Origin of the sequence: Variovorax atrisoli 110B, assembly GCF_000382045.1 — a bacterium.
GTDB lineage: Bacteria > Pseudomonadota > Gammaproteobacteria > Burkholderiales > Burkholderiaceae_C > Variovorax > Variovorax atrisoli.
The window spans coordinates 1521148-1576841 of the sequence record NZ_KB907450.1; the positions used below are offsets into that span (position 1 = coordinate 1521148).

Below are 55694 nucleotides of genomic sequence, written 5' to 3' on the forward strand. Positions count from 1 at the left end.
CCGGCGTCCGTTCAGCCATGGGTGGCCCGCCGGAGGTATCGATTGGCCCCGCTCCGCAAGCCCGAAGGAGCGGTGCTGCCTAGCATCGAAACCCTCTCAACTCCAACCAAGGAACAGTCTCCATGAAAGCCCAGGACGTACTCCCCGACGGCGAAGACTTCACCACCATCAACGGCCGCGCACTGCGCAAGGGATCGGTCGCCGCCTTCCTTGCCAACGCGCGCATCCTCGAAGACGCCGGCACGTCCCCGCCCGACAGGCAGGCCGCAGAGGACGACTTCGCCTCGCTGATCCCCACCCTCGACGCGCTCGGCCTGTTCGACGTGTTCGAGCTGCGCTCGCCGTTCCTGCGCGCGGAGGTGGCCCGCCATCGCGCCGCGCTCAGCCCTTCGCCTGTTTCGCCGAGCGCGTGATCGACGACAGCGTGCCGCGCGTGGTGATGACCTCGGGGTCGAGCGGAATCTCGATCAGCGTGCCGGTGTCGGCCTCCAGCGCGCGCAGCAGCGCCGCCTCGAACTGCGCCGTCTCCGTCACCCGCTCGGCCGCGTACCCATAGGCGCGCGCGAGACCGCAGAAGTCGGGGTTGCGCAGCGCCGTGCCGCTGGTGCGCTCGGGATACTCACGCTCCTGGTGCATGCGGATCGTGCCGAACATGCCGTTGTTGAGCAGCACGATGATGCTCTTGCCGCCGTGCTGCGAAGCCGTCGCCAGCTCTTGCCCGGTCATCAGGAAATCGCCATCCCCCGCGATGGTGAAGGCCACGCGCCCCGTCGCCAGGTTGGCCGCGATGCCAGCCGGCACGCCGTAGCCCATCGCCCCGCTGGTCGGCGCCAGCTGCGTCTTCGCGCCCTTGGCCAGGCCGTGGTAGCGGAAGTAGCGGTGCACCCAGCTCGCGAAGTTGCCCGCGCCGTTGGTGATTGCCGCGTCCGCGGGCAGATGCTTCTGCAGCAGCGCGACCACTTGCGCCATGTCGACCGAACCCCGCGGCGTCTCGGCGGGCATGCCCGTCAAAGCCTGGGGCACGAGGTTGGCTTCGTAGTCGGCATGGGCCTGAAGCGTCCATTCTTCCCACGGCAGCGTCGGCGGTGCGCTCAGCACCTCCAGGCTGCGCGCAGCGGCGCTCATGCCGGCGTTGATCGCCAGGTCGGCCTGGTAGACGCGGTTGAGCTCCTCGGCACTCGCGTGGATGTGCACCAGCGTCTGCTTCGCCTTGGGTGCCTCGAGCAGCGTGTAGCCGCTGGTGGTCATCTCGCCAAGGCGCGGGCCGATGGCCAGGATCAGGTCGGCGTCCTTCACGCGCTGGGCGAGCTTCGGGTTGATGGCGATGCCGACATCTCCCGCGTACTGCGGATGGTGATTGTCGAAGGTGTCCTGGAAGCGGAACGCATTCGCCACCGGCAGGCGCCAGTTCTCGGCGAAGCGCTGCAGCGCCTGCGCGGCCTGCGCCGTCCAGCCGCCGCCGCCGGCGATCACCAGCGGGCGCTGCGACTTCAGCAGCAGCTCGCGCAGGGTGCGCAGCGCGCCCGGATCGCTCCAGGGCTCCACCGCCTCCACGCGCGCCAGCGGACGCGCGGTGGTCTCGCTGCGCAGCATGTCTTCCGGAAGCACCAGCACCACCGGTCCCGGACGGCCGTTCATCGCGGTGGCGAAGGCACGTGCGATGTACTCGGGAATGCGGTTCGCGTCGTCGATGCGCTCCACGCGCTTGGCGAAGCCCTTGGTGCTCGGGCCGAAGAAGCTGGCGTAGTCGACTTCCTGGAAGGCCTCGCGGTCGCGGAAGTCGCTGCCGACGTCGCCCACGAAAAGCACCATCGGCGTGGAGTCCTGGAAGGCGTTGTGCACGCCGATCGACGCATTGGTCGCGCCCGGCCCGCGGGTGACGAAGCACACGCCCGGCCGCCCGGTGAGCTTGCCGTGCGCCTCGGCCATGAAGGCGGCGCCGCCCTCCTGCCGGTTGACGACGAAGCGCGTGCGGTCGCGGTAGGCGTGGAAGCCGTCGAGCACTGCCAGGAAGCTCTCGCCAGGCACGCCGAATGCGATCTCCATGCCTTGCTCTACGAGGCATTCCACGATCAGGTGGCCTGCGGGTTGTGATGTACTCATGGGAAGTAGGAACCTCAGCTGCAAATGTCTTCGGCAATTATGTGCGCCCGCTTTGGACGCCTTGCGTTAATTCCCCAAATGGTTAAATTCGCGCCATGAAGGCCCCCAAGGACCCCACGCCCGACATCGCGATCGAAGCGATCGAACCACGCTCGCGCGACGCGGACAGGTCGCAGCTGGCCATCCTCGCCTCGGCGCGCGACGAGTTCTCCGCGCGCGGCCTCGCAGGCGCGCGCATGGACAGCATCGCCGAGCGCGCGGGCCTCAACAAGCGCCTCATCTACTACTACTTCGGCAGCAAGGACGACCTGTTCCTTGCCGTGCTGGAGCGCGTCTATGCGGACATCCGCGAAGCGGAACAGCGCCTGCACCTCGAAGAGATCGATCCCGTGGAGGCCATCCGCCAGCTGGTGTCGTTCACCTGGAACTACTATCTCGAGCACCCCGAGTTCATCACGCTGCTCAACAGCGAGAACCTGCACTGCGCGGCCCACCTGAAGCGCTCCGACCGCATCCAGGAGATGAACTCGCCGCTGGTGCAGTTGCTCGACACCGTACTGGAACGCGGCCGGCGCGACGACCTGTTCCGCGCGGGCGTGGACCCGGTGCAGCTCTACATCTCCATCGCCTCGCTCTGCTACTTCTACCTCTCGAACAACCACACGCTATCGGCCATCTTCGGCCGCGACCTGCGTGCGCCCAAGGCGATGGCGCAACGCCTCTCGCACATGACCGACCTGGTCCTTGGCTACGTACTGAAATAGCCCCCAGGCTTCGCGCACTTCGTGCGCTACGCCAACCCCCTCCGGGGGCAACACCAGCGGCCCGGCAAAGCCGGTTCCGCGGTAAGGCTGGGCTCGCCCCCAAGGCTCGCGCACTTCGTGTCGCTTCGCCACCCCCTACCGGGGGCAACACCGGTGGCCCGGCAAAGCCGGTTCCACGGTGTTCCGGACCTTGGCCCGTGCCGGTTCCGACGACCGTGCACTGCGCAGTCGCACCCGAAAACCACTGAACCTGCTCCTGCGGGTATTCACTAGGGAGCGCCCGTTGACGCTGCCGCGCAGCCGTTCCTAAAATCAATAATTCACTCGATGGTGAATTGATCGATTTCAAGAATGCGGCTCGACCGCGCGGAGACATCCATGAAGTTCATTGCCAGCAGTGCGACGCGTACAGCGGCCCTCGCCTTCCTGACCTGCATCGCGGCGCTGCTGCCGGGGCTGGCGGCGGCGCAGAACGGTTATCCGAACAAGCCGATCCGCGTGATCGTGCCGTTCGCGGCGGGCAGCACCACGGACATCATTGCCCGCGCCATCACCGACAAGATGAGCGCCAGCATGGGCCAGACGCTGGTGATCGACAACCGCGGCGGCGCGAGCGGCACCATCGGCCAGCACGCGGTGGCAACGGCCGCGCCGGACGGCTACACGGTGATGATCCATTCGTCGTCGCACACGGTGAGCCCTTCCACCTTCGCCAAGCTGCCGTTCGACACGGTGCACGACTTCGCCGGCATCACGCCGATCTCGTCGCTGCCCAACGCGCTGGTGATCTCGCCGAGCAAGAACATCAAGACGCTGCCGCAGCTGCTGGCCGCCGCGCGCGGCAAGCCGGGCAGCATGAACTTCGCCTCGGCCGGCCAGGGCAGCGCCACGCACCTGAATGCCGAGAAGTTCAAGATGGCCGCGAAGATCGATGCCACCAACATCCCCTTCAAGGGATCGGGCGAGGCCGTGACCGAAGTGCTCTCGGGCCGCGTCGACTACTACTTCTCGCCCATCGCGCCGGTCATCGGGCAGATCAAGGAAGGCCAGCTGCTCGCGCTCGCCGTGGGCTCGCCCAAGCGCGCGGCCGCGCTGCCCGACGTGCCCACCACCAGCGAAGCCGGCGTGCCCGGCTCGGAGTTCAACTTCTGGATCGGGATGATGGCGCCGGCCAAGACGCCGCGCGACATCGTCGAGCGCCTGCACGCCGAGGTGGCGAAGGCGCTGGCCACGCCCGAGGTGAAGGAGCGCTTCGCCAAGCTCGGTGCCGACGCCTGGACGCTCAAGCCCGAGCAGTTCGACGCCTACATCAAGGAAGAGATCGCGAGCAACGCGCAGCTCGTGAAGGCGGCCGGCCTCTCGGTCCAACAGTAAGCCACGCAAGCCATCCCGCACGCTCCTCCCGAAAGCCCCGGCTCCCGCCATGTTCCGCAAGCTCCTGCTCTCCCCGGCCCTGCGCCCCTTCCTCCTGATCCTGTTGCTGCTGGTGCTGTGGGACCTGGCGATCCGCCTGTTCAGGATTCCGGCCTACCTCATTCCCCCGCCGTGGGAGGTCGTGAAGCAGCTCGTCGCCGAATGGCCGCGCCTGCTCGCGGAGAGCTGGAAGACCACGCTCGCAACGCTCGGCGGCTTCGGGCTGACGATCCTCCTCGGCATTCCGATCGCGATGGTCATCGCCTACTCGCGCGTCGTCGAGTCGTACGTGTATCCGCTGCTGGTGTTCTCGCAGAGCATTCCCAAGGTGGCGATCGCGCCGCTGTTCGTGGTGTGGTTCGGCTTCGGCATCTTCCCGAAGGTGATCAGCGCTTTCCTGCTGGGCTTCTTCCCGGTGGTGGTATCCACGGTGATGGGCTTCAAGTCGGTCGAGCCCGACATGCTCGATCTCTCGCGCTCGATGGGCGCGAGCCGGCTGCAGACCTTCTTCAAGATCAGCCTGCCGCAGGCCCTGCCGCAGATCTTCAGCGGGCTGAAGGTGTCTGTCACGCTGGCGGTGGTGGGCGCCGTGGTCGGCGAGTTCGTCGGCTCCAACTCGGGCATCGGCTACGTGCTGCAGGTGGCCAACGGCAACTTCGACCTGCCGCTGATGTTCGCGGCGCTGGTGGTGCTTTCGAGCATCGGCGTGATCCTCTTCGTCGCCGTCGACCTGGTCGAGCGCGTGATGATCCCCTGGCACGCCTCGCAGCGCCACACTCATTGAGATGACCCCCAGTCTTCGCGCACTTCGTGTCGCTTCGCCAACCCCCTTCCAGGGGGCGATACCAGCGGCCCGGCAAAGCCGGTTCCGCGGTATCCCTGGCAAGACATGCCCGCTTCTCGCAGCCGGGGTAGACACGGCGCCGCGAAAGTCCAAGTTCCCTTGCCATACCTGACAACTCCCGGAGACAACACCATGAAGAAACTGCTCCCCACGCTGCTCGCCGCGGCCGCGCTCGCCACCTTCGCCGTCGCACCCGCGCACGCCCAGGGCGACAAGCCCAAGGACAAGGTCACGCTGATGCTCAACTGGTATCTGTACAGCGAGCACGCGCCCTTCTTCCTCGGCAAGGAAAAGGGCTTCTACGCCGAGGAAGGCATCGACCTCGACATCCAGGAAGGCCGCGGCTCCGCCGTCACCGCGCAGGCGGTGGCCGCCAAGTCGGCGACCTTCGGCTACATCGACGTGACCACCATGATCAAGGCCGCCGCCAAGGGTGCGCCGCTGAAGTCGACCGGTGTGCTGTTCCAGGTGAGCCCGATGTCGGTGATGGGCTTCACCGAGAAGAACATCAAGACGCCGAAGGACATCGTCGGCAAGACGGTGGCGGTGACGCCGGGCGACTCGATGTCGCAGATGTGGCCGCTCTTCCTGAAGATGAACGACATCAAGGCCGACCAGATCAAGACCGTCTCGGGCGACGCGCAGACCAAGCTCAATGCCGTGATCAACGGCCAGGCCGACCTGTTGCTGGGCTACGTGATGGACCAGGCCATCAAGCTGCAGGACGCCACGGGCAAGCCGGTGACGCCGATACGCTTCGCCGACTCGGGCGTGAACCAGATCAGCTCCGGGATCATCGCCAACAAGAACCTGCTGACCGAGAACCCCGACCTGGTGAAGCGCTTCATGCGCGCCTCCACCAAGGCCGCCGAAGCCGCCGAGAAGAGCCCCGAGGCCGCGGTCGACGCGATGCTCAAGGCCAACCCCAAGGCCGGCGTGCGCGACACGCTCATCGTGGGCATGAAGCAGAGCGTGGCGCTCTATCACACGAAGGAAACCGCCAACCAGCGCCCCTTCCGCGTGCAGATGAAGAACGTGAACGACTCGCTCGACCTGCTGGTGCAGTACGGCGGCATGGATGCTTCCACGCGCGGCAAGCCCGAGGACTACGTCACTCTCGACTTCCTGCCGTAAACAGACTCGCCCCCAGGCTCCACGCACTTCGTGTCGCTTCTCCCACCCCCTACCGGGTGCAACACCTGCGGCTCGGCAAAGCCGGTTCCGCGGTGTTCCCCGAAAAAACACAAGCGCTGCGTCTCCTCATTCGCCTCGTCCTTTAACTACGCTCCATGTCTCCAGTGAACCTGATCGAAGCGCGCGGCGTCTCGAAGATCTACCCAAGCAAGGACGGCCCCGTCGAGTCGCTCAAGCCGCTCGACTTCGCCATCAAGGAAGGCGAGTTCGTCTCCGTCGTCGGCCCTTCGGGCTGCGGCAAGAGCACGCTGCTCAAGATGGTGGCGGGCCTGCTGCCCATCAGCGGCGGCAGCCTCACGCTGGCAGGCCACCCGATCAAGGGCCCGCAGAAGGACGTGGGCATCGTGTTCCAGAGCGCGGTGCTGCTGCCCTGGCGCAGCGTGGAAGACAACATCCTGCTGCAGGCCGAGATGCGCCACCTTCCGTCGGAGGCATCGCGCGCCCGTGCCCGCGAGCTGATGGAGATGGCGGGCCTGAAGGGCTTCGAGAAGAAGTACCCCTGGCAGCTGTCGGGCGGCATGCAGCAGCGCGCATCGATCTGCCGCGCCCTGCTGCACGACCCGTCGGTGCTGCTGATGGACGAGCCCTTCGGCGCACTCGACGCGATGACGCGCGAGAAGATGAACCTGGAGCTGCAGCGCATCTGGATGACGTCGAAGAAGACGGTGCTGCTCATCACCCACAGCATTCCCGAAGCAATCTTCCTGTCGGACCGGGTGATGGTGATGAGCGAACGCCCCGGCTCCATTGCGGCCGTCTACGACATCGACCTGCCGCGCCCGCGCACGCTGGACGTGATGGCCTCGGCCGAGTTCGGCGCCTACACGAAGCTGGTGCGCGCGCATTTCTACTCGCAGGGCATCCTGGACCACTGAAGAGCAGATGCAGGCCATGGACGCGATCCGCTTTCACGTCGAGGAGATCCGCTTCGCCGAGCGCAACGTGGCGCTGCGGCTGCCGTTCCGCTTCGGCGCCGCCACCGTCACGGCCTGCCCGCAGGTCTACGTGAAGGCGCGCATCCGCTTCGCCGACGGCCGCACGGCCGAGGGCTGCGCTGCGGAGATGATGATTCCGAAGTGGTTCGACAAGAACCCGGCGCTCACCAACGAGCAGAACTTCGAACAGCTGCGCTTCGCCCTGCGCGATGCGCGCGAGGCCTACACCGCCGAGCCCGATGCGCAGACCGCGTGGACGCATTTCGCCTCCAACTACGCAGCGCTGCAGTCGCGCGCCAGGGCCAAGGGGCTGCAGCCGCTGGTGGCCAGCTACGGGCCCGCGCTGATCGACCGCGCCCTGCTCGATGCGCTGTGCCTGCACAGCGGCACGAGCTTCGCGGTGGCGATGAGCGCCAACCTGTGCGGCCTCGACATCGCCGGCAGCGGCCTGGTCGACGACCTCGCGGGCTTCGACATGCCGGCCTTCCTGGCGAAGCAGTCACCGCGAAACAGCATCGCCGCACGCCACACGGTCGGGCTGGCGGACGCCATCGACGAGTACGACGCCTCGCCAGATGCACCCACCGACGGCCTGCCCACGACGCTGCAGGCCGCAGTACGGCGCTACGGCCACACCCACTTCAAGCTCAAGCTGTGCGGCAACACCGCGCAGGACATCGACCGGCTCCAGCGCATCGCCCGCGTGATCGACGGCCAGGCGCAACTGGTCACGCTCGACGGCAACGAGCAGTACGCGGACGCCGACGACTTCGCCACCTTTCTCGACCGCATGCTCTCCACGCCAACGCTGTGGAAGCTCGCGCAGAAGACGGTCTTCGTCGAACAGCCGATCCGGCGCGACGCGGCGCTGCAGCGCGACGTGTCGGCATTGGGCAAGCGCATTCCGCTGCTCATCGACGAATCGGACGCCACGCTCGACGCCTTCGTGCAGGCCCGCGCGCTGGGCTACACCGGCGTGTCGAGCAAGAGCTGCAAGGGCTTCTACAAATCGGTGATCAATGCCGCGCGCTGCGCGCAATGGAACGCTGAGCTGGAGAAGCCGCGCTACTTTCTCTCGGGCGAGGACCTGACCATGCAGGCCGGCATCGGCGTGCAGCAGGACCTGGCGCTCGTCGCCTGGCTCGGCCTCTCGCACGTGGAGCGCAACGGCCACCACTACGTCAACGGTCTCGCGGCGGCGCCCGAGGCCGAACAGCTGGCGCTGCTGCGCGCCCACCCGGGTCTCTACGAAACCAGCGACGGCGCAGTGCGCCTCGCCATCCGCGAAGGGCAGCTCGACCTGTCCTCGCTCAACGCCGAGCCCGGCTTCGCCACCGGCAAGCCAGGCGCCGGCATCTCGTGGGACGCGATGCGTTCCGTCTACTGAAGCGCGCGTCCAGCCCGCACCAATCTCTCGCACCCAAGGAAGAAAACGATGGCCACCCAACGTCTAGGAATCATCATGCACGGCGTCACCGGGCGCATGGGCATGAACCAGCACCTGATCCGCTCGATCTGCGCCATCCGCGCCCAGGGCGGCGTCACGCTGTCGAACGGCGACAAGGTCATGCCCGACCCGATCCTCATCGGCCGCAACGCCGAGAAGATGGAAGCGCTGGCCAAGGCGCACAACATCCCGCGCTGGGGCACCGACCTCGACAAGGCGCTGGAGAACAAGGACGACACCATCTTCTTCGACGCCGGCACCACGCAGATGCGCCCCGCCCTGCTGGCCAAGGCCATCCGCGCCGGCAAGCATGTGTATTGCGAGAAGCCCATCGCCACCAACCTCAACGAGGCCGTCGAGATCGCCCGCCTGGCAGAGGAAGCCACGAAGACCAAGGGCCTGAAGCACGGCGCCGTGCAGGACAAGCTCTTCCTGCCCGGCCTGCGCAAGCTCGACATGCTGCGCCGCGCCGGCTTCTTCGGCCGCATGCTGAGCGTGCGCCTGGAGTTCGGCTACTGGGTGTTCGAGGGCGACCTGCAGCCCATCCAGCGTCCGAGCTGGAACTACCGCAAGGAAGACGGCGGCGGGATGATCCTGGACATGATGTGCCACTGGCGCTACGTGCTGGACAACCTGTTCGGCGAAGTGAAGTCGGTGAGCTGCCTGGGCACCACCCACATCCCCAGGCGCTGGGACGAGGCCGGCAAGCCCTACGAGGCCACCGCCGACGACGCGGCGTATGCCACCTGCGAACTCACCGGCCACAACGGCGAGCCGGTCATCGCGCAGATCAACATGAGCTGGGTCACGCGCGTTCGCCGCGACGACCTCGTGACCTTCCACGTCGACGGCACCGATGGCTCGGCGGTGGCAGGCCTGTCGAGCTGCCGCGCCCAGTCGCGCGTGGCCACGCCGCGCCCGGTGTGGAACCCCGACGAGAAGCAGACCATGAACTTCTTCGACCAGTGGCAGGAGATTCCGGACTCGCAGGTCTACGACAACGGCTTCAAGATCCAGTGGGAGCACTTCATCCGCCACGTGGTGGAAGACGCCCCCTACAAGTGGACGCTGCCCGAAGGCGCCAAGGGCGTGCAGCTGGTCGAGGCCGCGCTCGAGTCGTGGAAAGACCGCCGCTGGGTCGACGTGCCCGCGCTGAAGGTCTGACGAGGTTCGCGGCATGGCTCTCTCGCTGAACCTTCCTACCGCGGGCGGCACGCTCGCGCCCTACGCGCTGCGCGGCACTGCACCGGTGAAGCCCGATGCGGGCGTCAATTTCAACCGCATCGCCTACTCGGCCGCCCACGTGGTGGCCGATCCGATGGCGGCCGTCGACCCATGGCTGCAGTGCGCAGTGGACTGGGAAACCACCATTGCCTACCGCCGCCACCTGTTCTCGCTCGGCCTGGGCGTGGCCGAGGCCATGGACACCGCGCAGCGCGGCATGGGCCTGGACTGGCCGACCTCGCTGGAGCTGATCCGCCGCTCGCTCGATGCCGCGAAGGACGTGCCCGGCGCGCTGGTCGCCTCGGGCTGCGGCACCGACCACCTGGACATCGACAGCGTGAAGAGCGTCGACGACGTTATCCGCGGCTACGAGGAACAGATGGCCGCCATCGAGGCGCTGGGCGGCAAGCTGATCGTGATGGCCAGCCGCGCGCTGGCCCGCGTGGCGAAGAGCCCCGCCGACTACGAGCGCGTGTACGACCGCATCCTGAGCCAGGCGAAGCAGCCGGTGGTGCTGCACTGGCTGGGCGACATGTTCGACCCGGCGCTCGCAGGCTACTGGGGCACGAAGGACGTCGATGCCGCGATGGACACGGCGCTGGGCATCATCGCCGCGCATCCCGACAAGGTGGACGGCATCAAGATCTCCCTGCTCGACAAGGACAAGGAGATCGCGATGCGCCGCCGCCTTCCGCCGGGCGTGCGCATGTACACGGGCGACGACTTCAACTACGCCGAGCTGATCGCGGGCGACGGCGTCGGCAGCGAACCCACGCACGGCAAGAGCGACGCGCTGCTGGGCATCTTCGACGCGATCGCGCCGGCGGCCAGCGCAGCCCTGGGTGCACTGGCGCAAGGCAACGAAAAGAAGTTCCACGACATCCTCGGCCCCACGGTGCCGCTGTCGCGCCACATCTTTGCCGCGCCCACGCGTTTCTACAAGACCGGCGTGGTGTTCATGGCCTGGCTCAACGGCCACCAGAAGCACTTCACGATGGTCGGAGGCCAGCAGAGCACGCGCTCGCTGCAGCACTTTGCCGAACTGTTCAGGCTGGCCGATGCGGCCAACCTGCTGGAGCAGCCCGAGCTGGCGGTGCGGCGCATGAAGACCCTGCTGGCCCTGCACGGCGTGGAAGGCTGAAGACGAGCATGCGCGATTTCTCGCAGAACCACGACTGGCTCTCGATCAACACCGCCACGGTGCGCAAGCAGTCGGGCGCCGAGGTGCCGCTGGACCGCATCATCGACCAGTGCGCCGAACGCGGCATCCGCGCGATCAGCCCCTGGCGCGACCAGATGGCGGCTGTCGGCCTCGACAAGATTGCGAAGCAGCTGAAGGCGCACGGCATCGGTCTCTCTGGCTACTGCCGCGGCGGCTTCTTCCCCGCGCCCGACGCGGCCGGCCTGAAGGCCGCGCTCGACGACAACCGCCGCGCCATCGACGAGGCCAAGACGCTCGACGCCCCCTGCCTCGTGCTGGTCGTCGGCGCCCTGCCCGGCGCGCTCGACGGCAAGGCCGCCTACAAGGACATCGGCCGCGCGCGCAGCGAAGTGCGCGACGGCATCGCCGCATCGCTCGAATACGCCCGCGAGGTCGGCATGCCGCTCGCCATCGAGCCCCTGCACCCGATGCAGGCGGCCGACCGTGCCTGCATCAACACGCTCGAACACGCGCTCGACCTGTGCGACGAGCTCGATGCGGGCAGGAGCGGCATGCTCGGCGTGGCTCTCGACATCTACCACGTGTGGTGGGACCCGAAACTGCAGCAGCAGATCGCCCGCGCCGGCCGCGAGCGCCTGCTGGCGTATCACGTCTGCGACTGGCTCACGCCTACGCGCGATCTGCTGAGTGACCGCGGGATGATGGGAGATGGCGTGGTCGAGCTGAAGAAGATACGCGGGTGGGTCGAGGATGCAGGCTTCGCTGGTTTCAGCGAAGTGGAGATTTTTTCGAACCTCGACTGGTGGCAGCGGCCTGGCGCGGAGACGCTGGACGTCTGCATCGAGCGGCACAAGCAGGCTGTCTAAAACTGCTCTGTGCTCGCGTTGTTCGGGGCGAGTGCACAGGCCACGGGGTACTCGCCTCTGCGAATGTCCCCCGGGCTTCGCGCTCGTCCTTTACTTCGCCGCGGGTATCGCTGCGCGACGTTTCGATCTCGCGCGCGTCAACTACCAATGCGACTGACCGCTCATGCCCGTGTTTGCTGATACCAGGCTTTGCGCCAGTCGCTGCGAATGGCCGAACTGAGCGACTATGCCCGGCGCATCGTGGCTTCGGCGCATCTTTGACCCTGCCACCAAGTGCAGCAGTTGCAGCAGTTGCAGCAGTTGCAGCAGTTGCAGCAGTTGCAGCAGTTGCAGCAGTTTTCTTGCTGCACCAGGGCTACTGCTTCACTCATGTTCTGGCAGATGGCACCTTCGATAGCTCAGCAATCCAGCGGATCGAGCGGATCGAGCCGTTAGTCGCACCGTATTCAGGCCATCGACCGAAAACCTCCAATCACCGCATGGTCAGGTCCAGACCGATCCAATTGCAAAACTCAAAGGTGAGGAAGAGCACGAGGAACGCAGAAGCGATGAACGCCGAGCCCACCTTGATGGATGTCAGGACCACTGCAGCTGTCTTTTGATTCTTGTACTTCTGTCCCCGTTCGTAATGCCACTTGACGGCCAAATACATGCCCACGCTGAGCACGAGAACCTTGAAAATAACAAAGGAGATAGGGATTGAATTCATGATTGAAAAGACATCAGGTGACAGACCGAGAAATGCCCGAGTGCGGCGAGCAGCTCAATAGACCGATGAAGAAACGGAAAGATTAATTAATTGGTTGATTAATCAATCCAACGAAACGGTAGCGGTCAGCTGAATGGGCGTCTGCAAGACGCGTCGAAAGGCGGAGCAGTCCGCCTGCACACAGAAGCACTCTCATCGTGCTGTCGAGTGTTCATCTTCCAGGCTGATACGTACAGAACCAGATCGGCTGAAAATCTCCGTATCAGATGCAAGGAGATCGGTAGTCGCGTCGGGTAGGCACACGTCTGATACGACAATCTCGGGAGCGGTCCAGAACGCCCGTATCAGAAAGAGATGCCCATGAACCGCTACGAGAAGCTTGCCGACAACATCGCCCAGCGTATTCGCGCGGGCAGCCTGAAGGCGAACGATCGCCTTCCCTCCGTGCGCGAACTGAAGTCGCAAATGGGCATCAGCGCGTCCACCGTGTTCTCTGCCTACTACCTGCTGGAGGCGCAGGGGCTTGTCGAAGCGCGGCAGCGGTCGGGATACTTCGTTCGAGCGGGGGCGGAAATGCCGACCAGTGAACTCGCCGCCACCGAGCCTGTCCTCCGGTCCATGCCGGTCGACGTCTCGTCGCTTGTCTTTCAGGTCCTTGCGCAGGCTCGCGAGCGCGACATGGTCCCGCTGGGCTCGGCCTTTCCGTCGCCAGAGCTGTTTCCCTTCGAACAACTTGCCGCCGGCCTGACGCGAGCGCTCAAGCGGATGGATCCCTGGCAGACCGTCGAAGATCTGTCACCAGGAAACGCCCAATTACGCCATCAGATCTCCCTGCGTTACGGCAGCGTCGGAATGGATGTTCCTGCGTCCGAACTGGTCATCACCAGCGGGGCGATGGAGGCCCTCAATCTTGCACTCGAATCGGTGACGCAGCCGGGCGACGTCGTGGCGATCGAAACGCCAACCTTCTATGGTGCATTGCAGGCACTGGAGCGGCGCGGCCTTCGCGCGGTCGAGGTCGAGACCCACCCGCGTACAGGCGTAGATCTCAGCTCTCTTGCTCGCGTGATCGACCAGCATCCGGTGAAGGCCTGCTGGTTCATGCCGACCTTCCAGAATCCAATGGGCTGCACCATGAGCGACGCAGCCAAGGAACAACTGGTCAGCATGCTCGCCGCCCGCGCCATACCGCTGATCGAAGACGACGTGTATGGCGAACTCGCGCATGGGGCTCGGAGACCCCCGCCAGCCAAGGCCTGGGACCGGGATGGCTGGGTGCTGCACTGCAGTTCCTTCTCGAAATCCCTGGCACCTGGATATCGCATCGGTTGGGTAGCGGGCGGTCGCTTTGCAGCCACTTTGGGTCGGAACAAGTTGATGAGCTCGCTGGCGACGGCACTCCCCTCGCAACTGGCGTTGCAGGAGTACCTCCAACACAGGAGTTTTGATCGTCACCTGCGCGCCCTGCGGCATTCGCTCAGCCGCCAGCAGGCTGCATGCTTGCGACTCATCGAACGATACTTTCCGGCTGGAACGCGGGTCACGCGCCCCGAGGGTGGCTACTTCCTGTGGCTCGCGCTGCCAGAAGGCGTCGACTCGCTCGCACTGCACCAGGACGCTCTTCAACTCGGCATAGGCGTAGCGCCGGGCCATCTGTTTTCAGCCGACCGCCGATACACCCGGCACCTGCGCATCAACTACGGGCATCTCGGCGACCCGCGCTTGGAAGGGGCTATAAGAAATCTTGGAGAACTCGCCAACGCGCAGTTGAAATCTACAACCGGAAAATCGGGGCCGATCTTCGAGGAACGGTCGTCGAGACCCTAGTTGGCGTCAATGCAGGCCGAGGTGCGCTGCCTTCGACTGACTCTCAACTTCACGCGCGCCGCTTCTGCCCAGTCGTCGGCGCTTCGCCGCAAGATGGCACGAAGGCCTGAAGCGGTAGCCCCGACTTCCTGGCGACATGATCGGGGGCGTCGTGAACGACTGCGGCTTGCACGTTGCCGAGTGGCCGGTCGAGATTCGCGCGCCGCGCAGGAGTGAGGCAGATGACCGTCAGGCACTACCTGCGCGAAGGCCTGCTGTCGCCGCGCACAGGGCCGGCCGGTGGGTCTCGGCCTTGCCTGGAGTTCACCGAATCCGACCTGCGCCTGCTCTCGGCCATTCGGGCGGGCCAGGCTCTGGGCCTCTCACTCCAGGAAGCCTTCACGCAGGCCGCGAAATCCGCGGCCCGCAGACCGACCGCTAACCGCCGGTCTCGGGCGCCGCACGCCGCGCCTTCTCGCTCATCTGAAACAACTCCCCCGCCTTGCGCGCCATCTCGGCCGCAAGCCAAAGCAGATTGTTCAGTTGCCGAGGCCCATCCCCGCTGCACCAGTCGATCTCTTCGCCGTGGCAGACCCACAGGAGGGCTTCGAGCTGAGCGAGGGTGTTTTCAAGAAGATCCGCCGGATCTTGTTGGGCGGTTTCTGCGGAAGCTACCGGCGTGCGAGGCCGGGCTATAGTCTTGGTAGCCATTTTTGTGCGGGTCCTTCCAAGGTGTGTGCACGAACTTGGTTAGACGGCTGGGGTGCTGCGAACACCCTGGCCGTCGCCTTTTGATACCTCGCATCTGCATCAGTGCTTTCGCACCGACGACCTGCCGCGAGGCAAGCAGCCTTCGAAGATCTGGATGACTTGAGCGGGTGACGCCTTTCTGATCCCCTTGGTGGGGTGTCGAGTGACAGGGGCATTCACTCTAGAGAAGAACCCGGCAAAGCAGCCGCTGCTGCAGCACGAAGTCGCACAGACTGCCAACAAATGCAGATTCAGCAATGCGCCGTGCGTGAACCTCTTGAACTCACGCCGCAGCAGCGCTGAACGCTCACGCCGATGGGGTGCCTTGCGCAGCGAAATAAAGGAGGAGGCCGAAGGCCGGGGGACATTCGCGGAGCAAGGTACCCCGTCGGCGTGAGCGCGCCCTGAACGACGAGGAACACACAACCCAGCAGAGCAAAGCGAAAGTCCGCCGCCTGTGCTGCAATCCTCCGATGCCTGCCCCGACCCTCGACGACCTGCGCCGCTACGCAGTGGCGCGCACCCTCTTCAAACCCACGACATTGCCCGCCGCGATCCGCCGGCTCGGCTTCGTGCAGGCCGATCCGATCCGCGCCCCGGCGCGCGCGCAAGACCTGACGCTGCGCCACCGCGTGAAGGACTACCGCGCGGGCGATCTCGAAAGCCGCTACACACGCCTCGCGATCGAGGAAGACTGCCTCGTCAACTACGGCTTCCTGCCGCGAGAGCATCTGGCGCTGATGCATCCGCGCGAGGCCAAGCGCGCATGGGACGCCGACACCCGGCGCAAGGCGGCCGACGTGCTCGCCTACGTGAAGGAGCACGGCCCGGTGCACCCGCGGCAGGTCGAGCAGCACTTCGCGCACGGCCGCGTCAAGAACTACTGGGGCGGCTCCAGCAACGCGACCACGCACCTGCTCGACGGCATGCACTACCGCGGCATGCTGCGCGTGGTGCGGCGCGACAGCGGCACGCGCGTCTACGAGGCGGTGACGCACGTACCCGCGGACGACAGCCCTGCCGGGCGCGCTCGCCGCGCGGCGGCGCTCATCGAACTGGTGGTGCGCAAGTACGCGCCGCTGCCCGCATCGAGCCTCACGTACCTCGTGCGCCTGCTCGGCTACGGCGCGCCGCATCTCTCGGCGCAGACGCAGGCGGCGCTGCGCATCGCGCGCGAGGAACTCGCCAGCTGCAGCATCGAGGGCACCACCTGGTTCTGGCCCGCCGACGAGAACCCGGCCTCGCGCCGCCACGCACCCGACGAGGCGGTGCGCCTGCTCGCGCCCTTCGACCCTGTCGTGTGGGACCGCCGCCGTTTCGAGCTGCTCTGGGGCTGGACCTACAAGTTCGAGGCCTACACGCCAGCGCCGAAGCGCCAGTTCGGCTACTACGCGCTGCCGATGCTGTGGCACGACCGCGTGATCGGCTGGGCCAACCTGAGCGCGCCGGAAGGAAAGCTGCAGCCGGCCTTCGGCTTCGCCGACAGGAAGCCGCGCGATGCGGCCTTCCGCGCGGCGCTCGACGAAGAACTGCAGCGCATGACGCGGTTTCTGGCCGGGCGTTGATGTCTTTCTTCCTATAATCCGGCCGCTCAGCCAGCCGCCCGCAACGGGCGTGCAAGCCGTCTTCGAAGGAACGAAGACCGCAGCCGAAAAAGCTGCCCGCGACGACGCAACAAGAACCCACAAAACCCACCGGCCGCCAGCCCGAAGCGAGCCGCCGGTTTGCGCTCGTCCGAACCGAATGGATCAGAGACGAGAAGCCATGGCGCGCCCGCATCCGGCGCGCGCCGCAGCCACTCCCCCCAAACGCAGGACACAGGAGAAGCTGCACATGACATCGAAGAAGCATCGGCGCCCGGCTTGGCGCCCCAACCCGCAAATTTCACATGCCCGCCGCGCCACGCTCGCGGCGACCGCCATGGCGCTGGGCGCCGCCGTGCCGGCCTACGCCCAGGAAAAGGACGAATCCGCCGAGACCCGCAAGGCCCTGCCCACGATCACCGTGACGGGCGACGCAGTCGAAAGCGCCACCGGCCCGGTGACCGGCTTCGTCGCCAGGCGCGGCGGCACCGCCACCAAGACCGACACGCCGCTGATCGAGACGCCGCAGGCCATCTCGGTGGTCACGCGCGACCAGATGGAGGCGCAGAGCGCGCTCACGCTGCGCGAGACCACCAACTACACGGCCGGCGTGGTGTCGAGCTACTTCGACAGCCGCGTCGACTCCTTCAAGGTGCGCGGCGGCGAGGCCATCCAGTACCTCGACGGGCTGCAGCGAAGCTACGGCACCTACAACACCACGCGCGCCGATCCGTACACGCTGGAGCGGGTCGAGCTGCTGCGCGGGCCCTCTTCCGTGCTCTACGGCCAGGGGGGCATCGGCGGCGTGCTGAACCTGGTGTCGAAGCGCCCGCAGGCCGAGCTGCAGCGCGAAGTGCAGGTGCAGCTGGGCAGCCACAACCGCAAGCAGGTCGCGGCCGATTTCACCGGGCCGCTGGACACCGAGGGCAAGTGGCTCTATCGCCTGGTGGCCGTCAACCGCGACAGCGGCACGCAGGTCGACCACGTGCCCGACGACCGCATCCTGCTCGCGCCCTCGCTCACCTGGCGCCCGAACGCCGACACCTCGCTCACGCTGCAGGCGCTCTACCAGAAGGACAAGAGCGGCTCGCTGATCGGATTCTTCCCGTGGCAGGGCACGCTGCTGCCGTCGCTCTACGGCCAGATTCCCACCTCGACCTTCACCGGCGAGCCGGGCTTCGACCGCTACGACACGCGCAACACCTCGCTGGGCTACCTGTTCAGCCATCGCTTCAACGACACCTGGACCTTCAGGCAGAACCTGCGCTCGACCGAGAGCAAGGTGGTCTACAACACCTCGTACACCAGCTTCACCGCCAACAGGCTCACCGGCCGCCCGGCGCGCCCGGTGTTCAACGCCGACCAGCGCACCATCGAGCGCGACCTGGTGGTGCAGCTCAACGGCGGCAAGATGCTGCTGCTCGACAACCAGGCAGAGGCCCACTTCAAGACCGGCGCAGCCGAGCACACGCTGCTCGTCGGCGCGGACTTCCAGCGCAACGAGACCTCGCAGCTCACGGGCCGCGGCCGCGCCGGCGCGCTCGACGTGTATGCGCCGGTGTACGGCAACTACACGCCGCCCGCATTCCTCACGCGGCAGCCCGCTGTGGTGCAGAAGCAGGCCGGCATCTACGTGCAGGATCAGGTCAAGTACGGCCGCTGGGTCGGCCTGCTGGGCCTGCGCCACGACAAGGCCACCACCGACACCGAAGGCCGCCCCGCCGTGGCGGTCGACGACAAGGCGACCACCAAGCGCGCCGGCCTCGTCTACCTGGCCGACGGCGGCTGGGCTCCGTACCTGAGCTATGCGGAATCGTTCCTGCCGCTGGGCGGCGCGGACGTGAACAACACGCCCTTCAAGCCCCAGCGCGGCAAGCAGTGGGAAGCCGGCGTGAAGTGGGAGCCCGAAGGCCAGCGCACCTCGTTCATGGCGGCGGTGTACGACCTGCGCGACACCAACCGCAAGACCACCGACCCGACCAACCCTCTCAACAGCATCCAGCTCGGCGAGGTGCACGTGAAGGGGCTGGAGCTCGAATACAAGGGCAGCATCGGCCGCGACTGGGACTGGGTCGCCTCCTACGCCTACACCGACGCGCGCGTCTCGCGCAGCAACGGCACCGACCTGGGCAAGCGCATCTCGGGCGTGCCGAAGCACACGGCCTCGGCCTGGCTGATGCGGCGCTTCTCCATCGGCGGCGTGCCCGGCTTCTCGCTGGGCGGCGGCGTGCGCTACATCGGCAAGTCGTGGGATGGCATGGACGCCAACCCGGTGCCCTCGGTCACCCTGCTGGACGCGATGTTCGCCTGGGACAACGGCCCGCTGCGCCTGTCGCTCAACGTGGGCAACCTGACCGACAAGGTGCAGCTGACCACCTGCCTGGCGCGCGGCGACTGTTTCTACGGCCAGCGCCGTACCGTGACTGCGGCGGCCACGTATCGCTTCTGAAGAAAATCCCCGCCTGGGCGAAGGTCTGGCGCGGGGGCGACAGGCTCCCTCCGGGGCCGACACCTAGAATCGGCCCCGCTGTCCGGCTCGCCGGGCGGCAAGCGTTCTCAGGGCGGGGTGAAATTCCCCACCGGCGGTGATGGCGGTGTCTTCCGAAAGGAAAAGCCGCACAAGCCCGCGAGCGCCCGGAGCTTGCAACGAGCTTCGGGGTCAGCAGATTTCGGTGCGATTCCGAAGCCGACGGTCACAGTCCGGATGAAAGAGAGCGCGAAATGCGGGCCTGCCCGTGCGTCCGGCTTCGGCCCGCGCGCGAGCTGCCTTGCGGTTTCGTGCGCCCTGATTCAGGAAACCTGCTTTCTCAGAGGCACACCATGAGTCAGATCAACGACCTTCCCCTTTCCGCCGTCACCGCGTCGGGTTCGCCACGCGGCACGCGCATCGCCTTCGTCGAGGCGCAGTGGCATTCCGACATCGTCCACCAGGCGCGCGACGCCTTCCTCGAGGAGATGGAGCGCCTGGGCGTGGCGCGCGATCTCATCGACATCTTCGACGTGCCGGGCGCCTTCGAGATCCCGCTGCACGCCAAGCGCCTCGCCAACTCCGGCAAGTACGCAGCCATCATCGGCTGCGCGCTGGTGGTCGACGGCGGCATCTACCGCCACGAGTTCGTGGCGAACACGGTGGTCAGCACGCTGATGTCGCTGCAGCTGGAGACCGACGTGCCGATCTTCTCGGCCGTGCTCACGCCGCATCACTTCCACGAACACGTGGAGCACCGCAAGTACTTCCACCGCCACTTCGCGGTCAAGGGCACGGAAGTGGCCGAGGCCTGCGTGAAGACGCTCGAAGGGCTGAAGAAGGTGGACGCGCTCCTGGCCGCCTGACCTACGTGACAAGGCCGGCGGGCCTGCGTAACCTGCGCGGATGAGCAGCCCATCCGCCTCCGCACGCGAAGACCGCTACACCCTCTACGGCGCGCCCGGCTCGGGCGCCACGCCCATCCACGCCGCGCTCACGCTGATTGGCGCGCAGGTCGAGACCATCGACATCGCCCCCTGGGAGGGCGATGCCGAGCGCGAGCGCGTCGCCGGCGTCAACCCGATGCGGCAGGTGCCGGCGCTCGTGCTGCCGTCGGGCGAGGTGATGACCGAGAGCGCGGCCATCCTGATCTGGCTGGGCGACCGCTATCCCGAGGCGCAGCTCTGTCCCGCGCCCGACGACCCGCTGCGTGCGCGCTACCTGCGCTGGATGGTCTACCTGCCGGCCGCCATCTATTCGATGTTCTGGGTGCGCGACGAGCCTTCGCGCCTCGTGCCCGACCCGGCCGCGCAAGCCGCGATGCTCGAACGCACCGCCGAGCGCATCGCGCATTGCTGGCAGCTGATGGATTCGCAGATCGACGAGCCAGCGCCCTACCTGCTGGGCGAGAAGATCAGCATGCTCGACCTGTACGTGACCGTGGTGTCGCGCTGGACGCCGCGCCGCCGGCGCTTCTATCGCGTGGCGCCGCGCATGACGCAGGTGGTGCGCCGCGTGGATGCCGATCCGCGCCTGGCGGAGTTCTGGGCGGCGCGCTTCCCGTTCTCGATGGACGCGCAGGAAAGCTGAGCCCTCGGCCCCCGCCATCGGGTTTCCTATCATCGGCACCATGACCGCACGCACCCCGACCACCGCCTACCCGATGACGATCTACCACAAGCCCAACTGCAGCACGTCGCGCAACGTGCTGTCGTTGATCCGCGAAAGCGGCGTGGAGCCCGAGATCGTTCTCTATCTTGAAACACCGCCCTCGAAGAAGAAGCTGCGCGAGCTCTCGAAGGCCATGGGCATGGGCGCGCGCGATCTGCTGCGCACCAAGGAAGCGCCCTACGAGGAGCTGAACATCGCCGACCCGAAATGGACCGACGACCAGATCTTCGACTTCATCGTGGAGCACCCGATCCTGCTGCAGCGGCCCATCGTGGTGTCGCCTCGCGGCACGCTGATGTGCCGGCCGTGGGAGCGCGTGCGCGAGATCCTGCCGGCCTGAAGCCTCAGTTCGCGGGGTCCTGCGCGAGACCCCAGGCGACGTGCTCGCGCACCAGCTCGCTCGGGTGCTCGGCACGCGTCGCCAGCGCTTGCTTCGCACCGCCCTCGCCCGAACGCACCGCATTGCCCAGCGCCACCGCGATGTTGCGTAGCCAGCGTTCATGGCCGATGCGGCGGATCGGACTGCCTTCGGTGCGGCGAAGGAAGTCCTGCTCGGTCCATGCGAACAGATCGGCCAGGGTGCGGCCGGTGAGTTCCTGGCGCGCGTCGAAGTCGGGCAGCGTGCTCTTCTTCGCGAACTTGTTCCAGGGGCAGATCAGCTGGCAATCGTCGCAGCCGTAGATGCGGTTGGCCATCAGCGGGCGCAGCTCGAGCGGGATGGGCCCGCCATGCTCGATGGTGAGGTACGAGATGCAGCGGCGTGCGTCGAGCCGCTTCGGCGCGATGATGGCCTGCGTCGGGCACACGTCGATGCAGGCGCTGCAGCTGCCGCAGTGCGCGGTGACGGGCTCGCTCGGCGGCAACTCCATGTCGACGTAGATCTCGCCCAGGAAGAACATCGAGCCGGCGTCGCGGTCGAGCACCAGCGTGTGCTTCCCGCGCCAGCCCTGGCCGCTGCGCGAGGCCAGCTCGGCCTCGAGCACGGGGGCCGAGTCGGTGAAGGCGCGGTGCCCGAAGGGGCCGACCTCCTCGGCGATTTGCTCCGCCAGCTTCGCGAGCCGGTTGCGCACCACCTTGTGATAGTCGCGCCCTCGCGCATAGACCGAGACGATGGCCTCGCCGGGACGCTTGAGGCGGTCGAACTCGATGGCCTGCCACTCGGGCTCGGTGCTGCGCGGCAGGTAGTCCATGCGCGCGGTGATCACGCTCACCGTGCCCGGCACCAGCTCGGCCGGACGCGCGCGGCGCGCGCCGTGCGTTGCCATGTATTGCATCTCGCCATGGAACCCATGGGCCAGCCATTGCATCAGACCGGCCTCGGCGCTCGACAGATCGACGCCCGCGATTCCGATTTGGGAGAATCCGAGTTCCCTGGCCAAGGCCTGAATACGAACAACGAGTGGATGGCTGACGATCACTTGCCGATTGTAGAAACGCACAAGAGCACCCGCAGCCTGCGCTGGTGCAGCGAAGCCGACACCGAAGCATTCGCGCAGAAGCTGGCCTCGGCGCCCGCATTGAGCAATGCCTTCATCGAACTGCGTGGCGACCTCGGCGCCGGCAAGACCACTTTCGTACGCCACCTGCTTCGCGCCCTGGGCATCTCCGGACGCATCAAGAGCCCCACCTACGCGGTGGTCGAGCCCCACGAGGCGCCCGACGGGCTGCAGATCTTCCATTTCGACTTCTATCGCTTCGCCGATCCGCGCGAATGGGACGACGCCGGCTTCCGCGACATCTTCGCGGGACCGGGCCTCAAGCTGGCCGAATGGCCGGACAACGCCGCGGGCCGTACGCCAATTGCCGACCTCGCTATTAAAATAGAAGCAATGACTGACGACACACGCAGCGTGACCCTCCTGGCGAACACCGCTCGCGGCAGCGATCTGCTGGCGCGCATCGCCGCATGAAGGCGGCCGGCCTGAAACGGCGCGTGCTGCTGCAAGGCGGCAGCATCGCGCTGATGCTCGGCGTGCACCAGATCGCGCGCGGCGCCACCATCCTCGCCGTGCGCGTGTGGCCCGCCGCCGACTACACGCGCGTGACCATCGAGTCCGACGCACGCCTGAACTCGCAGCAGCTCGTGGTGGGCAGCCCGCCGCGGCTTGCGGTCGACATCGAGGGCATCGACCTCAACCCCGAACTGCGCGAGCTCGTCGGCAAGATCAAGCCCGGCGACCCGTACATCAATGGCCTGCGCGTCGGGCAGAACGCGCCGAAGGTGGTGCGCATCGTGTTCGACCTGAAGCAGGCCGTGGTGCCCCAGGTGTTCTCGCTCGCGCCCGTGGCCGCCTACAAGCACCGGCTGGTGCTCGACCTCTATCCCGAGCAGGCGATCGACCCGATGGAAGCGCTGATCGCCGAGCGCCTGCGCGATGCGCCGCGCAGCTCCGGTGGCGGCTCCGCGGTCGCCGTCGCGCCGCCGGCAACCGCGCCTGCGCCCGCCGCGGATCCACTCGGCGACCTGATGGCGCAGCAGTCGATGCGACCCGGTCCGCAATCGCCGCCGCCCGCATCAACGGCCGGCGGCGACAGGCCCTCGATGCCGCCGCCCCCGCCCGTGGTGGCGGCGGCGCCGCCCGCCAGGCCCCCTATGCCGTCCGCGCCGCCCGTGCCACCCCCGCCACCGGTGGCCGCCACGGCCAATCGCACCGACCGAATCATCATCGTGGCGCTCGACCCCGGCCATGGCGGCGAAGACCCCGGCGCCATCGGCCCCAACGGCACGCGCGAGAAAGACATCGTGCTGCAGGTGGCGCACCGCCTGCGCCAGCGCATCAACGCGAGCAGCGTGAACGGCAGCCCCATGCGCGCCTTCCTCACGCGCGACGCCGACTTCTTCGTGCCGCTGGGCGTGCGCGTGCAGAAGGCGCGGCGCGTGCAGGCCGACCTGTTCGTGAGCATCCACGCCGACGCCTTCACCACCCCCGCTGCGCGCGGCGCCAGCGTGTTCGCGCTGAGCCAGAGCGGTGCCTCCAGCAGCGCTGCGCGCTGGCTCGCCAACAAGGAGAACGACGCCGACCGCGTCGGCGGCGTGAACGTGGGCAACCACGAGGCCCAGGTGCAGCGCGCGCTGCTCGACATGAGCACCACCGCGCAGATCAACGACAGCCTCAAGCTCGGCGGCGCGATGCTCGGCGAGATCAAGGGTATCGGCGCGCGGCTGCACAAGGGCCAGGTCGAACAGGCCGGCTTCGCGGTGCTGAAGGCGCCCGACATTCCGAGCGTGCTGGTGGAGACCGCCTTCATCAGCAATCCGGAAGAAGAAGCCAACCTGCGCCGCGTCGACTACCAGGAGAACCTGGCCGATGCGCTGATGCGCGGCATCCAGCGCTACTTCGCGCAGAACCCGCCGCTGGCGCGCAGCCGGCAGCTCTAGCCGCCGGCCGGTTGTAGGGCCAAAGCATGCACTCCTGTCCCACGCGGTTCGCCCCGCGAGTCCGCACAGGCACGTGCGGCAGGTTCCTACACGGTGCCCAAGGGTGTTCTGGACATGATGAACCATCACTCATCGAAAGGTGGAAATCATGAAGACACGTCTCTGGATCGCTGCAGCCGCAGCCACTTCGGTCTTGACGATCGCGGGTTGCGCAAGCGGCCCCAATCAGAACCTCGGGACCGGGGTGGGCGCAGTGGGCGGCGCACTGGTTGGCAATGCCATCGGCGGCAATACCGCGAGCACCGTGGGCGGCGCGGCCATCGGCGGCATCATCGGCAACCAGGTCGGCCGCAACGCCGACGAACGCAACTATTACAACCAGCAACGCTATCCGCGCGGCAGTGGCTACTACCCGGGCAACGGCCCGAACTACTGATACACGGCCTGGGCAGCAGGCCTGAACTGAAAAGCGCGCCCGAGGGCGCGCTTTTTCATGGATGGATGGAAGGGATCGAAGATCAGGCTTGCGAAGCCTGCTGCGCCTCGCGCGCCTTCTCGGCCTTCGAGGCCTTCCACGCGCCATAGATGGCAAGGAGGCCCGGCACGAAGATCAGCGCCCAGATGATCTTGTCCAGATGCTGGCGCACGAACGGCAGGTTGCCGAAGAAGTAGCCGGCGGTGGCGATGCCCAGCACCCAGATCAATGCGCCCACCACGTTGAACATCGTGAACTTCGCGCGGCTCATCTCGGCCACGCCCGCCACGAAGGGCGCGAAGGTGCGGATGAAGGGCATGAAGCGCGCGAGGATGATGGTGATGCCGCCGTAGCGCTCGTAGAACGAATGGGCCTGGTCGAAGGCCTTGCGGTTGAAGAAGCGTGAGTTCTCCCACTGGAACACCTTCGGCCCGAAGTAGCGCCCGATGGAGTAGTTGCACTGGTCGCCCAGGATCGCGGCCGCGATCAAGATCCCGCAGGCCAGCGGATAGTTCATGAGCCCCGCGCCGCACAGCGCGCCTACGATGAAGAGCAGCGAGTCGCCGGGCAGGAACGGCATCACCACCGCGCCGGTTTCCACGAAGACGATGAGGAACAGCAAGGCGTAGACCCAGGGGCCGTAGGCGATGACGAAGGCCTCGAGGTGCTTGTCGACGTGAAGGATGAAGTCGACGAGAAAGCTGATGATTTCCATGGCCGCGGATTATCCTTGCTCGATCCCGACGCCCCCGTGAATCACCCCATGCTGCACATACGCGCCGCCACCGATGTCGACTGGCCCGCCATCTGGTCGGTCCTCGAGCCGACCTTCCGCCGCGGAGATACCTACACCTATCCCCCCGACGTGACCGAAGAGCAGGCACGCGAATCGTGGATGAAAGTGCGCACGGCGACTTTCGTCGCCTGCAACGACGAGGGCGCGGTGCTCGGCACCTACGTCATCCGGCCCAACCAGCCCGGCCAGGGCTCGCACGTAAGCAATTGCGGTTACGTGGTGTCCGATGCGGCGCGCGGCATGGGCGTGGCATCTGCCCTGTGCGAACACTCGCAGCAGGAGGCCCTGCGCATGGGCTTTCGTGCGATGCAGTTCAACTTCGTGGTGTCCACCAACGAAGGCGCGGTGCGGCTGTGGCGCAAGATGGGCTTCGATATCGTCGGCACGCTGCCTGGTGCCTTCAGGCATCCACGGCATGGCTTCGTGGATGCGTACGTGATGTTCAAGCAGCTGCAGCAGCCCTGAGCCGGCGCCCCGATGGCCCCGCTTTTAGAATGACCCGGTGAGCGCCCTCCCCACCTCCATCGCCCCCGCACAACGCCGCCCGATCCGCGAGCTTCCCGACGAGCTGATCAGCCAGATCGCCGCAGGTGAAGTCGTCGAACGTCCGGCTTCGGTGGTGCGCGAGTTGCTGGACAACGCGCTGGACGCGGGTGCCAGCCAGGTCACTGTGCGGCTGGCCTCGGGCGGCGTGCGGCTGATCTCCGTGGAAGACGACGGCCTGGGCATTCCGCGCGAGGAACTCACGGTGGCCCTGCGCCGCCATGCCACCAGCAAGATCGCCAGCCTCGACGACCTGGAGACGGTCGGCACGATGGGCTTTCGCGGCGAGGCGCTGGCGGCCATCAACGCCATTGCCGAGCTCAGCATTCTTTCGCGCTTCGCGGGCTCCGATTCCGCATTCGCGCTCGACGGGCGCACCGGCGAGCTGCGGCCTGTGGCCCGCTCCACCGGCACCACGGTCGAGGTGCGCGAGCTGTTCTTCGCGACCCCCGCGCGCCGCAAGTTCCTGAAAACCGATGCCACCGAGCTGGCCCATTGCATCGAGGCGGTGCGCCGCCACGCGCTGGCGCGGCCCGAGGTGGGCTTCTCGGTCTGGCACGACGGAAAGCTCATCGAGCAGTGGCGCGCCGCCGCCACGCGCGAGCAGCGGCTGGCCGATGCGCTGAGCGACGAGTTCGTGGCGCAGAGCGTGGCGGTCGAGCGCGAGGCCGGTCCGGTGCGCGTGGTCGGCCGAGCCGGCATTCCCGATGCGGCGCGCTCGCGGGGCGACCACCAGTTCTTCTACGTCAACGGGCGCTTCGTGCGCGACAAGGTGCTGTCGCACGCGGTGCGCAGCGCCTATGAGGACGTGCTGCACGGCCAGCGCCAGCCTGTGTATGCGCTGTACCTGGAAATCGATCCGTCGCGGGTCGACGTGAACGTGCACCCCACCAAGATCGAAGTGCGCTTCCGCGACGGGCGCGAGGTGCACCAGGCGGTGCGCCACGCCATCGAGGATGCGCTCGCGGCCCCCCGCGCCGGCGATGCCGTGGCGCCCACGGGCGCGCCGCAGCCCTTCTTCAAGCAGGCGCCGCTGCCGCCGAATGCCGGCTGGGCACAGCCGGCGATGGACTTCGCGCCGCGCGAACAGCGAGGCACCGGCGACTTCGAGGCCATGTGGCCCCAGCGCAGCAGCAACGATCAGGCCCCGCTGCATGCGGCGGAACCCGCCGCCGCGCCTCCCTGGCCCGCAGCGAGCGCGTCCGCTGCGAGTTTCCAGGCGCCGGCCGCGCTGCCCCCTGGCGCGGGCCGCCCCCAGTCCATCGCCAACAACGACGAAGCCTGGCCGCTGGGCCGGGCGCTGGCCCAGCTGCAGGGTGTGTACATCCTGGCCGAGAACAGCCAGGGCCTGGTGATCGTCGACATGCACGCGGCGCACGAGCGCATCGTCTACGAGCGGCTCAAGACGCAGCTCGACGGCGCGGCGATCAGCAGCCAGCCGCTGCTGATCCCGGCCACCTTCGCGGCCACGCCGCAGGAAGTGGCCACGGCCGAGGCCTGCGCCGAGGTGCTGCCGACGCTGGGGCTCGAGATCACGCCCTTCTCGGCACGCACGCTGGCGGTGCGCGCCGTGCCCGGAACGCTGGCCGATGGCGATCCGGTGGAGCTCGCGCGCAGCGTGCTGGCAGAACTGGGCCAGCACGACGCCAGCACCGTGGTGCAGCGCGCCCAGAACGAACTGCTGTCCACCATGGCCTGCCATGGCGCGGTGAGGGCCAACCGCAAGCTCACCATCGACGAAATGAATGCACTGCTGCGCCAGATGGAGGCGACCGAGCGCTCCGACCAGTGCAACCACGGCCGGCCGACCTGGCGCCAGCTTTCGATCCGCGAGCTGGATTCGCTCTTCATGCGTGGCCGATAAGCGGCAAAACGCGGCCGATCTGCGGCTTTCGGACATCTTTAAGCCTTTTTTCTAGGGTTTTCCGCAGTCGGCGAAATCCCAGGCACATCCGTTGCATGTGCTCGGTAAAGTGCCCGCGAGCACTGTTTCAGGGAGTTACCTCGATGCTGTGTCGGCGCATCAAGGTGAAAGCACGTGAACTTTCGAGCCGACTCCGCTGTCCCTCAAACCCATGATGAAACGCTGGACCCTCCTCGCGTCTGTCCTCTCGCTGTGTGCCCTGCTCGCCGCCGGCTGCTCGACGCTCGACGAACAGCAGCGCGAATGGATCTTCCAGCCCAGCGACCGCAGCTGGGGCAACACCGCCGCCATGGCCCAGGGCATGGAGGACGTGTGGATCGACTTCCAGTCCTCCATCACCGGCGAACCCGTCCGCCTGCATGGCCTGTGGCTCGGCGGCGCGCCCGAAACCACCGCCACCCCGGTGCTGCTGTACCTGCACGGCGCCCGTTACAACGTGGCCGGCTCCGCACCGCGCATCCAGCGCATGCATGAACTGGGCTTCTCGGTGCTGGCCATCGATTACCGCGGTTTCGGGAAGAGCTCCAAGGGCCTGCCTTCTGAGGAAACGGCCCGCGAGGACGCCCGCGCCGCCTGGACCTGGCTGGCCGCGCGCCACCCGAAGCAGCACCGTTACATCTTCGGCCATTCGCTCGGCGGCGCCATCGGCATCGACCTGGCCTCGCACGTGAACGACGAGAGCGGCACCATCGTCGAAAGCACGTTCACCTCCATCGCCGACGTGGTCAGCGGCTTCAAGTGGGGCTGGCTGCCCTTCGGCCCCTTCATCACGCAGCGCTTCGAGGCGATCAAGGCGGTCAAGGACATCGGCGCGCCGCTGCTGGTGGTGCACGGCACTGCCGACAGCCTGATCAACCCGACCCTGGGCCGCAAGCTGTACGACGCGGCCACCGTGCCGAAGATGTTCGTGCTGGTCGAGGGCGGTTCCCACCACAACACCAACTCGGTCGGCGAGGCGCAGTACCGGGCGGCGCTGACCCAGCTTTTCCGCATGAAGCCGGAGAACATGGTCGCGAGCAACGCCACCGTCCGGCCGACGCCGCGGCTCGCGCCGCCCACATCTTCCTCCCCGCTCACTCCGCAGGACGTGAGCGGCAAGCTGCAGCCGACGGTGCCTGCCGCGATCTGAGGGCGCTCGCTCAAGCGGCTCGCGCCATTTGGGCCCGGCGGGCTGCCGGGCTCGCGCCATTTGCTACGCTCGGCGCACCATGTCTCCCAGTTCCGTTGCGGCCGCAAAGGCCGCCACCGCGGCCTCGCCCGACGCCGTTCCTCGCTCGAATCCCCCGCGCTACGTCGCACTCGCAGGCCCGACCGCCTCGGGCAAGACAGCCGCCGCCCTGGCGCTCGCGCGCCTGCTGCCGGTGGAGATCGTCTCGGTCGATTCGGCGCTGGTCTATCGCGGCATGGACATCGGCACCGCCAAGCCCACGCCGGCCGAACAGGCCGCCGTACCGCACCACCTGATCGACATCCTCGATCCGCGCGAGAGCTACAGCGCCGCCGCCTTCGTGGCCGATGCGACGCGGCTCATCGACGAGATCCGCTCGCGCGGCGCGCTGCCGCTGCTGGTGGGCGGCACCATGCTGTATTTCAAGGCGCTGTTCGACGGCATCGACGCCATGCCGGCAGCCGATGCCGCCGTGCGCGCGCGCATCGATGCCGACGCGGCGGCGCTGGGCTGGCCCGCCATGCATGCGCGGCTCGCGCAGGTCGATCCGGTCACCGCCGCGCGGCTCGCGCCGCAGGACAGCCAGCGGATCCAGCGCGCGCTCGAGGTGTGGGAGAGCAGCGGCCAGCCGCTGTCGAGCTTCCATGCGAGCGACAACAAGACTGCCGCCCCGGTCGAAGGCGGCATGCTGTTCTCGCTCGAACCCGCCGATCGCGCCTGGCTGCACGGGCGCATTGCCGAGCGCTTCGACGCCATGCTCGCAGCCGGCTTTCTCGACGAAGTGCGCGCCCTGCGCGCGCGCGGCGACCTGTCGACCGACCTGCCTTCGATGCGCTGCGTCGGCTACCGGCAGGCCTGGGAAACGCTCGACGCGGCCGGCAGCGCCGCGCCCGATGCCAAGGCCATGGCCGACCTGCGCGAGCGGGGCATCGCCGCCACGCGCCAGCTCGCCAAGCGGCAGATCACCTGGCTGCGCAGCATGCCGCAGCGCACCGTGATCGCCTGCGACGCCCCCGATGCGGTGCAGACCGCCGTTCAACTCATGGCAAAGGCCGTCGCCCTCCGATGACGCTGCGCATTTCCAACCTCGGCAAGCACTACGGTGATGCGCCTGTCTTCGAGAACGTGACGCTCACCGTCGAGCCCGGCGAGTTCGTCGCCATCGTGGGCGAATCGGGCGTCGGCAAGTCCACGCTGCTCAACTGCATGGCCGGCCTCGACAGTTGGGACCAGGGCACGGTGATGCACGACGGCATCGACATCGGCGCACTCGATGGCGAGGCCTGCGCGCTCTGGCGGCGCCGCCACGTCGGCTTCGTGTTCCAGGCCTTCCACGTGCTTCCGCACCTCGACGTGGCGCAGAACGTGGCGCTGCCGCTGATGCTGCTGGGGCAGCAGAAGGACAGCGAAGGCCGCATCGTACACATGCTCGAGGCAGTGGGCCTGCCCGGCATGGGCACGCGGCTGCCGCAGACGCTCTCGGGCGGGCAGCTGCAGCGCGTGGCCATCGCGCGCGCACTGGTGCACCGCCCCGCCCTGCTGCTGGCCGACGAGCCCACGGGCAACCTCGACCCCACCACCGCCGCGAAGGTGATGGAACTGCTCATCGGCCAGACCCGCGAGCACGGCGCCTCGCTGGTGCTGGTGACGCACTCCGAAAGCGCGGCTGCGCAGGCCGACCGGCTGCTGCACTTGCGAGCCGACGGCATCGCGGCCTGAAATTCATCTCCTGCGGTGGAAAAAGTTGGCAGAAAAGCGGCCCGGCTTCACGTCCCGCGCAAAAGGCACGGCAGGCGCAAATAGGATGCACAACCCATAGCCAGGACACCTGCGAACACACCGATGCCTTGATTCCACAGGGCTGGTGGTCCCGCGTGCTCAGCCAATCGAAAAACGGCTTTGCAATGCAATCAGGGAGGACCATCCAATGTTCGACAGAAGAAATTTCGTTCTGGGCGCCATCGCTTCATCGGCACTGGCAGCCTGCGGCGGGGGCGGCAGCGACAGCGCCGCCAATCCGTGTTCGTCGGCGCCGATCGCCTGCCGCGGCATCGGCGGCAGCAACCTCGGCGCCAGCGTCAACCGCTACCGGCAGACCAATCTGCTGGCCAGCCACTCGCGCTACGGCGCCCACTTCACGGAGCCGGAGTTCGTCAACGGCTGGGGAATCGCCATCCGTCCGGCGGGCGCGGGCGGTCATTTCTGGGTCGCCGGAGGCGGCACGTCCTGGCAGTACCTCGGTGACGTGATGCGCTCGGCCGATCCGGCGTTGCGTACGCTGAAGCAGGACGGCTTGCGCAAGGTGAGCGTGCCCGGCGCCGACGCTTCCACCGGCGATGCGAGCGCGGGCAAGGTCACCGGCGTCGTGTTCAACGGCGCGGCCCTTACCTCGGAGCTGCTGCGGGTGTGGGGCCAGCCCGCCGGCGACCGCATGCTCGACGGCAGCGCACGCTTCGTCTTCGTCACCGACAGCGGCAGCGTGAGCGCCTGGACCGAGCGCGATGCCGAGACCGGCACCATCGTGCGCGTGGACGGCCCGGCCGTCGAAGTCTTCAACGGTGCCGCACAGGGCATGGCGTTCTTCGGCGCGGCCATCCATACCGGCCACTGGGACCGCCTCTGGCTGGCCGACTTCGGCGCCCAGCCGCAGATACGCACGCTCGATGCGCAATGGCAGCTCGTGCCCACGAGGGGCTTCGCCAATCCTTTCGCGAGCGGCCCCGCCGGCACGGCACGGCCCGGCGACCCGGTGCCTTTCAACATCCAGGTGGTGAACGACGGCAGGCAGGACCGGGTCTTCGTGCTCTACGCGATCAGCCAGCCCGATCCGGCCAATGCGGACGCGTTCCTTGCAGGTGAAGAACAAAGCCTGGACGCCGCGGCAGAAGCCGCTTCGGGCAACCGGCCCGCGCGGGGCAGGCTGGCCGAATTCGACCTGGACGGCAGGCTGCTGCGCATCTACGCGGACGATGGGCGGCTCAATGCCCCCTGGGGCGTGGCGATCGCACCGGCCGACTTCGGTGCAATGTCGGGCCGGCTGCTGGTCGGCAATTTCGGCGGCGCGGGCCGCATCTGCGCTTTCGACCTGGACAACGGGCAATACCTGGACGATCTGCGCGACGGCCAAGACCGCCCGTTGGCCATCGCAGGCCTGTGGGGCCTGCAGTTCGGCAACGGAGTGGCCCTGGGCGACAGCAACGCGCTCTACTTCGCGGCCGGCCCCGAGGACGAGACCGAAGGGCTCTTCGGCTCGCTGCGCGCGGCCTGAGCGCAGAGCCGCTTACTGCGGCGCGATCAGCGCCGCGAAGCGCGACAGGTCGACGTTGCCGCCGCTGATCAGCACGCCCACGCGCCGGCCTGCAATGGCCTTGCCTGCAGCGATGGCGCCTGCGAAGGCGAGGCAGCCCGTGGGCTCCACCACCATCTTCATGCGCTCGGCGAAGAAGCGCATCGCTTCGACGAGCTGCTCGTCGGTGACGGTGAAGATGTCGTCCACGTCGCGGCGGATGATGCCGAAGGTGTATTCGCCAAGATGCTGCGTCTGCGCGCCGTCGGCGATGGTCTTCGGGGTTTCGATGTGCACGATCTTCCCGGCGCGGAACGACTGCTGGCCGTCGTTGCCGGCCTCGGGCTCCACGCCGTAGACCTTGCACTGCGGCGACAGCGCGCGCGCCGACAGCGCCGAGCCCGAGAGAAGCCCGCCGCCGCCCAGGCAGACGAACAGGTGGTCGAGCGGGCCGCTCTCCTCGATCAGCTCCTTCACCGCGGTGCCCTGGCCGGTGAGCACGTCGGGGTGGTCGTAGGGCGGGATCATCGTCATGCCGCGCTCCTGCGCGAGCTTCCTGGTCAGCGCCTCGCGGTCTTCGGTGAAGCGGTCGTACATCACGACCTCGGCGCCGTAGCCCTTGGTGGCCGCGACCTTGGCGGCCGGCGCGTCCTTGGGCATGACGATGACGGCGGGCATCTGCAGCAGGCGCGCCGACAGCGCGATGGCCTGCGCGTGGTTGCCCGACGAGAAGGCGATCACGCCGCCCTTGCGCTGCGCGGCATCGAACTTCGACAGCGCGTTGAAGGCGCCCCGGAACTTGAAGGCGCCCATGCGCTGGAAGTTCTCGCACTTGAAGAAGAACTCTGCGCCCCAGCGCTCGTTGGCGGTGGTGGAGCGCAGCACCGGCGTGCGGTGGGCGTGGCCTTCGAGCCGCGCGGCCGCGGCGATGACGTCGTCGTAGGTGGGTAGTTGCATGAGGCCGAGCTTAGCGGCGGCTTCCGGTCTTTTGCAGCCCCGATGGGTAAAAACCCGCTATCTGCGGCAGCTGCGAACTCCGTACTCTGTATACAGAGTTCAAAGAAACCGGCGCAAGGAGACAACCATGCCCGCCCAGCTCGTCAGCATCGAGGTCGCGCCCGATCTCGTGGACCAGGTCTACCGCGCCCTGCTCGGCGCCATCAGCAGCGGCACGCTCGCACCTGGCGAGCGCATCACGCAGGAAGACATCGCGCAGCGCCTCTCCGTGTCGCGCCAGCCGGTGCTGCAGGCGCTGCGGCTTCTGAAGAAAGACGGCTTCGTGCTCGACGCGCCCGGCCGCGGAGTGCTGGTGGCCCCGCTGGAAGCGGAGGGGATGCGCAAGGTCTACCAGGTGCGCGGCGCGCTCGATGCCCTGGCCGCGCGGCTGGCGGCGCGCCAGCGCTTTCGCATCGACCCCAAACTCATCGAGCGCGGGCGGCGTGCCGCGCGCGGGCGCAACGTGGAAGCCATGATCGATGCCGACGTCGCCTTCCACCAGGCCATCTACGAGGCCTCGGGCAATCCGTTGATCGCGCAGAGCGCCGATCCGCATTGGCGCCACCTGCGCCGCGCGATGGGCGCGGTGCTGCAGGCCGAGCCGCAGCGCGAGACGCTGTGGGACGAGCACGAGGCCATTGCCGAAGCCATCGCGGCAGGCAACGCGGACCGTGCCGCGCGCCTGAGCGAGGAACACGTCTCGCGGGCCAGCGAGGCACTGAGCGAGCGGCTGCTGGCACATGCGGCATTCGCCAACACCCCCAAGCAGAAAGGAGACAAGGCATGAAGCTCACCCCCGAGCAGCGCGCGCAGTTCGAGCGCGACGGCTATCTGTTCTTCCCCGGCCACTTCTCGGCCGAAGAAACCAGGGCACTGACCGATGCGGTGCCCGACCTCTACGCGAAGCGCGAGGCCTTCAACGTGCGCGAGAAAGGCTCCGACGCCGTGCGCACGAACTTCGCGGCGCACCTCGTGAGCGAGCCCTTCGCGCGGCTCGCGCGCCATCCGCGCATGGTCGAGCCGGTGGTCGATCTCTTCGGCGAGGAGGTCTACATGCACCAGTTCAAGATCAACGGGAAGATGGCATTCGAAGGCGACGTGTGGCAGTGGCACCAGGACTACGGCACCTGGCTCAACGACGACCTGATGCCCACCGAGCGCGCGATGAACGTGGCGATCTTTCTGGACGACGTGAACGAGCACAATGGTCCGCTGATGTTCATCCCGGGCAGCCACCGCAAGGGCGTGGTCGATGCGAAGCACGACCTCACGACCACCAGCTACCCGCTTTGGACCGTCGACAACGACCTGATCCGCCAGTTGGTGGAGCGCGCCGGCGGCAAGCAGGGCGGCATCGTCTCGCCCAAGGGGCCGGCTGGCTCGATGATCCTGTTCCACAGCTGCCTGGTGCACGCCTCGGGCAGCAACCTCTCGCCCTTCAACCGCGTGGCGGTGTACCTGAGCCTGTGCGCGGTCAGCAACCACATCCGCCGCCACAAGCGCCCCGAGTACATCGCCCACCGCGACTTCACGCCCATCGAGCTGCTGCCCGATGACTGCCTGCTCAAGCCCTACCCTGTGGACGTGCCGTGGAAGAACGGCCTGCCCGAGAGCGCGCTGCGCACCTCGCTCGACGTGCTCGACACGGTGGAGGCCTGAACGACATGAGCCTCCACGCCCGCCTGCAGCAGCGCGCCGCCGAAGGCCGCCCCATCCGCATCGGCCTGATCGGCGCCGGCAAGTTCGGCTCGATGTACCTCGCGCAGATTCCGCGCACGCCCGGCGTTCAACTGGTGGCGATAGCCGACCTGTCGCCGGACGCGGCACGCGTCAACCTCGAGCGCGTGGGCTGGGAGCGCGAACGCGCCACGGCCGCATCGGTGCAGGAGGCGCTGAAGCAGGGCACCACCTGGATCACCGACGACTGGCAGGCCGTGACGCGCGAGCCCTCCATCGACATCGTGGTCGAGTGCACCGGCAACCCCATCGCGGCGGTCGATCACTGCCTCGATGCCTTCGCCCACGGCAAGCACGTGGTGAACGTGACCGTGGAGGCCGACGCCTTCTGCGGCCCGCTGCTCGCGCGCAAGGCCCAGCAGGCCGGCGTGGTCTATTCGCTGGCCTTCGGCGACCAGCCGGCGCTGATCTGCGACCTGGTCGACTGGGCGCGCACCTGCGGCTTTCCGGTGGTGGCGGCCGGGCGCGGCCACAAGTGGCTGCCGCACTTCACCGAATCGACACCCGAGACGGTGTGGGGCAACTACGGCCTCACCCCCGAGCAGGCCAAGCGCGGCGGGCTCAACCCGAAGATGTTCAACAGCTTCCTCGACGGCTCCAAGCCTTCCATCGAAAGCTCGGCGGTCGCCAACGCCACCGGCCTGGCGGTGCCATCGGACGGCCTGCTCTACCCGCCCGCGAGCGTGGAGGACATCCCCTTCGTCACCCGGCCGAAGAGCGAAGGCGGCGTGCTGGAGCGCAAGGGCATGGTCGAGGTGGTGTCTTCGCTGGAAGCCGACGGACGGAAGATCCCGTACGACATCCGCATGGGTGTGTGGGTCACCGTCGAGGCCGAGACCGAGTACATCAAGAACTGCTTCGAGGAGTACAACGCCCACACCGACCCGAGCGGGCGCTACTTCACGCTCTACAAGCGCTGGCACCTCATCGGGCTCGAAGTCGGCATGTCGGTGGCCAGCGTGGCGCTGCGCGGCGAGCCCACCGGCGTGGCGACCTGCTGGAACGCCGACGTGGTCGCCACCGCAAAACGCGACCTGGCTGCCGGCGAGATGCTCGATGGCGAAGGCGGCTACACCGTCTGGGGCAAGCTGCTGCCGGCCGGGCGCTCGCTGCGCCTGGGCGGCCTGCCGCTGGGGCTGGCGCACGGCATCAGGCTGGTGCGACCGGTGAAGAAGGGCCAGAGCCTGAGCTGGGCCGACGTGGCCATCGACACCACCACCGCCGCCTACAGGCTGCGCAACGAGATGGAGGCCCTGTTCGCGCCCGCGGCACGGGCAGAGGCCGCCTGACGGCTGGCCGAGAACTTTCCGCTTCGGTGCAGCCACCGTTGCACCGGGCGGCTTTCACGTAAAAAATGTTCTGCTCGGCACGAAGCCCGTGTCGAAATGCTCGCCGGCTGGCCGTCATTGTGGTGAGCGATCCTGCTCAGCAAGCTTTTCCTTGACGGAGAGACACCATGCAGTACATGTTGATGTTCTACCAGCCCGCGGCCGAATTCGAGCAGCGCGAAGACGCATCCGCGCAGGCCTACCGGGCCAGCTGGGTCGCATATGCCGACGCGGTGCGCCAGTCGGGCATCTCGCTCGGCGGCCACGGCCTCTTCCCGCCCATGACCGGCACCACGCTGCGCGTGCGCGGCGACCGGCGCCAGGTGCAGGACGGCCCCTTCGCCGACACCAAGGAGCAGCTCGGAGGCTACTTCGTGATCGACGTGCCCGACCTCGACGCCGCGCTCGAATGGGCGGCGCGTGCGCCCTGCGCGACCAGCGGCGGGGTGGAGGTGCGGCCCGTCTTCGTAGCCACCGCACTGGCCGCAGCGGCGGCATGAGCGCCGCGCCGGGCCGCCCCAGGCAAGCTCGCACCGCAGTGCGGGGCGCGCAGGTGCTCCCATGAGCGACCCGGCGGTTCACGGGGCCGCCGAGCGGGCGGCGCGCGAGTCGTATGGCCGGCTGCTGGCCATCCTGTCGGCGCGCACCCACGACATCGCCGCATCGGAAGACGCGCTCGCCGACGCCTTCGCCCGAGCGCTCGAGCGCTGGCCCGCGGATGGCGTCCCGGCCGAGCCAGACGCCTGGCTGCTGAGCGTGGCGCGCCACCGCAAGCTCGACGCCTGGCGCCACAGCCGCGTGCAGGACCAGGCCACCCAGACCCTGCTGCTGCTCGCGGGCGAGGTCGACGACGCCGCCGACGGCGCCAGCGCCATCCCCGACGAGCGGCTGCGCCTGCTCTTCGTGTGCGCGCACCCGGCCGTCGATGCCCCTGCCCGCGCGCCGCTCATGCTGCAGACCGTGCTCGGCCTCGACGCCGCACGCATGGCCGGCGCCTTCCTCACCGCGCCCTCCACCCTCGGCCAGCGGCTGGTGCGCGCCAAGGCCCGCATCCGCGCAGCGGGCATTCCCTTCGAATACCCGCAGGCGCGCGACCTGCCGCAGCGGCTGCAGGACGTGCTCGACGGCATCTACGCCGCCTACGGCACCGGCTGGGACGACATCGACGGCGCCGACGCCCTGCCGCGCGGCCTTACGACGGAAGCCATCGACCTCTGCCGCATCCTCTGCGGCCTGATGCCCGCCGAGCCCGAGCCGCTGGGCCTGCTGGCGCTGATGCTCTTCTGCGAGGCCCGCATGCCCGCGCGCCGCAGCGACACCGGCGCCTATGTGCCGCTCGATCAGCAGGACCCGCTGCGCTGGAACCCCGACCTGCTCGCCGAGGCCGAGCTCTGCCTGCGCCGCGCATCCGAAATGAAGTCGCTCGGCGCCTACCAGCTCGAGGCGGCGATCCAGTCGGCCCATTGCGAACGCCGCGTCGGCGCGCCGGTGCCGCCCGAGGCACTGGTGTCGCTGTACGAAGGGCTGCTGGCGCTGCGCACCAGCATCGGCGCGCAGGTCAGCCTCGCTTGCGCGCTCGCAAACGCGCGTGGCCCCGAGATCGGCCTCAGGGCGCTCGAGTCCATTCCTGCGCAGGACGTGGCGAGCTACCAGCCGTACTGGGCGGCGCGCGCCCATCTGCTGGCGGCCGGCGGTGCGCGCTCCGCCGCACGCCAGGCATTCGACAGGGCCATCGGCCTGAGCACGAACTCGGCCGTGCGTGCCTACCTGCACGCGATGTCGGACCGGCTCTGAAACCCGGACTATTTCGTCGCGTTGAAGGTGCGCGGGAACAGCGCGGCCTGCGAGCGGTCGCGCAGCCTGTAGCTCATGGCCGGCCGGCCCAGGCTGCCGGTGACCATGCCGGCCTCCTCCATGAACCCACCGTCGAGCATCCGCTTGCGGAAGGCGCTCTTGTCGACCGCCCGGCCCAGCACGACCTCGTAGGTGTGCTGCAGCGCCGGCAGCGTGAACGGCTCCTCCAGCAGGAAGGCCGGCAGCGAGGTGTATTCGACCTTGCTGCGAAGCCGTGTGACGGCCGCATCGAGCAGTTCGCCATGGTCGAAGGCCAGCCGCTTGCGCGAAGCCGCATCGACCTCGAACCACGCCACCTCGGCCGCATTCGCCCCGCCGCGCAGCTGCATCGCCTGCGCGGGGATCAGCGCATAGAAGCAATGCGTGGCCGACCAGCCCCGCGGATCGCGCTTCGCCCCGCCCCAGCTGCCGAGCTGCTCCAGGTAGGGCGCGGCCACCCCGGTCTTCTCGCGCAGCTTGCGCAGCGCACAGTCGAGCAGCGTGGCGTCCTCGTCGATGTTCACGAAGCCGCCGGGCAAGGCCCATCTGCCCGGAAAGGGCTCGTCCGTATCGGCGGGCCGCTTCACCAGCAGCACCTGAAGGGCGTCGTCGAGCACGGTGAACATGACCACGTCGACGGTGACCAGCGGGCGTGGGAAGGTCAGTGGCGGAAATCCGGAAGATGGGGTGTTCACTTGAGAACTTGACTGCGGGCTTGTTAGTTGTACTATACAACCCTTGATTAGTTGTACAGAGCAACCTTCGTCACATCACAAGAACTACAAGGAAAGACGAACGAAATGAACAACGCTGTCACACCCCTGCCCACTGAACTGCACGAACTGCAGCGCGAGCGCTGGCCCCAAAGCGGCCGGCACATCCTCGCCCACCACGATGCGAACTCGGTCATCGTCTACCAGGCCTACCGCCCCGCCATCGGCGAGTACGCCATCCGCCATGGCCGGCTCGATGGCCCGGACTTCAGCCTTTCGCGGATGAGTTGGATCCAGCCCAACTTCCTCTGGATGATGTATCGCAGCAGCTGGGGTACGAAGGAAGGCCAGGAAGTTGTGCTCGGCCTGCGGCTGCGCCGCTCGTTCTTCGAGCGCGTGGTGCGCGAGGCGGTACCCTCGACCTTCGATGCGAGCTACGCGAGCCGCGAAGCGTGGCAGGAGGCCGTGGGGCGCTCCGAGGTGCGCCTGCAGTGGGACCCGGATCATTCGCCGAAGGGCGGCAAGCTGGAGCGCCGCGCGATCCAGCTCGGCCTGCGTGGCCGCACGCTGGCCGCGCTCGCGCATGAGGAACTGCTGGAGGTCATCGACATGCGGGCCTTCGTGGCCGCGCAGCGCCCGCTGGCCCAGGACGACAGCCCCGAGCTGCAATTGCCGCTGGAGCAAGTGCTCGACATCGACTTCGAAAAGGAGGATTCCAAATGACGACGACAACGAACCCGACCACCGTGATACCCCGCAGCACCCGCGACCTGCCCGCCTACTTCGCGCAGGGCCATCGCCCCGAGTACCTGCTCTTCTGGGGCCATCAGGCGCCGAAGACGGGCGTGAACAAGAGCTGCTTCAGCCAGTGGTTCGAGGTCGCCTTCAAGGTCGACGGCGTCTCCTACCGCACGGCCGAGCATTTCATGATGGCCGGCAAGGCACGCCTGTTCGGCGACGACGAGGTCTGCGAGCGCATCCTCGCGGCACGCACGCCGGCAGAGGCCAAGAAGCTGGGCCGCGAGATCCGCGGCTTCGACGAGGCCGCCTGGGTGGCCGCCCGGCTGGACATCGTGACGCAGGGCAACATCGCCAAGTTCTCGCAGAACGCGGAGCTCGGCGCCTTCCTGCTCGGCACCGGCCACCAGGTGCTGGTGGAGGCCAGCCCGGTCGATCCGATCTGGGGCATCGGGCTTGCCGCCAACGATCCCCTGGCGCAGGACCCGCGCAAATGGAAGGGGCTGAACCTGCTGGGCTTCGCGCTCATGGCCGCGCGCGAGGTGCTGAGGCAGCAGCGGTGAACGCCATCGAGCGCTACCGTGGCTGCCTGCTCGGGCTGGCCTGCGGCGATGCGGTGGGCACCACGGTCGAGTTCCGACCCAGGGGCAGCTTCGCGCCCGTGACCGGCATGCACGGCGGCGGCCCCTTCGGGCTGATCGCGGGCGAGTGGACCGACGACACGTCGATGGCACTGTGCCTGGCAGCAAGCCTGATCCACTGCAAGGGCTTCGACGCGGTCGACCAGATGAACCGCTACTGCAACTGGCGCAACGTGGGCTACATGAGCAGCACGGGCAGCTGCTTCGACATCGGCCTGACGGTGTCGAATGCCCTCACCCGCTACCTGGCCTCGGGCGATCCCTTCGCCGGCGATCCCGATCCACGCACCGCCGGCAACGGCGCGCTGATGCGGCTCGCGCCGGTGCCGATGTTCTACGCGGCGAACGCCGAAGCCACCTGGAAGCAGGCCGGCGAGAGCACACGCACCACCCACGGCGCGCTGGAGGCCATCGAATGCTCGCGGCTCTTCGCATTGCAGCTGCGTTCGGCCCTGCGTGGCGAAGAGAAGGCCGCGATCCTCTCGACCACGCCGCTGGCGCCGCTGAGTGAGAAGGTGGCGGGGCTGGCAAGAAACGACCACGCCTCGAAGACCGCCGGGCAGATCAAGGGATCGGGCTACTGCGTGGAATCGCTCGAGGCGGCGCTCTGGTGCTTCGCGAACACCGGTTCCTTCAAGGAGGCCGTGCTCGCCGCAGCCAACCTGGGCGACGACGCCGACACCACGGCCGCCATCTGCGGCCAGCTCGCAGGCGCCTTCTATGGCGTCGAAGGCATACCGCGGGACTGGCTCGACAAGCTCGTCATGCGCGCGGAAATCGAAGAGATGGCCGGGCAGCTCCTCGCACTGGCGGGCTGACGAGGGTCCGGAAGCTACTCCGGCTGCGCGGCGGCGTCGCTCACCCGGCGCGCGTCGAGCTGGCTGCCGCCCTGCGCGAGCGACACCCCGATCACCGCGTTCGCAGCATCGCGCCTGAACATGACCTGCGCGCCGATGGCGGTCACGGCAAAGCGGTCCGTGCCCGTGGGGGTGAGCGCGTTGTAGCCGCGCCCCGTTTCGCGCACCAGCAGCCTGCCGCCGCGCACGGTGAAGTTCAGCGACTGGGTGCGTGTCACGCGGTACTCGCCCCTGTATTCATCGAGCCGCTTCGCGTCGATGGGCACTTCCGCGGTCGGCACCGGATAGCGGCTCTTGCCGATGGCCAGCATCACCGTCTGGATCGGCGCGCGCGCATTGCTGCTGAGCACGATCAGCGCCTCGCCGGTGTCGGGCGCGAGCAGCCACAGCGTGCGGTAGCCCTGGGTGACGCCTGCGTGGTAGTAGGTGCGACGGCCGCCTTCCGGTCCGCGCACCATCACCGCATAGCCGATCTCGGCGCCCTCGTAGCGCGCCAGCGGCATGAGCATGCGCGCCGCGGCCGGGCCCAGCGGGCCGCTGGCGCCCGCGAGGATGGCGCGGCTGAAGGTCATCATGTCGGCAGCCGTGGAACGCAGTGCACTGGCCGGCGCGTAGGCCTGCATGTCGAACAGCGGCTGGCGGCGGTCGCCTGAGAAGGCCGGGGCCATGCGCGAGGCCTTGTCGCCCAGCCCGATGACGGTGTCGTTCATGCCCAGCGGCTCGGTGATGCGCGCGCGCACCAGTTCGCCCCACGATGTGCCGTAATGCTCGGCGAGCAACTGCCCGAGCAGCGCCATGCCGAAGTTGCTGTATGCGCCCTCGCAGGGCGGCGCCGCGGCCGTGAGCCTGATGCGCGCAAGCGCGGCCCAGAACATGGGCTTGTCGAAGGCATGGAACTGCTCGACGAGCGGCGCGCCGCCGGTCACGCCATCGGCCATCACCGGCATGCAGCCGGTGTGCGTGACGAGCTGGCGCAGCGTGACCGAGGCCACCGCGGGCGAAATGCCGTCGACCTTGCCGGCGAGCAGCCTGCCGACGGTGTCGTCCAGCTTCAGGTCGCCGCGCTGCACAGCCTGCGCGAGCAGCAGGCCGGTGAACACCTTGGTGACGGAGCCGATCTCGAACATCGGCTGCTCCGCGCTGCCCGATGCGATGGCGCGCGGCGCGGTCGCCGGCTCGGGGTTGTAGGCGGCGCCGTAGGCCGCCTGCCCGTTGTGCAGCGTGCCCACCACCAGGGTGCCGCGCTCGGTGCCCAGCGCCGCCCTGGCGAGCACGGCGGGGTCGCTCGCCAGCGTCAGGGGCTGTTGCTGTTGCGCCTGTTGCGGCGGCTGAAGCTGTGCAGCGGCATGGCCGGCCAGCAGGGAGAGGAAAAGCCATGCCGCGAGCCGGGAGCGGTACAGCAAGGCATGAGGCAGGAGCCGCATCGTCGGATTCCTCGGGCGTCGTCGAAAGAGCCGCCATCCTGCCACGCCGGGCGCGCCTCCCGCGCCCCGCGACGACAATGGCCCGATGCGCGCATTGCTCGGCACCTTCTCCTGGCAGGAACTCCGCCACCATCCCTGGCGCAACGCGGCGGCCGTGCTGGCCGTGATGCTCGGCGTTGCGCTGGCCTTCTCGGTACAGCTGATCAACGCCTCGGCGCTCGACGAGTTCTCGAGCGCGGTGCGCTCGGTCAACGGCGAGCCCGACCTCGAGGTGCGCGCCGTGCAGGGCGGCTTCGACGAGGCCGTGTTCGCACGGCTCGCCCGGCATCCGCAGGTGGCGCTGGCGAGTCCGGTGGTCGAGGTGCAGGGCCTGGCACTGGCAGGCGACAGCCAGGTGCCGATCCGCGTGATCGGCATCGACGCGCTGACGCTGCCGACCATCGCACCCGCGCTGATGCCGCAGGCTGCGGCGGGCGCCGACCGCTTCGCGCTCTTCGCCCCCGGCCAGGTGTTCCTCAACCTCGCGGCGCGCGATGCGCTGGGACTGCCCGCGCAGTCGGCACCCGGCGCGGGCAAGGCCGAGACGGTGCAGCTGCGCGGCGGCGACGCCTGGCACAGCCTCGCGGTGGCGGGCCACGTGGCGGCCGGCGGCAAGGCGCTCGCGGTGATGGACATCGCGGCGGCGCAGGAACTCTTCGGCCGCATCGGCCAGCTGAGCCGCATCGACCTGCGGCTCGCACCCGGCACCGACCGGGCGGCCTTCATCGCCTCGCTTCAGAAGTCGCCAGACTGGCCGGCGGGCGTGCAGTTCGCCGAGCCCGGTGACGCGGCGCAGCGCGTGAGCAACCTGTCGCGTGCCTACCGCGTGAACCTGACGGTGCTGGCGCTGGTGGCGCTCTTCACGGGCGCCTTCCTGGTGTTCTCGGTGCTGGCGCTCAGCGTGGCCAAGCGGGCGCAGCAGTTCGCGCTGCTCGGCGTGCTCGGTCTCACGCCGCGCGAGCGGCTGCGGCTGGTGCTGGCCGAATCGCTGGTACTGGGCCTCATCGGCAGCGCGGCCGGCCTCGCGCTGGGCACGGCGCTGGCAGCCTTCGCGCTGCGCGTGCTGGGCGGCGACCTGGGCGGCGGCTACTTCGAGGGCGTGGCGCCCACGCTGCACTGGAGCGCGGGCGCAGCCCTGCTCTACGGCGGTCTCGGCGTGGTGGCCGCGCTGGTCGGGGGCTGGTGGCCTGCTCGCGCGGCGCAGTCGCTGCCGGAGGCACAGACGCTCAAGGGCCTCGGCGCCGCGCCCACGCAGGGCAACGGCCACTGGCTGGCGCTGGGCCTGATCGCGCTGGGCGCGGTGCTGGCGAACCTGCCGGCCATCGGCGGCATTCCGGTGGCGGCTTACCTCTCGGTCGCCTTCCTTCTGGTGGGCGGCATCACCGCCTTGCCCTGGCTGATCGCGCTGCTTTACGACCGCGTGGCGCCGCTGTTCTCGCAGCGCATGCTGCCGATGCTGGCGGTGGAGCGCGCCCGGCGCATGCGCGGCACGGCGGCGGTGGCTGTCAGCGGCGTGGTCGCCAGCCTGAGCCTCGCCGTGGCGCTGACGGTGATGGTCGCGAGCTTCCGCGATTCGGTGACGCAATGGCTCGGCGTGGTGCTGCCCGCCGACCTGTACGTGCGCGCCACCTCGGGCGGCCGCGGCGGCAACAGCGGCGGCGGCAGCAGCACCGACACCGCCACCTTTGCGCCGGCCTTCGTGCAGTCGCTCGCCCAGTTGCCCGGCGTGGCGCGCACCGGCACGCTGCGTACGCAGGCGCTGCAGCTCGATGCGGCACGGCCGGCGGTCGCACTCATCGCGCGCAGCCTCGAAGGCGGGGCGGCGCAATCGCTGCCGCTGGTGGGCAGTGCGCTGACGGTGCCCGAGGGGCAGGTCGGCATCTACGTGAGCGAGCCGATGGTGGAGCTCTACGGCGCGAAGCCGGGCACGGTGTTCGCGCCGCTGTCGGCCGCCATGGGCAAGGCCGGGGCCTCGTTCTTCGTGGCCGGCGTGTGGCGGGACTACGCGCGGCAGTTCGGCGCCATCGCCATGGACGCGCGCGACTTCGAGCGCCTCACCGGCGAACGCAACGTGAGCGACGTGGCGCTGTGGCTCGCGCCGGGCGCATCGGAAGGCGCCGTGCAGGCGGCGGTGCGCGAGCTGGCCGCGCGGCAAGAGGGCCAGGGCGCACAGGGCAAGTCCTCCGAAGGCTCGGTGGAGATCGCCTCCGTGGGGCAGATCCGCGCGACCTCGCTGCGCATCTTCGACCGCAGCTTCGCCGTCACCTACTGGCTACAGGCTGTAGCCATCGCCATCGGCCTGTTCGGCATCGCGGCGAGCTTCAGCGCGCAGGTGCTGGCGCGGCGCAAGGAGTTCGGCCTGCTCGCCCACCTCGGCTTCACCCGCCGGCAGGTGCTGGCGGTGGTCGCCGGCGAAGGCGCGGCGTGGACGGCCATCGGCGCAGTCGCTGGGCTGGGCCTGGGGCTGGCCGTGTCGGTGGTGCTCGTGAAAGTGGTGAACCCGCAGAGCTTCCACTGGAGCATGGACCTGCTGGTGCCGTGGGAGCGCCTGCTGGCGCTGTGCGCTGCGGTGGTGGCGGCAGGCACCGTGACTGCCTGGATGGCGGGTCGCGCCGCCGCCGGCAAGGACGTGGTGCTGGCAGTCAAGGAAGACTGGTAGGCCGACGCCGGTATTCGCACGAGGCCCGACTCCTGGACTGGAACCCATGCAGCAAGCACCCTTCTCCTTTTCCCTTTCGCGCCGAAGCCTGCTGCTCGCCGCGCTCGCGTCGGGCCCGCTGGCCGCGTGGGCGCTGCCCGAGCGCCGCCTGGAGTTCCCGCGCGACTTCGGCAGCCACCCCGACCTGCACACCGAGTGGTGGTACATCACCGGCCATGCGAAGACGTCCGCCGGACGCGAGTTCGGCTATCAAGTCACCTTCTTCCGCTCGCGCGTCGAGGCCACGCAGGGCATGCGCTCGGCCTTCGCAGCGAAGCACCTGGTGTTCGCGCACGCGGCCGTCACCGATCTCGAAGGCCGCACATTGCTGCATGACCAGCGCATCGCGCGCGCGGGCTTCGGCGTGGCGGAGGCCTCGGCGAACGACACCGATGTGCGCATCCGCGACTGGTCGCTCGTACGCGAGAACGGCATCTACGTCGCACGCATTCCGGCGGGCGAGTTCGCGCTCGAGCTGCGCTTCACGCCCACACAGCCGGTTCTGCTGCAAGGCAATGCCGGGCTCTCGCGCAAGGGCCCGGAAGAATCGCAGGCCAGCTACTACTACAGCGAGCCGCAGCTCAAGGCCCGAGGCAGGCTGACGCTCAAGGGCCAGCCCTTCGACGTTGCCGGCACCGCGTGGCTGGACCACGAATGGAGCGAGGCGCTGATGCACCCCGAGGCGGTGGGCTGGGACTGGATCGGCATGAACCTCGACGACGGCAGCGCCCTCACTGCCTTCCACCTGCGGCGCAGCGACGGCAGCGCGCTGTGGGGCGGCGGCTCTTTCCGGCCCCGCGATGGCGCGGCGCGGATCTTCAGGCACGACGAGGTCCGCTTCGAGAGCCTCGGCACATGGGTCAGCCCCCGCACGCAGGCGAAGTACCCGACACGATGGCGCGTACAGACGCCCGCCGGCAGCTTCGAGGTGCGCGCCCTGCTCGACGACCAGGAACTCGACAGCCGCGGCTCCACGGGCGGCGTCTACTGGGAGGGCGTGAGCGACCTGCTCGATGCGCAGGGCCGGCGCGTGGGGCGCGGGTATCTGGAGATGACCGGCTACGCGGCGCCGCTGAGGCTGTAACTGTTGTCGCCATCCGCGGTGGCTGACAACCGAACGCCTCCTACATGCGTTGGGAAAATTTCCCATAAATAATCACCCGACGCAGAGGAGCCCCCATGAAAACCCGAATCGCACTGCTGGCCGCGGCCGGCGCGCTGTCCATCTTCGCGAGCCCCCTGGCCGCCAACGCACAAGTCTCGGTCAACATCAACGTCCCCGGACTGGTGATGACCGCCCCGCCCCCGCCGCGCTACGAGCCGCTGCCCCCGCCGCGTGGCGGCTTCGTCTGGGTGCCGGGCCGCTGGATGTGGGACGGCCGCGCCTACGCATGGCGTCCGGGCGGCTGGCAGCCCGAGCGCGTGGGCTATGTGTATGCCCCCGGCCGCTGGATCGAGGACCGCGGCGGCTGGCGCTGGACCGAAGGCGACTGGCGCCGTCGCGAGGCTTACCGCGAAGCGCGTCGCGAACGCGAGTGGGAAGAAGACCGCCGCCATGACCGCTACGAGCGCGAACACCGGCACGGCCATGATCGCGACCGCGGCGAGTATTTCTGCCCGCCCGGGCAGGCCAAGAAGGGCAACTGCTGAGGCGCCGAATCGCAGCAGTGCCGCAAACGAAAAGGGAGCCGGACAGGCTCCCTTTTTTGTTCGTCGTCCGCTTCTTGCTTCCTACTTCGTCCGCCGCCGGTCGATGAACGCGATGATCTCGCCCATGATCCCCTTGCGGAAGGCCAGCACGCAGATCACGAAGATCAGGCCCGTGACCATCGTCACCGATTCGCCCAGCGTGTTGAACCACTCCACCGAGGTGATGCGCGCGAGGAAGCTGCCGAGTTCGCCGATCTTGTTCTCCAGCAGCACCACCACCGCCGAGCCCACCAGCGGGCCCGAGATCGTGCCGAGGCCGCCCACCAGCGTCATCAGGATGACCTGGCCGGATGCCGTCCAGTGCACGTCCGACAGCGTGGCGAAGCCCAGCACCAGCGTCTTGAGCGAGCCGGCCAGGCCCGACAGCGCCGCCGAGATCACGAAGGCCAGCAGCTTGAAGCGGCTCACGTCATAGCCCAGCGAGAGCGCGCGCGGCTCGTTCTCCTTGATGCCCTTGAGCACCTGCCCGAAGGGCGAATGGATGGTGCGCACGATCAGCAGGAAAGCCGCCACGACGATGACCAGCGCCACGTAGTACATCGTGAGGTCGTTCGACAGGTCGATCACGCCGAAGAGCTTGCCGCGCGGCACGCCCTGCAGGCCGTCCTCGCCGCCGGTGAACTTGGCCTGCAGCGCGACGAAGAACATCATCTGCGCGAGTGCCAGCGTGATCATCGCGAAGTAGATGCCCTGGCGGCGGATGGCCAGCACGCCGAAGATCCAGCCGAGGAAGGCGCCGGTGAGCGTGCCCGCGACCAGGCCCAGTTCGGGCGTGAGGCCCCAGACCTTGATGGCATGGCCCGCCACGTAGGCCGAGCCGCCGAGGAAGGCCGCATGCCCGAAGGACAGCAGCCCGGTGAAGCCCAGCAGCAGGTTGAACGCGGCTGCGAAGAGCGCGAAGCACATCAGCTTCATCACGAACACCGGATAGGCGCCGAAGAACGGGGCCAGCACCAGTGCGAGCAGCAGCAGCGCGTAGACGACGGTGGAGATCTTTTTCGTGTTCATGCCGCTCGCCTTTTCACTTCTCTTTGCCGAACAGGCCGGCGGGGCGGATGAGCAGCACGATGACCATGATCACGAACACAACCGTCGAGGACGCCTCCGGATAGAAAACCTTGGTGAGCCCTTCGATCACGCCGAGCCCCAGGCCCGTGAGGATCGCGCCCATGATCGAGCCCATGCCGCCGATCACGACCACGGCGAACACCACGATGATGAGGTTCTGCCCCATCAGCGGCGACACCTGGATGACCGGTGCGGCCAGCACGCCGGCGAACGCGGCGAGCGCACAGCCGAAGGCGTAGGTCAGCGTGATCATCAGCGGCACGTTGACGCCGAAGGCCTCCACCAGGCGCGGGTTCTCGGTGCCGGCGCGCAGGTAGGCGCCGATGCGCGTCTTCTCGATCACGTACCAGGTGGCGAAGCACACCACCAGCGATGCCACCACCACCCAAGCGCGGTAGTTGGGCAGCACCATGAAGCCGAGGTCGGTGGCGCTCGACAGCGCGTCGGGTGCGTCGTAGGGCAGGCCCGAGACGCCATAGACCGAGCGGAACACGCCCTCGATCAGCAGCGTGAGGCCCAGCGTGAGCAGCAGGCCGTAGAGATGGTCGAGCTTGTAGATCCAGCGCAGCAGCAGCCGCTCGATGAGCACGCCGAAGATGCCGATGACGATGGGCGCCGCGATCAGCATCACCCAGTAGTTGACGCCGAAATACTCCATGGCCATCCACGTCAGGACGGCGCCGAGCATGAACAGCGCGCCGTGCGCGAAGTTGATGACGTTGAGAAGGCCGAAGATCACCGCCAGCCCGAGGCTCAGGATGGCGTAGAAGGAGCCGTTGACCAGCCCGAGGAGGAGCTGGCTCAACAGGGCGGGAAGGGAAATGTTCATAGAAAGTTCAGGACACCACTGACCGTTTCTTCTTTATCGCGGGGGCCGCCGCGCACGGCCGCCCGAAGCGGCCGGTCCGCCCCCCATTGGAAATGGGGGTTGGCGAAGCGACACGCGGTGCGCGCAGCCTGGGGGTTACTTCCACAAGGCGCACTTGCTCTCGGCCTTGGTGGTGAAGACTTCCTCGCCCTTCAGCTTCTGGACCACCTTGTAGTAGTCCCAGGGCTGCTTCGACTCGGCCGGCGACTTCACCTGCACCAGGTACATGTCGTGCACGAAACGGCCGTCCTCTCGCACGAAGCCCTTGGCGTAGAAGTCGTCGATCGGGGTCTTCTTGATCTGCGCCATCACCGTGTCGGCGTCGGTGGTCTTGGCCGCCTGCACCGCCTTCAGGTAGGTCATGGTGGCCGAGTAGTCGGCGGCCTGGATGTCGGTGGGCATGCGCTTGGTCTTCTCGAAGAAGCGCTTGCCGAAGGCGCGCGTCTTGTCGTCGAGGTTCCAGTCCCAGCTGGTGGTGAGCAGCAGGCCCTCGGTGTTCTTCAGGCCCAGGCTGTGCACGTCGGTCACGAACACCAGCAGGCCGACCATCTTCATGCTCTTGGTGATGCCGAACTCGCGCGCCGCCTTGATCGCGTTCTGCGTATCGCCGCCCGCGTTCGCGAGCGCCAGCACCTGCGCCTTGGAGTTCTGCGCCTGCAGCAGGAACGAGGAGAAGTCCGACGTGTTGAGCGGATGCTTCACGCTGCCGAGCACCGTGCCGCCCTTCTCCTTCACGACCTTGGTCGCGTCGGCTTCCAGCGCCTGGCCGAAGGCATAGTCGGCCGTCAGGAAGTACCAGCTCTTGTCGCCGCGCGCGATGACGGCACTGCCCGTGCCCTTGGCCAGCGCCACGGTGTCGTAGGCGTAGTGCACGGTGTAGGGGCTGCACTGCTCGTTGGTGAGCGCCGAACTGCCCGCGCCGTTCACGATGAACACGCGCTTCTTCTCCTGCGCCACCTTGGCCATGGCCAGGCCGGTGCCCGAGCTGGTGCCGCCGAACAGCATCGTCAGGCCCTGAGTGTCGATCCACTCGCGCGCCTTGGAGGCGGCGATGTCGGCCTTGTTCTGGTGGTCGGCCTGCAGCAGCTCGATGGGCATGCCGTTGACCTTGCCGCCGAAGTCGTCGATGGCCATCTGGATCGCCAGCGCGCCGTTCTTGCCCTCCACGTCCGCGTAGAGGCTCGACATGTCGGTGATGAAGCCGATCTTGACCTTGTCCTGGGCCTGTGCGGCGCCTGTAGCCAACGCGATAGCAAGCGAGATGGCCGAGAACACAACTGTCTTTTTCATGATCATCAGACTCCAGTGAGGAAACGGAAAGTCGTGGGGGCCGCCGCGCACGGCCGCCCGAAGCGGCCGGCCCGCCCCCGGCAGGGGGAAGGCGCGAGCGACACGAAGTGCGCGCAGCCTGGGGCGAGCATCACTTCCAGAGTGCGCACTTCGTCTCGGCCTTGGTCGTGAAGACCTGGTCGCCCGGCAGCGTCTTCAGCACCTTCAGGTAGTCCCAGGGCTTCTTCGACTCGGCGGGCGACTTCACCTCGACCAGGTACATGTCGTGGATGAAGCTGCCGTCGGCGCGGATCTGGCCCTTGCCGTAGAAGTCGTCGATCTTCATGCTCTTGAGCTGCGCCATCACCTTGTCGGAGTCGGTGGTCTTGGCGGCGGCCACGGCCTTGAGGTAGGTCATGGTGGCGGAGTAGTCGGCGGCCTGCACGTCGGTGGGCATGCGCTTGGTCTTCTCGAAGAAGCGGTTGGCGAACTTGCGCGACTCCTCGTTCAGGTCCCAGTACCAGCTGGTGGTGTGCAGCAGGCCTTCGGTGTTCTTCAGGCCCAGGCTGTGGATGTCGCTCAGGAAGACCAGCAGGCCCGCAGTCTTCATCGTCTTGTTGATGCCGAACTCCTTGGCGGCCTTGATCGAGTTGATGGTGTCGCCGCCCGCATTGGCCAGGCCGAGGATCTGCGCCTTGGAGTTCTGCGCCTGCAGCAGGAACGAGGAGAAGTCCGAAGCGTTCAGCGGATGGCGCACCGCGCCCACCACCGTGCCGCCCTTCTCCTTCACCACCTTGGTGGTGTCGGCTTCGAGCGCGTGGCCGAAGGCGTAGTCGGCGGTCAGGAAGAACCAGCTCTTGCCGCCGCGGTCGACCACCGCCGCGCCGGTGCCCTTGGCCAGCGCCACGGTGTCGTAGGCGTAGTGCACGGTGTAGGGGCTGCACTGCTCGTTGGTGAGCACCGAGCTGCCCGCGCCGTTGTTGAAGTACACGCGCTTCTTCTCCTCGGCCACCTTCGCGGTGGCCAGCGCCACGCCCGAGTTGGTGCCGCCGAAGACCATGGTCACGCCGGCGGTGTCGATCCATTCACGCGCCTTGGAAGCGGCGATGTCAGCCTTGTTCTGGTGGTCGGCGGTCAGCAGCTCGATGGGCTGGCCCAGCGCCTTGCCGCCGAAGTCATCGATGGCCATCTGGATGGCGGTGGCGCCGCCCTTGCCTTCGAGGTCGGCGTACAGGCTCGACAGGTCGGTGACGAAGCCGATCTTCACTTTTTCCTGCGCCTGCGCGGCGCCCGCGCTCATGGCGAGGATGCCGACGGCGGTTGCGATGAGGCCGAGTTTCTTGATCATGGCGTTTGTCTCCTGGAGGAATCTTTGTGGGACGGAAGAAAGGTCTTGTGGACGGGTTCGGCGGTGTCGTGTTCTGTCTCTCAGACGCCCAGCAGCTCTGTGAGAACGGGCATCTTGGCTTCGAGTTCGGCCGCGCCGAACTTCTCGACGATGCGGCCGTGCTCCATCACGTAGAAGCGGTCGGCCAGCGGCGCTGCGAAGCGGAAGTTCTGCTCCACCATCACGATGGTGTAGCCCTTGGCGCGCAGCGTGGTGATCATGCGGGCCAGCGCCTGCACGATGACCGGTGCGAGGCCTTCTGAAATCTCGTCGAGCAGCAGCAGCCTGGCGCCGGTGCGCAGGATGCGCGCCACCGCCAGCATCTGCTGCTCGCCGCCCGACAGGCGCGTGCCCTGGCTGTGGCGGCGCTCGGCCAGGTTGGGGAACATGGCATAGATCTCTTCGACCGACATGCCCTTGCCCGCGCCCTTCAGCTCGGGCGGCAGCATCAGGTTCTCCTCGCACGAGAGGCTCGCGAAGATGCCGCGCTCCTCCGGGCAGTAGCCCACGCCGAGGTGCGCGATGCGGTGCGTGGGCAGGCCGATGGTCTCGCGGCCGTTGATCTCGATGCTGCCCTTGCGCGCGCCCGTCAGGCCCATGATCGCGCGCAGCGTGGTGGTGCGGCCGGCGCCGTTGCGGCCCAGCAGCGTGACGACCTCGCCCGGCTGCACGACCATGTCGACGCCGTGCAGCACGTGCGATTCGCCGTACCAGGCTTGCAGGCCTTTGATTTCGAGTGCGGCCGTCATGTCAATGAGCCCCTTGCAGCTGGCCTTCGGTGGTGCCCATGTAGGCCTCCATCACCTGCGGGTTCTTCGAGACCACGGCGTACGGCCCCTCGGCAAGCACCGCGCCGCGCTGCAGCACGGTGATGGTGTCGGCGATGGTCGAGACCACGCTCATGTTGTGCTCCACCATGAGGATGGTGCGGCCGGCCGACACGCGCTTGATGAGATCGGCCACGCGGTGCACGTCTTCGTGGCCCATGCCCTGCGTGGGCTCGTCGAGCAGCATCAGCTCGGGCTCCATGGCCAGCGTGGTCGCGATCTCGAGCGCGCGCTTGCGGCCGTAGGGCAGGTTCACCGTCTGTTCGTCGGCGAGCTCCTCGAGGCCGACTTCGGCCAGCAACTCGCGGGCCCTGGCATCCAGCGGCTTGAGCGACTTCTCGCTCTTCCAGAAGTGGTACGAGGTGCCCAGGCGGCGCTGCAGTCCGAGGCGCACGTTCTCCAGCAGCGTGAGGTGCGGGAACACGGCCGATATCTGGAACGAGCGGATGATGCCGCGGCGCGCGATCTGCGCGGGGCGCTCGCGCGTGATGTCCTGGCCGTTGAAGAGGATCGTGCCGGTGGTGGGCTCGAGGAACTTCGTCAGCAGGTTGAAGCAGGTCGTCTTGCCCGCGCCATTCGGGCCGATGAGCGCGTGGATCGAGCCGCGCACCACCGACAGGTCGACCTTGCTGACCGCTGTGAACCCCTTGAATTCCTTGGTGAGCTGGCGTGTTTCGAGAATGACGTCGCTCATCTCGCGAGGTCGCCCGTTTGCGTGGAAAGAATGTGCGTCATGCGGTCCATCTCAATGCGCCACCATCGAGCGCCGACCGATTGTTCGTGGGTGCCTCGGGCTTGGATACTGGGGCAAATGCCTATGCTGCAGTGCACCCATTCCAGAGGGTCGCCAGCCCCTGCTGCACGACTGTCGTCTCGACGACAAAGCCGGCACGCGAGCCGGCGATGACGCTGCGCATCGACCACTCGCGGCACCGACATTGATTGGGCATGATCGCGCCCATGGCACCAACGACATCGCCGCACATGCCCGACTTCCGCTCACCCGACTTCCTGGCCGACCACATCCGGCACACGCTGGCCTTCTACGAGGGCCGCAACATCGACCCCAGCGGCGGCTTCTTCCATTTCTTCAAGGACGACGGCACGGTGTACGACCGCCGCACCCGCCACCTGGTGAGCAGCACGCGCTTCGTGTTCAACCATGCGATGGCGTACCGGCGCTTCGGCAAGCCCGCCGACCTCGCTGCCGCACGGCATGGGCTGGCCTTCATCGAGCGTGCCCACAGGCAGCAGGATGGCGGCTATGCATGGCAGATCGACTGGCATGAACAGCGCGCCACGGTGCAGGACGGCACCAACCGCTGCTATGGCCTGGACTTCGTGCTGCTCGCGCACGCGCATGCGCTCATGGCCGGCATCGAGGAAGCGCACGCCGGGCTGGAGAACGCCTGGCAGTTGATGGAGGCGCATTTCTGGGAACCGCGGCACCAGCTCTATGCCGACGAGGCCACCACGGACTGGCGCGTGGGCAGCTATCGCGGGCAGAACGCCAACATGCACGCCTGCGAGGCGCTGATGGCGGCCTTCGAGGCCACGCAGGAGTCACGCTACATCGAGCGTGCGCTCGCAGTGGCCGAATCGGTGACGGGCCGGCTCGCGTCGCTGGCCGACGGTCTGGTATGGGAGCACTACCGCGAGGACTGGTCGGTCGACTGGGACTACAACCGCGGCAACAAGACCGACATCTTCAAGCCCTGGGGCTTCCAGACCGGCCACCTGACCGAGTGGGCCAAGCTGCTGCTGCAGCTCGACGGCCATCTTGCCACCCAGGACCGCAAGGCCGAATGGGCGCTGCCGCGCGCGCGCCACTTCTTCGACACCGCCATGCAACGCGGCTGGGACGCCGACAACGGCGGGCTGGTCTACGGCTTCGGCCCCGACGGCAAGGTGTGCGACGGCGACAAGTACTTCTGGGTGCAGGCCGAGAGCTTCGCCGCCGCCGCCCTGCTCGCGCTGCGCACCGGCGAGCCCGGCTACTGGGACTGGTACGACAGCATCTGGGCCTACAGCTGGGAGCACTTCGTCGACCACGCGCACGGCGCCTGGTATCGCATCCTCACGCCGACGAACGAAAAGATCAGCGACGAGAAGAGCCCGGCCGGCAAGACCGATTACCACACGATGGGCGCCTGCTACGACGTGCTGCGCGCTCTTGGCGTCTGAAGGGCACCTGCCCTTTTTCGCGGAACACCGCGGAACCGGCTCTGCCGGTCCGCAGGTGTCGCCCCCGGCGAGGGGGTCGGCGAAGCGACACGAAGTGCGCCAAGCCTGGGGGAGACTAGTGCGCGCCCGCAGCGGCGTCGCCGCCGGCTCCGCCCTTCTGCGGCTTTGCCAGCCACACCAGCGGGATCAGCAGCAGGAACAGGACCGCCGACGCATAGAAGATGTCGTTGGTCGCCAGCATGTACGACTGCTGGTCGACGATGCGGTTGATCTGTCCCAGCACCTGGTCGGTGCTGAAGCCGTTGGCGTTGAGCCCGGCCATCGCGCTCGCCGCGGCGTTGTTGCCCTGGTTGACCGTCTCGGCCAACTGGGCGTGGTGCAGCGTCGCGCGGTTGTCCCACAGCGTGGTCGTGATCGAGGTGCCCATGGCGCCTGCGGTGATCCGCAGGAAGTTCGACAGCCCCGATGCCGCCGGGATGCGGTCGGGCGTGAGGCCCGACAGCGTGATCGTCACCAGCGGGATGAAGAAGAACGCCATCGCGATGCCCTGGATGATCGTCGGGATGATGATCGTCACGAAGTCGGCCTGCGTATTGAAGTTCGAGCGCATCCACAACACCAGCGCGAACACCAGGAACGAGAAGGTCGCATAGCGGCGCGGGTCGATCTTGGCCACCGTGAGGCCCACCACCGGCGAGAAGAAGATCGCCAGCAGCCCCACGGGCGCCATGATCATCCCCGCCTGCGTGGCGGTGTAGCCCATCCACTGCTGCAGCCACAGCGGCAGCAGCACCACGTTGCCGAAGAAGAGGCCGTAGGCCACCGCCGTCGCGACCGCGCCCGACCAGAAGTTGCGGCGCTTGAAGAG

At 67.9% G+C, this 55694-nt stretch carries 53 protein-coding genes, 1 pseudogene and 1 riboswitch (2 of these 55 only partly in view); of the genes and pseudogenes, 38 read left to right on the top strand and 16 right to left on the bottom strand.

Annotation, left to right across the window (positions count from 1 at the left end):
- A protein-coding gene (locus G369_RS0107245) for an AraC family transcriptional regulator (protein ID WP_019653320.1) crosses the window boundary here: on the bottom strand, positions 1-19 show its beginning. It extends 761 nt beyond the left edge of the window; the window shows 19 of its 780 coding nt (coding positions 1-19); the start codon lies at positions 17-19; its stop codon lies beyond the left edge, outside the window.
- Positions 20-122: 103 nt separating this feature from the next.
- Here G369_RS0107245 and G369_RS0107250 point away from each other — a divergent pair, with 103 nt between their 5' ends.
- Positions 123-413 (top strand): hypothetical protein, encoded by a 291-nt coding sequence (locus G369_RS0107250; protein WP_019653321.1) that lies wholly within the window; start codon positions 123-125, stop codon positions 411-413.
- On the opposite strand, the gene G369_RS0107255 is transcribed toward G369_RS0107250, so the two are convergent.
- A complete protein-coding gene (locus tag G369_RS0107255; RefSeq protein WP_019653322.1) occupies positions 382-2103 on the bottom strand; it encodes a thiamine pyrophosphate-binding protein in 1722 nt (573 codons plus the stop codon). The genes G369_RS0107250 and G369_RS0107255 overlap by 32 nt on opposite strands.
- Before the next feature lie 95 nt (positions 2104-2198).
- Between G369_RS0107255 and G369_RS0107260 the strand changes: the two genes are divergently transcribed.
- From G369_RS0107260 to G369_RS0107300, 9 genes are all read left to right on the top strand, one after another.
- Positions 2199-2867 carry a TetR/AcrR family transcriptional regulator gene (locus G369_RS0107260; protein ID WP_019653323.1) on the top strand — a complete coding sequence of 223 codons (669 nt, stop codon included), beginning with the start codon at positions 2199-2201 and terminating at the stop codon, positions 2865-2867.
- Positions 2868-3245: 378 nt separating this feature from the next.
- Positions 3246-4241, top strand: a complete 996-nt coding sequence (locus tag G369_RS0107265) for a tripartite tricarboxylate transporter substrate binding protein (protein ID WP_020722979.1) — start codon at positions 3246-3248, stop codon at positions 4239-4241.
- 49 nt (positions 4242-4290) lie between these two features.
- A complete protein-coding gene (locus tag G369_RS0107270; protein WP_019653325.1) occupies positions 4291-5064 on the top strand; it encodes an ABC transporter permease in 774 nt (257 codons plus the stop codon).
- 192 nt (positions 5065-5256) lie between these two features.
- The gene (locus G369_RS0107275; RefSeq protein WP_019653326.1) at positions 5257-6258 is read left to right on the top strand and encodes an ABC transporter substrate-binding protein; all 1002 of its coding nucleotides are present in this window, start codon (positions 5257-5259) and stop codon (positions 6256-6258) included.
- Between the two features lie 155 nt (positions 6259-6413).
- A complete protein-coding gene (locus tag G369_RS0107280) occupies positions 6414-7193 on the top strand; it encodes an ABC transporter ATP-binding protein (protein WP_019653327.1) in 780 nt (259 codons plus the stop codon).
- Between the two features lie 7 nt (positions 7194-7200).
- Positions 7201-8640, top strand: coding sequence for an enolase C-terminal domain-like protein (locus G369_RS0107285; RefSeq protein ID WP_019653328.1), 1440 nt, complete (start codon positions 7201-7203; stop codon positions 8638-8640).
- A gap of 48 nt (positions 8641-8688) precedes the next feature.
- The gene (locus tag G369_RS0107290) at positions 8689-9864 is read left to right on the top strand and encodes a Gfo/Idh/MocA family protein (RefSeq protein WP_019653329.1); all 1176 of its coding nucleotides are present in this window, start codon (positions 8689-8691) and stop codon (positions 9862-9864) included.
- Between the two features lie 13 nt (positions 9865-9877).
- The gene (locus tag G369_RS0107295) at positions 9878-11065 is read left to right on the top strand and encodes a dihydrodipicolinate synthase family protein (protein ID WP_019653330.1); all 1188 of its coding nucleotides are present in this window, start codon (positions 9878-9880) and stop codon (positions 11063-11065) included.
- 8 nt (positions 11066-11073) lie between these two features.
- Positions 11074-11952, top strand: a complete 879-nt coding sequence (locus G369_RS0107300) for a sugar phosphate isomerase/epimerase family protein (protein ID WP_019653331.1) — start codon at positions 11074-11076, stop codon at positions 11950-11952.
- A 472-nt stretch (positions 11953-12424) separates the two neighbouring features.
- On the opposite strand, the gene G369_RS0107310 is transcribed toward G369_RS0107300, so the two are convergent.
- On the bottom strand, positions 12425-12661 hold the full coding sequence (locus G369_RS0107310; protein ID WP_019653333.1) for a hypothetical protein: 237 nt from the start codon (positions 12659-12661) through the stop codon (positions 12425-12427).
- 360 nt (positions 12662-13021) lie between these two features.
- On the opposite strand from G369_RS0107310, the gene G369_RS0107315 reads away from it, so the two are divergent.
- Positions 13022-14488, top strand: coding sequence for an aminotransferase-like domain-containing protein (locus G369_RS0107315; RefSeq protein ID WP_020722981.1), 1467 nt, complete (start codon positions 13022-13024; stop codon positions 14486-14488).
- A gap of 173 nt (positions 14489-14661) precedes the next feature.
- Positions 14662-14853: pseudogene (locus tag G369_RS39820) on the top strand (MerR family transcriptional regulator); the annotation flags it as partial.
- 52 nt (positions 14854-14905) lie between these two features.
- Here G369_RS39820 and G369_RS0107320 read toward each other — a convergent pair.
- Complete coding sequence (locus G369_RS0107320; RefSeq protein ID WP_019653335.1) at positions 14906-15178, bottom strand: hypothetical protein; 273 nt, start codon at positions 15176-15178, stop codon at positions 14906-14908.
- A gap of 512 nt (positions 15179-15690) precedes the next feature.
- Here G369_RS0107320 and G369_RS0107325 point away from each other — a divergent pair.
- From G369_RS0107325 to arsC, 5 genes are all read left to right on the top strand, one after another.
- Positions 15691-16782, top strand: coding sequence for a DNA glycosylase AlkZ-like family protein (locus tag G369_RS0107325; protein WP_019653336.1), 1092 nt, complete (start codon positions 15691-15693; stop codon positions 16780-16782).
- A gap of 268 nt (positions 16783-17050) precedes the next feature.
- Complete coding sequence (locus G369_RS0107330) at positions 17051-19249, top strand: TonB-dependent siderophore receptor (RefSeq protein WP_020722982.1); 2199 nt, start codon at positions 17051-17053, stop codon at positions 19247-19249.
- Positions 19250-19348: 99 nt separating this feature from the next.
- A riboswitch (FMN riboswitch) is annotated at positions 19349-19520 on the top strand.
- Positions 19521-19620: 100 nt separating this feature from the next.
- A complete protein-coding gene (locus G369_RS0107335; protein ID WP_019653338.1) occupies positions 19621-20133 on the top strand; it encodes a 6,7-dimethyl-8-ribityllumazine synthase in 513 nt (170 codons plus the stop codon).
- A 40-nt stretch (positions 20134-20173) separates the two neighbouring features.
- Positions 20174-20857, top strand: a complete 684-nt coding sequence (locus G369_RS0107340; RefSeq protein WP_019653339.1) for a glutathione S-transferase family protein — start codon at positions 20174-20176, stop codon at positions 20855-20857.
- A gap of 40 nt (positions 20858-20897) precedes the next feature.
- On the top strand, positions 20898-21278 hold the full coding sequence (gene arsC, locus G369_RS0107345; protein ID WP_019653340.1) for an arsenate reductase (glutaredoxin): 381 nt from the start codon (positions 20898-20900) through the stop codon (positions 21276-21278).
- Between the two features lie 4 nt (positions 21279-21282).
- On the opposite strand, the gene queG is transcribed toward arsC, so the two are convergent.
- On the bottom strand, positions 21283-22356 hold the full coding sequence (queG, locus tag G369_RS0107350) for a tRNA epoxyqueuosine(34) reductase QueG (protein ID WP_019653341.1): 1074 nt from the start codon (positions 22354-22356) through the stop codon (positions 21283-21285).
- Here queG and tsaE point away from each other — a divergent pair.
- The 3 genes from tsaE to G369_RS0107365 all read left to right on the top strand — a co-directional run bounded on the left by tsaE (position 22342) and on the right by G369_RS0107365 (position 24753).
- Positions 22342-22848 carry a tRNA (adenosine(37)-N6)-threonylcarbamoyltransferase complex ATPase subunit type 1 TsaE gene (gene tsaE / locus G369_RS0107355; protein ID WP_038114167.1) on the top strand — a complete coding sequence of 169 codons (507 nt, stop codon included), beginning with the start codon at positions 22342-22344 and terminating at the stop codon, positions 22846-22848. The genes queG and tsaE overlap by 15 nt on opposite strands.
- Positions 22845-24317, top strand: a complete 1473-nt coding sequence (locus G369_RS0107360; RefSeq protein ID WP_019653343.1) for an N-acetylmuramoyl-L-alanine amidase — start codon at positions 22845-22847, stop codon at positions 24315-24317. The genes tsaE and G369_RS0107360 overlap by 4 nt, the downstream gene beginning before the upstream one ends.
- A gap of 148 nt (positions 24318-24465) precedes the next feature.
- Positions 24466-24753, top strand: coding sequence for a YMGG-like glycine zipper-containing protein (locus tag G369_RS0107365; RefSeq protein WP_020722983.1), 288 nt, complete (start codon positions 24466-24468; stop codon positions 24751-24753).
- An 82-nt stretch (positions 24754-24835) separates the two neighbouring features.
- On the opposite strand, the gene G369_RS0107370 is transcribed toward G369_RS0107365, so the two are convergent.
- Entirely contained in the window at positions 24836-25507 is a 672-nt protein-coding gene (locus tag G369_RS0107370) for a DedA family protein (protein ID WP_019653345.1), read from the bottom strand.
- Positions 25508-25555: 48 nt separating this feature from the next.
- Here G369_RS0107370 and G369_RS0107375 point away from each other — a divergent pair, with 48 nt between their 5' ends.
- The 6 genes from G369_RS0107375 (at position 25556) to G369_RS0107400 (ending at position 32491) form a co-directional block, all read left to right on the top strand.
- The gene (locus G369_RS0107375; RefSeq protein ID WP_019653346.1) at positions 25556-26053 is read left to right on the top strand and encodes a GNAT family N-acetyltransferase; all 498 of its coding nucleotides are present in this window, start codon (positions 25556-25558) and stop codon (positions 26051-26053) included.
- Between the two features lie 37 nt (positions 26054-26090).
- Complete coding sequence (gene mutL, locus G369_RS0107380) at positions 26091-27995, top strand: DNA mismatch repair endonuclease MutL (RefSeq protein ID WP_019653347.1); 1905 nt, start codon at positions 26091-26093, stop codon at positions 27993-27995.
- A gap of 214 nt (positions 27996-28209) precedes the next feature.
- Positions 28210-29184, top strand: a complete 975-nt coding sequence (locus tag G369_RS0107385) for an alpha/beta hydrolase (RefSeq protein WP_026346256.1) — start codon at positions 28210-28212, stop codon at positions 29182-29184.
- 79 nt (positions 29185-29263) lie between these two features.
- Complete coding sequence (miaA, locus tag G369_RS0107390) at positions 29264-30292, top strand: tRNA (adenosine(37)-N6)-dimethylallyltransferase MiaA (protein ID WP_019653349.1); 1029 nt, start codon at positions 29264-29266, stop codon at positions 30290-30292.
- Positions 30289-30942 carry an ABC transporter ATP-binding protein gene (locus tag G369_RS0107395; protein ID WP_019653350.1) on the top strand — a complete coding sequence of 218 codons (654 nt, stop codon included), beginning with the start codon at positions 30289-30291 and terminating at the stop codon, positions 30940-30942. Before miaA ends, G369_RS0107395 begins: the two co-directional genes overlap by 4 nt.
- Positions 30943-31150: 208 nt before the next feature.
- A complete protein-coding gene (locus G369_RS0107400; RefSeq protein ID WP_026346257.1) occupies positions 31151-32491 on the top strand; it encodes a TIGR03118 family protein in 1341 nt (446 codons plus the stop codon).
- 12 nt (positions 32492-32503) lie between these two features.
- Here the strand turns inward: G369_RS0107400 and G369_RS0107405 are convergent, their stop codons facing one another.
- Positions 32504-33466: a threo-3-hydroxy-L-aspartate ammonia-lyase gene (locus tag G369_RS0107405; RefSeq protein WP_019653351.1), complete on the bottom strand. Its 963-nt coding sequence runs from the start codon at positions 33464-33466 to the stop codon at positions 32504-32506.
- Positions 33467-33593: 127 nt separating this feature from the next.
- Between G369_RS0107405 and G369_RS0107410 the strand changes: the two genes are divergently transcribed.
- The 5 genes from G369_RS0107410 to G369_RS0107430 all read left to right on the top strand — a co-directional run bounded on the left by G369_RS0107410 (position 33594) and on the right by G369_RS0107430 (position 38364).
- Positions 33594-34292 carry a GntR family transcriptional regulator gene (locus G369_RS0107410; RefSeq protein WP_019653352.1) on the top strand — a complete coding sequence of 233 codons (699 nt, stop codon included), beginning with the start codon at positions 33594-33596 and terminating at the stop codon, positions 34290-34292.
- Positions 34289-35164: a phytanoyl-CoA dioxygenase family protein gene (locus tag G369_RS0107415; protein ID WP_019653353.1), complete on the top strand. Its 876-nt coding sequence runs from the start codon at positions 34289-34291 to the stop codon at positions 35162-35164. The genes G369_RS0107410 and G369_RS0107415 overlap by 4 nt, the downstream gene beginning before the upstream one ends.
- Positions 35165-35169: 5 nt before the next feature.
- On the top strand, positions 35170-36531 hold the full coding sequence (locus tag G369_RS0107420) for an NAD(P)H-dependent oxidoreductase (RefSeq protein ID WP_019653354.1): 1362 nt from the start codon (positions 35170-35172) through the stop codon (positions 36529-36531).
- Between the two features lie 167 nt (positions 36532-36698).
- Complete coding sequence (locus G369_RS0107425; protein ID WP_019653355.1) at positions 36699-37070, top strand: YciI family protein; 372 nt, start codon at positions 36699-36701, stop codon at positions 37068-37070.
- A gap of 61 nt (positions 37071-37131) precedes the next feature.
- Entirely contained in the window at positions 37132-38364 is a 1233-nt protein-coding gene (locus G369_RS0107430) for an RNA polymerase sigma factor (RefSeq protein ID WP_019653356.1), read from the top strand.
- An 8-nt stretch (positions 38365-38372) separates the two neighbouring features.
- On the opposite strand, the gene G369_RS0107435 is transcribed toward G369_RS0107430, so the two are convergent.
- Positions 38373-39029, bottom strand: a complete 657-nt coding sequence (locus G369_RS0107435; RefSeq protein ID WP_080647806.1) for an NUDIX hydrolase — start codon at positions 39027-39029, stop codon at positions 38373-38375.
- Between the two features lie 174 nt (positions 39030-39203).
- Between G369_RS0107435 and G369_RS0107440 the strand changes: the two genes are divergently transcribed.
- From G369_RS0107440 to G369_RS0107450, 3 genes are read left to right on the top strand one after another with little or no spacing between them, the layout of a single operon-like run.
- Positions 39204-39839 carry a DUF4291 domain-containing protein gene (locus G369_RS0107440; RefSeq protein WP_019653358.1) on the top strand — a complete coding sequence of 212 codons (636 nt, stop codon included), beginning with the start codon at positions 39204-39206 and terminating at the stop codon, positions 39837-39839.
- Positions 39836-40417 (top strand): riboflavin biosynthesis intermediates N-glycosidase, encoded by a 582-nt coding sequence (gene ybiA / locus G369_RS0107445; protein ID WP_019653359.1) that lies wholly within the window; start codon positions 39836-39838, stop codon positions 40415-40417. The genes G369_RS0107440 and ybiA overlap by 4 nt, the downstream gene beginning before the upstream one ends.
- The gene (locus tag G369_RS0107450; protein WP_019653360.1) at positions 40414-41313 is read left to right on the top strand and encodes an ADP-ribosylglycohydrolase family protein; all 900 of its coding nucleotides are present in this window, start codon (positions 40414-40416) and stop codon (positions 41311-41313) included. The genes ybiA and G369_RS0107450 overlap by 4 nt, the downstream gene beginning before the upstream one ends.
- A gap of 14 nt (positions 41314-41327) precedes the next feature.
- On the opposite strand, the gene G369_RS0107455 is transcribed toward G369_RS0107450, so the two are convergent.
- Entirely contained in the window at positions 41328-42776 is a 1449-nt protein-coding gene (locus tag G369_RS0107455) for a serine hydrolase domain-containing protein (RefSeq protein ID WP_019653361.1), read from the bottom strand.
- An 85-nt stretch (positions 42777-42861) separates the two neighbouring features.
- Here G369_RS0107455 and G369_RS0107460 point away from each other — a divergent pair, with 85 nt between their 5' ends.
- The 3 genes from G369_RS0107460 to G369_RS0107470 all read left to right on the top strand — a co-directional run bounded on the left by G369_RS0107460 (position 42862) and on the right by G369_RS0107470 (position 47163).
- Entirely contained in the window at positions 42862-45474 is a 2613-nt protein-coding gene (locus tag G369_RS0107460) for an FtsX-like permease family protein (RefSeq protein WP_019653362.1), read from the top strand.
- A gap of 46 nt (positions 45475-45520) precedes the next feature.
- Positions 45521-46597, top strand: a complete 1077-nt coding sequence (locus G369_RS0107465) for a lipocalin-like domain-containing protein (RefSeq protein ID WP_019653363.1) — start codon at positions 45521-45523, stop codon at positions 46595-46597.
- Between the two features lie 95 nt (positions 46598-46692).
- A complete protein-coding gene (locus tag G369_RS0107470; protein WP_019653364.1) occupies positions 46693-47163 on the top strand; it encodes a YXWGXW repeat-containing protein in 471 nt (156 codons plus the stop codon).
- Positions 47164-47244: 81 nt separating this feature from the next.
- Here G369_RS0107470 and G369_RS0107475 read toward each other — a convergent pair whose 3' ends face one another.
- The 6 genes from G369_RS0107475 to G369_RS0107500 all read right to left on the bottom strand — a co-directional run bounded on the left by G369_RS0107475 (position 47245) and on the right by G369_RS0107500 (position 53336).
- Complete coding sequence (locus tag G369_RS0107475) at positions 47245-48231, bottom strand: branched-chain amino acid ABC transporter permease (RefSeq protein WP_019653365.1); 987 nt, start codon at positions 48229-48231, stop codon at positions 47245-47247.
- 13 nt (positions 48232-48244) lie between these two features.
- Positions 48245-49120, bottom strand: a complete 876-nt coding sequence (locus G369_RS0107480) for a branched-chain amino acid ABC transporter permease (protein ID WP_019653366.1) — start codon at positions 49118-49120, stop codon at positions 48245-48247.
- A 135-nt stretch (positions 49121-49255) separates the two neighbouring features.
- Positions 49256-50449: an ABC transporter substrate-binding protein gene (locus G369_RS0107485; RefSeq protein ID WP_026346258.1), complete on the bottom strand. Its 1194-nt coding sequence runs from the start codon at positions 50447-50449 to the stop codon at positions 49256-49258.
- Positions 50450-50579: 130 nt separating this feature from the next.
- Positions 50580-51776 carry an ABC transporter substrate-binding protein gene (locus G369_RS0107490; protein WP_019653368.1) on the bottom strand — a complete coding sequence of 399 codons (1197 nt, stop codon included), beginning with the start codon at positions 51774-51776 and terminating at the stop codon, positions 50580-50582.
- A gap of 80 nt (positions 51777-51856) precedes the next feature.
- Positions 51857-52564 (bottom strand): ABC transporter ATP-binding protein, encoded by a 708-nt coding sequence (locus G369_RS0107495; RefSeq protein ID WP_019653369.1) that lies wholly within the window; start codon positions 52562-52564, stop codon positions 51857-51859.
- 1 nt (position 52565) lies between these two features.
- Positions 52566-53336 carry an ABC transporter ATP-binding protein gene (locus G369_RS0107500; protein WP_019653370.1) on the bottom strand — a complete coding sequence of 257 codons (771 nt, stop codon included), beginning with the start codon at positions 53334-53336 and terminating at the stop codon, positions 52566-52568.
- Between the two features lie 266 nt (positions 53337-53602).
- On the opposite strand from G369_RS0107500, the gene G369_RS0107505 reads away from it, so the two are divergent.
- Positions 53603-54826: an AGE family epimerase/isomerase gene (locus G369_RS0107505; protein ID WP_026346259.1), complete on the top strand. Its 1224-nt coding sequence runs from the start codon at positions 53603-53605 to the stop codon at positions 54824-54826.
- Positions 54827-54941: 115 nt separating this feature from the next.
- Here G369_RS0107505 and G369_RS0107510 read toward each other — a convergent pair whose 3' ends face one another.
- Positions 54942-55694, bottom strand: partial view of a DHA2 family efflux MFS transporter permease subunit gene (locus G369_RS0107510; protein ID WP_019653372.1) — the 3' end only. Its footprint extends 810 nt past the window's final position; the window shows 753 of its 1563 coding nt (coding positions 811-1563); its start codon lies beyond the right edge, outside the window; the stop codon is at positions 54942-54944.

What these genes read in the sequence shown, in the direction of transcription:
- G369_RS0107485 (WP_026346258.1), bottom strand. Translation starts at nt 50,449, where the DNA reads ATGAAAAAGACAGTTGTGTTCTCGGCCATCTCGCTTGCTATCGCGTTG.
- G369_RS0107295 (WP_019653330.1), top strand. Translation starts at nt 9,878, where the DNA reads ATGGCTCTCTCGCTGAACCTTCCTACCGCGGGCGGCACGCTCGCGCCC.
- G369_RS0107400 (WP_026346257.1), top strand. Translation starts at nt 31,151, where the DNA reads ATGTTCGACAGAAGAAATTTCGTTCTGGGCGCCATCGCTTCATCGGCA.
- G369_RS0107440 (WP_019653358.1), top strand. Translation starts at nt 39,204, where the DNA reads ATGAACAACGCTGTCACACCCCTGCCCACTGAACTGCACGAACTGCAG.
- G369_RS0107415 (WP_019653353.1), top strand. Translation starts at nt 34,289, where the DNA reads ATGAAGCTCACCCCCGAGCAGCGCGCGCAGTTCGAGCGCGACGGCTAT.
- G369_RS0107260 (WP_019653323.1), top strand. Translation starts at nt 2,199, where the DNA reads ATGAAGGCCCCCAAGGACCCCACGCCCGACATCGCGATCGAAGCGATC.
- G369_RS0107430 (WP_019653356.1), top strand. Translation starts at nt 37,132, where the DNA reads ATGAGCGACCCGGCGGTTCACGGGGCCGCCGAGCGGGCGGCGCGCGAG.
- G369_RS0107465 (WP_019653363.1), top strand. Translation starts at nt 45,521, where the DNA reads ATGCAGCAAGCACCCTTCTCCTTTTCCCTTTCGCGCCGAAGCCTGCTG.
- G369_RS0107255 (WP_019653322.1), bottom strand. Translation starts at nt 2,103, where the DNA reads ATGAGTACATCACAACCCGCAGGCCACCTGATCGTGGAATGCCTCGTA.
- G369_RS0107475 (WP_019653365.1), bottom strand. Translation starts at nt 48,231, where the DNA reads ATGAACACGAAAAAGATCTCCACCGTCGTCTACGCGCTGCTGCTGCTC.
- G369_RS0107315 (WP_020722981.1), top strand. Translation starts at nt 13,022, where the DNA reads ATGAACCGCTACGAGAAGCTTGCCGACAACATCGCCCAGCGTATTCGC.
- G369_RS0107410 (WP_019653352.1), top strand. Translation starts at nt 33,594, where the DNA reads ATGCCCGCCCAGCTCGTCAGCATCGAGGTCGCGCCCGATCTCGTGGAC.
- G369_RS0107470 (WP_019653364.1), top strand. Translation starts at nt 46,693, where the DNA reads ATGAAAACCCGAATCGCACTGCTGGCCGCGGCCGGCGCGCTGTCCATC.
- miaA (WP_019653349.1), top strand. Translation starts at nt 29,264, where the DNA reads ATGTCTCCCAGTTCCGTTGCGGCCGCAAAGGCCGCCACCGCGGCCTCG.
- G369_RS0107265 (WP_020722979.1), top strand. Translation starts at nt 3,246, where the DNA reads ATGAAGTTCATTGCCAGCAGTGCGACGCGTACAGCGGCCCTCGCCTTC.
- G369_RS0107330 (WP_020722982.1), top strand. Translation starts at nt 17,051, where the DNA reads ATGACATCGAAGAAGCATCGGCGCCCGGCTTGGCGCCCCAACCCGCAA.
- G369_RS0107495 (WP_019653369.1), bottom strand. Translation starts at nt 52,564, where the DNA reads ATGACGGCCGCACTCGAAATCAAAGGCCTGCAAGCCTGGTACGGCGAA.
- tsaE (WP_038114167.1), top strand. Translation starts at nt 22,342, where the DNA reads ATGGCTGACGATCACTTGCCGATTGTAGAAACGCACAAGAGCACCCGC.
- G369_RS0107280 (WP_019653327.1), top strand. Translation starts at nt 6,414, where the DNA reads ATGTCTCCAGTGAACCTGATCGAAGCGCGCGGCGTCTCGAAGATCTAC.
- G369_RS0107480 (WP_019653366.1), bottom strand. Translation starts at nt 49,120, where the DNA reads ATGAACATTTCCCTTCCCGCCCTGTTGAGCCAGCTCCTCCTCGGGCTG.
- G369_RS0107370 (WP_019653345.1), bottom strand. Translation starts at nt 25,507, where the DNA reads ATGGAAATCATCAGCTTTCTCGTCGACTTCATCCTTCACGTCGACAAG.
- G369_RS0107385 (WP_026346256.1), top strand. Translation starts at nt 28,210, where the DNA reads ATGAAACGCTGGACCCTCCTCGCGTCTGTCCTCTCGCTGTGTGCCCTG.
- G369_RS0107455 (WP_019653361.1), bottom strand. Translation starts at nt 42,776, where the DNA reads ATGCGGCTCCTGCCTCATGCCTTGCTGTACCGCTCCCGGCTCGCGGCA.
- G369_RS0107320 (WP_019653335.1), bottom strand. Translation starts at nt 15,178, where the DNA reads ATGGCTACCAAGACTATAGCCCGGCCTCGCACGCCGGTAGCTTCCGCA.
- G369_RS0107375 (WP_019653346.1), top strand. Translation starts at nt 25,556, where the DNA reads ATGCTGCACATACGCGCCGCCACCGATGTCGACTGGCCCGCCATCTGG.
- arsC (WP_019653340.1), top strand. Translation starts at nt 20,898, where the DNA reads ATGACCGCACGCACCCCGACCACCGCCTACCCGATGACGATCTACCAC.
- G369_RS0107425 (WP_019653355.1), top strand. Translation starts at nt 36,699, where the DNA reads ATGCAGTACATGTTGATGTTCTACCAGCCCGCGGCCGAATTCGAGCAG.
- G369_RS0107325 (WP_019653336.1), top strand. Translation starts at nt 15,691, where the DNA reads ATGCCTGCCCCGACCCTCGACGACCTGCGCCGCTACGCAGTGGCGCGC.
- ybiA (WP_019653359.1), top strand. Translation starts at nt 39,836, where the DNA reads ATGACGACGACAACGAACCCGACCACCGTGATACCCCGCAGCACCCGC.
- G369_RS0107405 (WP_019653351.1), bottom strand. Translation starts at nt 33,466, where the DNA reads ATGCAACTACCCACCTACGACGACGTCATCGCCGCGGCCGCGCGGCTC.
- G369_RS0107365 (WP_020722983.1), top strand. Translation starts at nt 24,466, where the DNA reads ATGAAGACACGTCTCTGGATCGCTGCAGCCGCAGCCACTTCGGTCTTG.
- G369_RS0107500 (WP_019653370.1), bottom strand. Translation starts at nt 53,336, where the DNA reads ATGAGCGACGTCATTCTCGAAACACGCCAGCTCACCAAGGAATTCAAG.
- G369_RS0107290 (WP_019653329.1), top strand. Translation starts at nt 8,689, where the DNA reads ATGGCCACCCAACGTCTAGGAATCATCATGCACGGCGTCACCGGGCGC.
- G369_RS0107270 (WP_019653325.1), top strand. Translation starts at nt 4,291, where the DNA reads ATGTTCCGCAAGCTCCTGCTCTCCCCGGCCCTGCGCCCCTTCCTCCTG.
- G369_RS0107340 (WP_019653339.1), top strand. Translation starts at nt 20,174, where the DNA reads ATGAGCAGCCCATCCGCCTCCGCACGCGAAGACCGCTACACCCTCTAC.
- G369_RS0107490 (WP_019653368.1), bottom strand. Translation starts at nt 51,776, where the DNA reads ATGATCAAGAAACTCGGCCTCATCGCAACCGCCGTCGGCATCCTCGCC.
- G369_RS0107505 (WP_026346259.1), top strand. Translation starts at nt 53,603, where the DNA reads ATGGCACCAACGACATCGCCGCACATGCCCGACTTCCGCTCACCCGAC.
- G369_RS0107460 (WP_019653362.1), top strand. Translation starts at nt 42,862, where the DNA reads ATGCGCGCATTGCTCGGCACCTTCTCCTGGCAGGAACTCCGCCACCAT.
- G369_RS0107285 (WP_019653328.1), top strand. Translation starts at nt 7,201, where the DNA reads ATGCAGGCCATGGACGCGATCCGCTTTCACGTCGAGGAGATCCGCTTC.
- G369_RS0107250 (WP_019653321.1), top strand. Translation starts at nt 123, where the DNA reads ATGAAAGCCCAGGACGTACTCCCCGACGGCGAAGACTTCACCACCATC.
- G369_RS0107275 (WP_019653326.1), top strand. Translation starts at nt 5,257, where the DNA reads ATGAAGAAACTGCTCCCCACGCTGCTCGCCGCGGCCGCGCTCGCCACC.
- G369_RS0107360 (WP_019653343.1), top strand. Translation starts at nt 22,845, where the DNA reads ATGAAGGCGGCCGGCCTGAAACGGCGCGTGCTGCTGCAAGGCGGCAGC.
- G369_RS0107435 (WP_080647806.1), bottom strand. Translation starts at nt 39,029, where the DNA reads ATGTTCACCGTGCTCGACGACGCCCTTCAGGTGCTGCTGGTGAAGCGG.
- G369_RS0107395 (WP_019653350.1), top strand. Translation starts at nt 30,289, where the DNA reads ATGACGCTGCGCATTTCCAACCTCGGCAAGCACTACGGTGATGCGCCT.
- G369_RS0107420 (WP_019653354.1), top strand. Translation starts at nt 35,170, where the DNA reads ATGAGCCTCCACGCCCGCCTGCAGCAGCGCGCCGCCGAAGGCCGCCCC.
- G369_RS0107300 (WP_019653331.1), top strand. Translation starts at nt 11,074, where the DNA reads ATGCGCGATTTCTCGCAGAACCACGACTGGCTCTCGATCAACACCGCC.
- G369_RS0107310 (WP_019653333.1), bottom strand. Translation starts at nt 12,661, where the DNA reads ATGAATTCAATCCCTATCTCCTTTGTTATTTTCAAGGTTCTCGTGCTC.
- G369_RS0107335 (WP_019653338.1), top strand. Translation starts at nt 19,621, where the DNA reads ATGAGTCAGATCAACGACCTTCCCCTTTCCGCCGTCACCGCGTCGGGT.